Annotated in this window: 50 protein-coding genes and 1 pseudogene (2 of these 51 only partly in view); 28 read left to right on the forward strand and 23 right to left on the reverse strand. The window is 64.0% G+C overall.

What is annotated here, in order from left to right; all coding sequences use genetic code 11:
* Positions 1 to 215: the end of a YggS family pyridoxal phosphate-dependent enzyme gene (locus MAFF_RS16995; RefSeq protein WP_010912164.1), read on the forward strand. 448 nt of this gene lie to the left of the window's left edge; 215 of the gene's 663 nt are visible here — the last part of the coding sequence; its start codon lies off the left edge, out of view; the stop codon is at positions 213 to 215.
* A 110-nt stretch (positions 216 to 325) separates the two neighbouring features.
* Positions 326 to 1,374: pseudogene (locus tag MAFF_RS17000) on the forward strand (aldo/keto reductase).
* 268 nt (positions 1,375 to 1,642) lie between these two features.
* Here the strand turns inward: MAFF_RS17000 and MAFF_RS17005 are convergent.
* Positions 1,643 to 2,548, reverse strand: coding sequence for a LysR substrate-binding domain-containing protein (locus tag MAFF_RS17005; RefSeq protein WP_010912167.1), 906 nt, complete (start codon positions 2,546 to 2,548; stop codon positions 1,643 to 1,645).
* A 125-nt stretch (positions 2,549 to 2,673) separates the two neighbouring features.
* Between MAFF_RS17005 and MAFF_RS17010 the strand changes: the two genes are divergently transcribed.
* The 3 genes from MAFF_RS17010 (at position 2,674) to MAFF_RS17020 (ending at position 6,288) form a co-directional block, all read left to right on the forward strand.
* Positions 2,674 to 3,867, forward strand: coding sequence for an MFS transporter (locus MAFF_RS17010; RefSeq protein WP_010912168.1), 1,194 nt, complete (start codon positions 2,674 to 2,676; stop codon positions 3,865 to 3,867).
* A 61-nt stretch (positions 3,868 to 3,928) separates the two neighbouring features.
* On the forward strand, positions 3,929 to 5,209 hold the full coding sequence (locus MAFF_RS17015) for an SGNH/GDSL hydrolase family protein (RefSeq protein WP_010912169.1): 1,281 nt from the start codon (positions 3,929 to 3,931) through the stop codon (positions 5,207 to 5,209).
* Between the two features lie 44 nt (positions 5,210 to 5,253).
* On the forward strand, positions 5,254 to 6,288 hold the full coding sequence (locus MAFF_RS17020; RefSeq protein WP_010912170.1) for an aldo/keto reductase: 1,035 nt from the start codon (positions 5,254 to 5,256) through the stop codon (positions 6,286 to 6,288).
* A gap of 185 nt (positions 6,289 to 6,473) precedes the next feature.
* Here the strand turns inward: MAFF_RS17020 and MAFF_RS17025 are convergent, their stop codons facing one another.
* Positions 6,474 to 6,746: an usg protein gene (locus MAFF_RS17025; RefSeq protein ID WP_044548405.1), complete on the reverse strand. Its 273-nt coding sequence runs from the start codon at positions 6,744 to 6,746 to the stop codon at positions 6,474 to 6,476.
* Positions 6,747 to 7,061: 315 nt separating this feature from the next.
* Between MAFF_RS17025 and acs the strand changes: the two genes are divergently transcribed.
* On the forward strand, positions 7,062 to 9,017 hold the full coding sequence (gene acs / locus MAFF_RS17030; RefSeq protein WP_010912172.1) for an acetate--CoA ligase: 1,956 nt from the start codon (positions 7,062 to 7,064) through the stop codon (positions 9,015 to 9,017).
* Entirely contained in the window at positions 9,017 to 9,766 is a 750-nt protein-coding gene (locus MAFF_RS17035) for an MOSC domain-containing protein (protein ID WP_010912173.1), read from the forward strand. Before acs ends, MAFF_RS17035 begins: the two co-directional genes overlap by 1 nt.
* Here MAFF_RS17035 and MAFF_RS17040 read toward each other — a convergent pair whose 3' ends face one another.
* The 3 genes from MAFF_RS17040 to MAFF_RS17050 form a co-directional block, all read right to left on the reverse strand.
* Positions 9,767 to 11,035, reverse strand: a complete 1,269-nt coding sequence (locus MAFF_RS17040) for an SAM-dependent methyltransferase (RefSeq protein WP_010912174.1) — start codon at positions 11,033 to 11,035, stop codon at positions 9,767 to 9,769. It abuts the gene before it with no gap.
* 389 nt (positions 11,036 to 11,424) lie between these two features.
* Positions 11,425 to 12,858 (reverse strand): pilus assembly protein, encoded by a 1,434-nt coding sequence (locus MAFF_RS17045; protein WP_010912175.1) that lies wholly within the window; start codon positions 12,856 to 12,858, stop codon positions 11,425 to 11,427.
* 314 nt (positions 12,859 to 13,172) lie between these two features.
* Positions 13,173 to 14,042, reverse strand: a complete 870-nt coding sequence (locus MAFF_RS17050) for a transglutaminase-like domain-containing protein (protein WP_010912176.1) — start codon at positions 14,040 to 14,042, stop codon at positions 13,173 to 13,175.
* A 168-nt stretch (positions 14,043 to 14,210) separates the two neighbouring features.
* Between MAFF_RS17050 and MAFF_RS17055 the strand changes: the two genes are divergently transcribed.
* A complete protein-coding gene (locus tag MAFF_RS17055; RefSeq protein WP_010912177.1) occupies positions 14,211 to 14,876 on the forward strand; it encodes an HAD-IA family hydrolase in 666 nt (221 codons plus the stop codon).
* 60 nt (positions 14,877 to 14,936) lie between these two features.
* On the opposite strand, the gene MAFF_RS17060 is transcribed toward MAFF_RS17055, so the two are convergent.
* On the reverse strand, positions 14,937 to 15,158 hold the full coding sequence (locus MAFF_RS17060) for a DUF1674 domain-containing protein (protein WP_044548408.1): 222 nt from the start codon (positions 15,156 to 15,158) through the stop codon (positions 14,937 to 14,939).
* A 105-nt stretch (positions 15,159 to 15,263) separates the two neighbouring features.
* Between MAFF_RS17060 and htpX the strand changes: the two genes are divergently transcribed.
* The 4 genes from htpX (at position 15,264) to purH (ending at position 21,295) form a co-directional block, all read left to right on the forward strand.
* On the forward strand, positions 15,264 to 16,274 hold the full coding sequence (gene htpX, locus MAFF_RS17065) for a zinc metalloprotease HtpX (protein ID WP_010912180.1): 1,011 nt from the start codon (positions 15,264 to 15,266) through the stop codon (positions 16,272 to 16,274).
* Complete coding sequence (locus MAFF_RS17070; protein ID WP_010912181.1) at positions 16,265 to 17,653, forward strand: RsmB/NOP family class I SAM-dependent RNA methyltransferase; 1,389 nt, start codon at positions 16,265 to 16,267, stop codon at positions 17,651 to 17,653. Before htpX ends, MAFF_RS17070 begins: the two co-directional genes overlap by 10 nt.
* Positions 17,654 to 17,859: 206 nt before the next feature.
* The gene (locus MAFF_RS17075) at positions 17,860 to 19,584 is read left to right on the forward strand and encodes a heparinase II/III family protein (protein ID WP_044548410.1); all 1,725 of its coding nucleotides are present in this window, start codon (positions 17,860 to 17,862) and stop codon (positions 19,582 to 19,584) included.
* A 94-nt stretch (positions 19,585 to 19,678) separates the two neighbouring features.
* Positions 19,679 to 21,295 (forward strand): bifunctional phosphoribosylaminoimidazolecarboxamide formyltransferase/IMP cyclohydrolase, encoded by a 1,617-nt coding sequence (gene purH, locus MAFF_RS17080; protein WP_010912183.1) that lies wholly within the window; start codon positions 19,679 to 19,681, stop codon positions 21,293 to 21,295.
* Between the two features lie 43 nt (positions 21,296 to 21,338).
* On the opposite strand, the gene MAFF_RS17085 is transcribed toward purH, so the two are convergent.
* Positions 21,339 to 22,715: an MFS transporter gene (locus MAFF_RS17085; RefSeq protein ID WP_010912184.1), complete on the reverse strand. Its 1,377-nt coding sequence runs from the start codon at positions 22,713 to 22,715 to the stop codon at positions 21,339 to 21,341.
* Between the two features lie 340 nt (positions 22,716 to 23,055).
* Complete coding sequence (locus tag MAFF_RS17090) at positions 23,056 to 27,870, reverse strand: NAD-glutamate dehydrogenase (protein ID WP_044548412.1); 4,815 nt, start codon at positions 27,868 to 27,870, stop codon at positions 23,056 to 23,058.
* A 136-nt stretch (positions 27,871 to 28,006) separates the two neighbouring features.
* Between MAFF_RS17090 and MAFF_RS17095 the strand changes: the two genes are divergently transcribed.
* Together MAFF_RS17095 and MAFF_RS17100 are read left to right on the forward strand one after the other, a co-directional pair.
* Positions 28,007 to 28,570 (forward strand): peroxidase-related enzyme, encoded by a 564-nt coding sequence (locus MAFF_RS17095; RefSeq protein WP_010912186.1) that lies wholly within the window; start codon positions 28,007 to 28,009, stop codon positions 28,568 to 28,570.
* Positions 28,571 to 28,700: 130 nt separating this feature from the next.
* A complete protein-coding gene (locus tag MAFF_RS17100; RefSeq protein WP_010912187.1) occupies positions 28,701 to 29,027 on the forward strand; it encodes a YciI family protein in 327 nt (108 codons plus the stop codon).
* Between the two features lie 22 nt (positions 29,028 to 29,049).
* Here the strand turns inward: MAFF_RS17100 and MAFF_RS17105 are convergent, their stop codons facing one another.
* The gene (locus MAFF_RS17105) at positions 29,050 to 29,664 is read right to left on the reverse strand and encodes a LysE family translocator (RefSeq protein ID WP_010912188.1); all 615 of its coding nucleotides are present in this window, start codon (positions 29,662 to 29,664) and stop codon (positions 29,050 to 29,052) included.
* A 116-nt stretch (positions 29,665 to 29,780) separates the two neighbouring features.
* On the opposite strand from MAFF_RS17105, the gene MAFF_RS17110 reads away from it, so the two are divergent.
* Both MAFF_RS17110 and MAFF_RS17115 read left to right on the forward strand, forming a co-directional pair.
* Positions 29,781 to 30,608, forward strand: coding sequence for an alkaline phosphatase family protein (locus MAFF_RS17110; RefSeq protein ID WP_244420803.1), 828 nt, complete (start codon positions 29,781 to 29,783; stop codon positions 30,606 to 30,608).
* A gap of 394 nt (positions 30,609 to 31,002) precedes the next feature.
* Positions 31,003 to 31,629, forward strand: a complete 627-nt coding sequence (locus MAFF_RS17115) for a DUF1062 domain-containing protein (RefSeq protein WP_010912190.1) — start codon at positions 31,003 to 31,005, stop codon at positions 31,627 to 31,629.
* 60 nt (positions 31,630 to 31,689) lie between these two features.
* Here the strand turns inward: MAFF_RS17115 and typA are convergent, their stop codons facing one another.
* Positions 31,690 to 33,519, reverse strand: a complete 1,830-nt coding sequence (typA, locus tag MAFF_RS17120; protein WP_010912191.1) for a translational GTPase TypA — start codon at positions 33,517 to 33,519, stop codon at positions 31,690 to 31,692.
* A gap of 143 nt (positions 33,520 to 33,662) precedes the next feature.
* Between typA and MAFF_RS17125 the strand changes: the two genes are divergently transcribed.
* Positions 33,663 to 34,001 (forward strand): hypothetical protein, encoded by a 339-nt coding sequence (locus tag MAFF_RS17125; protein ID WP_010912193.1) that lies wholly within the window; start codon positions 33,663 to 33,665, stop codon positions 33,999 to 34,001.
* A 13-nt stretch (positions 34,002 to 34,014) separates the two neighbouring features.
* Here MAFF_RS17125 and MAFF_RS17130 read toward each other — a convergent pair whose 3' ends face one another.
* Both MAFF_RS17130 and MAFF_RS17135 read right to left on the reverse strand, forming a co-directional pair.
* Positions 34,015 to 35,589 (reverse strand): alkaline phosphatase D family protein, encoded by a 1,575-nt coding sequence (locus MAFF_RS17130; protein WP_010912194.1) that lies wholly within the window; start codon positions 35,587 to 35,589, stop codon positions 34,015 to 34,017.
* A 145-nt stretch (positions 35,590 to 35,734) separates the two neighbouring features.
* Positions 35,735 to 37,018: an MFS transporter gene (locus MAFF_RS17135; protein WP_044548414.1), complete on the reverse strand. Its 1,284-nt coding sequence runs from the start codon at positions 37,016 to 37,018 to the stop codon at positions 35,735 to 35,737.
* Positions 37,019 to 37,093: 75 nt separating this feature from the next.
* Between MAFF_RS17135 and MAFF_RS17140 the strand changes: the two genes are divergently transcribed.
* On the forward strand, positions 37,094 to 37,711 hold the full coding sequence (locus tag MAFF_RS17140) for a TetR/AcrR family transcriptional regulator (RefSeq protein WP_010912196.1): 618 nt from the start codon (positions 37,094 to 37,096) through the stop codon (positions 37,709 to 37,711).
* Between the two features lie 44 nt (positions 37,712 to 37,755).
* Positions 37,756 to 38,349 (forward strand): hypothetical protein, encoded by a 594-nt coding sequence (locus tag MAFF_RS17145; protein WP_010912197.1) that lies wholly within the window; start codon positions 37,756 to 37,758, stop codon positions 38,347 to 38,349.
* 9 nt (positions 38,350 to 38,358) lie between these two features.
* On the opposite strand, the gene ppa is transcribed toward MAFF_RS17145, so the two are convergent.
* The 6 genes from ppa to MAFF_RS17175 all read right to left on the reverse strand — a co-directional run bounded on the left by ppa (position 38,359) and on the right by MAFF_RS17175 (position 42,885).
* Positions 38,359 to 38,892 carry an inorganic diphosphatase gene (gene ppa, locus MAFF_RS17150; protein WP_010912198.1) on the reverse strand — a complete coding sequence of 178 codons (534 nt, stop codon included), beginning with the start codon at positions 38,890 to 38,892 and terminating at the stop codon, positions 38,359 to 38,361.
* 201 nt (positions 38,893 to 39,093) lie between these two features.
* A complete protein-coding gene (locus MAFF_RS17155) occupies positions 39,094 to 39,600 on the reverse strand; it encodes a GNAT family N-acetyltransferase (protein WP_010912199.1) in 507 nt (168 codons plus the stop codon).
* 271 nt (positions 39,601 to 39,871) lie between these two features.
* Complete coding sequence (locus tag MAFF_RS17160; RefSeq protein ID WP_032932161.1) at positions 39,872 to 40,510, reverse strand: TPM domain-containing protein; 639 nt, start codon at positions 40,508 to 40,510, stop codon at positions 39,872 to 39,874.
* A gap of 4 nt (positions 40,511 to 40,514) precedes the next feature.
* Positions 40,515 to 41,399, reverse strand: a complete 885-nt coding sequence (locus tag MAFF_RS17165; RefSeq protein ID WP_010912201.1) for a TPM domain-containing protein — start codon at positions 41,397 to 41,399, stop codon at positions 40,515 to 40,517.
* Positions 41,400 to 41,403: 4 nt separating this feature from the next.
* Positions 41,404 to 42,198 (reverse strand): TPM domain-containing protein, encoded by a 795-nt coding sequence (locus MAFF_RS17170; protein WP_032933862.1) that lies wholly within the window; start codon positions 42,196 to 42,198, stop codon positions 41,404 to 41,406.
* 48 nt (positions 42,199 to 42,246) lie between these two features.
* On the reverse strand, positions 42,247 to 42,885 hold the full coding sequence (locus MAFF_RS17175) for a LemA family protein (RefSeq protein ID WP_010912203.1): 639 nt from the start codon (positions 42,883 to 42,885) through the stop codon (positions 42,247 to 42,249).
* Between the two features lie 163 nt (positions 42,886 to 43,048).
* Between MAFF_RS17175 and MAFF_RS17180 the strand changes: the two genes are divergently transcribed.
* From MAFF_RS17180 to MAFF_RS17205, 6 genes are all read left to right on the forward strand, one after another.
* Positions 43,049 to 43,300, forward strand: a complete 252-nt coding sequence (locus MAFF_RS17180) for a hypothetical protein (protein ID WP_010912204.1) — start codon at positions 43,049 to 43,051, stop codon at positions 43,298 to 43,300.
* A 13-nt stretch (positions 43,301 to 43,313) separates the two neighbouring features.
* On the forward strand, positions 43,314 to 44,198 hold the full coding sequence (gene pdxY / locus MAFF_RS17185) for a pyridoxal kinase PdxY (protein WP_010912205.1): 885 nt from the start codon (positions 43,314 to 43,316) through the stop codon (positions 44,196 to 44,198).
* Complete coding sequence (locus MAFF_RS17190) at positions 44,195 to 44,986, forward strand: DUF429 domain-containing protein (protein WP_010912206.1); 792 nt, start codon at positions 44,195 to 44,197, stop codon at positions 44,984 to 44,986. Before pdxY ends, MAFF_RS17190 begins: the two co-directional genes overlap by 4 nt.
* Positions 44,987 to 45,133: 147 nt before the next feature.
* The gene (locus MAFF_RS17195; protein WP_010912207.1) at positions 45,134 to 45,778 is read left to right on the forward strand and encodes a carbonic anhydrase; all 645 of its coding nucleotides are present in this window, start codon (positions 45,134 to 45,136) and stop codon (positions 45,776 to 45,778) included.
* Positions 45,775 to 46,209: a hypothetical protein gene (locus tag MAFF_RS17200; RefSeq protein WP_010912208.1), complete on the forward strand. Its 435-nt coding sequence runs from the start codon at positions 45,775 to 45,777 to the stop codon at positions 46,207 to 46,209. Before MAFF_RS17195 ends, MAFF_RS17200 begins: the two co-directional genes overlap by 4 nt.
* Positions 46,210 to 46,299: 90 nt before the next feature.
* Positions 46,300 to 48,354: a M3 family metallopeptidase gene (locus MAFF_RS17205; protein ID WP_010912209.1), complete on the forward strand. Its 2,055-nt coding sequence runs from the start codon at positions 46,300 to 46,302 to the stop codon at positions 48,352 to 48,354.
* A 77-nt stretch (positions 48,355 to 48,431) separates the two neighbouring features.
* Here MAFF_RS17205 and MAFF_RS17210 read toward each other — a convergent pair whose 3' ends face one another.
* Entirely contained in the window at positions 48,432 to 49,367 is a 936-nt protein-coding gene (locus tag MAFF_RS17210; RefSeq protein WP_010910050.1) for an IS110 family transposase, read from the reverse strand.
* A 430-nt stretch (positions 49,368 to 49,797) separates the two neighbouring features.
* Between MAFF_RS17210 and MAFF_RS17215 the strand changes: the two genes are divergently transcribed.
* Complete coding sequence (locus tag MAFF_RS17215; RefSeq protein ID WP_157866005.1) at positions 49,798 to 50,736, forward strand: IS110 family transposase; 939 nt, start codon at positions 49,798 to 49,800, stop codon at positions 50,734 to 50,736.
* Between the two features lie 12 nt (positions 50,737 to 50,748).
* On the opposite strand, the gene MAFF_RS17220 is transcribed toward MAFF_RS17215, so the two are convergent.
* The 4 genes from MAFF_RS17220 to MAFF_RS17235 all read right to left on the reverse strand — a co-directional run bounded on the left by MAFF_RS17220 (position 50,749) and on the right by MAFF_RS17235 (position 55,310).
* Positions 50,749 to 52,275, reverse strand: a complete 1,527-nt coding sequence (locus MAFF_RS17220) for a M81 family metallopeptidase (RefSeq protein WP_010912211.1) — start codon at positions 52,273 to 52,275, stop codon at positions 50,749 to 50,751.
* A 20-nt stretch (positions 52,276 to 52,295) separates the two neighbouring features.
* Entirely contained in the window at positions 52,296 to 53,120 is an 825-nt protein-coding gene (locus MAFF_RS17225) for a carbohydrate ABC transporter permease (RefSeq protein WP_010912212.1), read from the reverse strand.
* Positions 53,117 to 53,986, reverse strand: a complete 870-nt coding sequence (locus MAFF_RS17230) for a carbohydrate ABC transporter permease (RefSeq protein ID WP_010912213.1) — start codon at positions 53,984 to 53,986, stop codon at positions 53,117 to 53,119. The genes MAFF_RS17225 and MAFF_RS17230 overlap by 4 nt, the downstream gene beginning before the upstream one ends.
* 97 nt (positions 53,987 to 54,083) lie before the next feature.
* On the reverse strand, positions 54,084 to 55,310 hold the full coding sequence (locus tag MAFF_RS17235; RefSeq protein ID WP_010912214.1) for an ABC transporter substrate-binding protein: 1,227 nt from the start codon (positions 55,308 to 55,310) through the stop codon (positions 54,084 to 54,086).
* A gap of 181 nt (positions 55,311 to 55,491) precedes the next feature.
* On the opposite strand from MAFF_RS17235, the gene MAFF_RS17240 reads away from it, so the two are divergent.
* Positions 55,492 to 56,262 (forward strand): SDR family NAD(P)-dependent oxidoreductase, encoded by a 771-nt coding sequence (locus MAFF_RS17240; RefSeq protein ID WP_010912215.1) that lies wholly within the window; start codon positions 55,492 to 55,494, stop codon positions 56,260 to 56,262.
* Between the two features lie 2 nt (positions 56,263 to 56,264).
* A protein-coding gene (locus MAFF_RS17245; RefSeq protein ID WP_010912216.1) for an ABC transporter ATP-binding protein crosses the window boundary here: on the forward strand, positions 56,265 to 57,070 show its 5' portion. It continues 262 nt past the right edge of the window; 806 of the gene's 1,068 nt are visible here — the first part of the coding sequence; it begins with the start codon at positions 56,265 to 56,267; the stop codon falls past the right edge of the window.

Below are 57,070 nucleotides of genomic sequence, written 5' to 3' on the forward strand. Positions count from 1 at the left end.
GCTGCCGCGATGTCCACGGCCTCGCCATCGAAGGGCTTATGTGCATCCCGCCGGCCGACGAGAACCCCGGCCCGCATTTCGCCCTGCTGGAAAAGCTTGCCCGCGAGGCCGGCGTCGAAAAACTATCGATGGGCATGTCCGGCGACTACGAGACGGCCATCGCCTTCGGCGCCACCAGCGTCAGGGTAGGCTCGGCGATCTTCGGCAGCCGCTGATACGCACGCCTTTGGGCCAGTTCGGCAAGCCGGTTGCGCCACGGCTGGAAACGAAACGTTCCGTTCCTATTTGTTTTGTGTCATCACACATTTCTCCTGGAGCCTTCGCCATGCGTTACAACCAGCTTGGAAATACGGGGATGTTCGTCTCCGAACTGTGCCTCGGCACCATGACTTTCGGCGCCGCCGGCCAGAATGCCCAATGGGGCCTGATCGCCAGCCTCGACCAGAAGGGCGTCAACGACATCGTCGGCCGCTCGATCGCCGCCGGCGTCAATTTCTTCGACACGGCCGACGTCTACTCCTTCGGTGAGTCCGAGCGCCTGCTCGGCCAGTCGCTCAGGGACCTCGGCGTCAAACGTTCGGATGTCGTCATCGCCACCAAGGTGCATGGCACCATGGGCCAGGGTCCGAACGAGCGTGGCTCCTCGCGCGGCCACATCATGGATTCGGTCGATGCCAGCCTCGAACGGCTGCAGCTCGACCATATTGATCTCTATCAGCTGCACGGTACCGACGCGGTGACGCCGATCGACGAGACGCTGCGGGCGCTGGACGACCTCGTTGCCAGCGGCAAGGTCCGCTATGTCGGCGTTTCCAACTGGGCGGCATGGCGCATCGCCAAGGCGCTCGGCATCGCCGACCGCAAGGGCTTCGCCCGCTTCGAGACCATCCAGTCCTATTATTCGATCGCCGGACGCGACCTCGAGCGCGAGATCGTGCCGCTCATCAGCGAAGAAAAACTCGGCCTGATGGTGTGGTCGCCGATGGCGGGCGGCCTGCTTTCCGGCAAGTACGGTCCTGGCGCGCCGGGCAATGGCGAGGGCCGCCGTGCGTCCTTCAACTTCCCTCCGGTCAACGAGGACCGCGCCTGGGCGGCCGTCGCCGTCATGCGCGAGATTGCCAAGAAGCATGACGTCAGCGTTGCCACGGTGGCGCTCGGCTATGTCCTGGCCAAGCCTTCGTGATGAGCGTCATCATCGGCGCCAGCCGCATGGACCAGCTCGAACAGAACCTCGCCGCGACGGGAGTAAAGCTCGACGCGGACGATCTCGCCAGGCTCGACGAGGTCAGCGCGCTGCCGTCCGAATATCCCGGCTGGATGCTGGAGCGCCAGGCGGCCGGTCGTCGCCCGGCGCCATTCGTGCCGAAGGGGTAGTCCGTCTCCACCACGACGCGATTTTCTGCAAAGCCGCGCGTTCCTTCGGGCGCGCGGCTTTTTCGCGCTTCAAGCCGCACGGCCGCCTTGTACCGGACGCGATTGCGGCTACCGGAGCAGCATATGGGGATGTCTGGAGGTGACGATGGCACCATCCGCCGCGCAATTTCGGGACGGCATCGTTGCGATCCCGTGATGATGAGCGGACGGGGATTCCATATCCCGCCCCTGTCGGGTTGTCGAACGGACCTTGAAAACCTGCGTTTCCTCAGAGCCGCACGGTCTCGGCCAGAAAATCGAGAAAGGCCCGCACCCGCGCCGGCAGATGCCGGCCCTGGCCGACATAGACGGCGTGGGTCGCCTCCTCGTCGCCCGGATTGAAATCCTCCAGCAGTGCTACCAGCCGCCCGGCAGCGATATCGGCCGCGACATGCCAGCGCGCCAGCCGGGAGATGCCGGCTCCGGCCAGCGTCATCAGCCGCATCGCCTCGCCGTCGCTGACCAGCGTGTTGCCGGTGATCGGGACCATGACCGCGCGGCCTTCAGCGTCGACAAACGGCCAGCCATCGATATGCCTGACGAAGCCGAAGCCCATGAGATTATGCCCATCGAGGTCGGCCGGCGTCAGAGGCTTGCCGTGCGCTTCGAGATAGGACGGGGCCGCAACCACCACCACCAGGCTCTGTCCGAGCTTGCGCGCCACCAGCCGCGATTCGCCGAGCGGCCCGGCGCGGATGGCGACATCGGCACGTTCGGCCATCAGGTCGATGACGCTGTCGGTCAGCACCAGATCGACGGATATCTCGGAATAGCGCTCAAGGAAGCGCGGCAAGAGCGGGATCAGCCGGTGCACGCCGAAGGGCACGTAGGTGTTGACGCGCAGCCTCCCGCGTGGTGCGGCACCCGCCGCCGCCTCGCGCTCGGCCGCTGCCATGTCGGCCAGGATACGCAATCCGCTGTCGTAGAACGCCGTTCCCTCCGGCGTCAGCTGCAGCTTGCGTGTCGAACGGCTAACCAGCCGCGCGCCGAGCCGAGCCTCCAGACGCGCGATCAGTTTGCTGACGGCCGATGGCGTCATGCGCAACGTGCGCGCAGCCGCCGAGAAGCTGCCCGCCTCGACAACGCGCACGAAGACTTCGATCTCGCCGGAGCGGTTGATGTCGGGTCTGGCCATTTGTGAATCTATTTCACAGAAAATGTGCCCAACACAAGTCTGGTTCACAGTGCATGGCGACACGATCTTTCGGGCCGGAGCGCGGTTTGGACAAGGCGCTCGTCGTTGCCAAAGTGGGAACCGCCATGCCTATTGCTCTCTACGCCCTCGCCGCCGGTGCCTTTGGCATTGGCGTCACCGAATTCGTCATCATGGGTCTGCTGATCGATGTCAGCAAGGACCTCGGCGTCTCGATCTCGGCCGCCGGCCAGCTCATTTCGGGCTATGCGCTGGGCGTCGTCATCGGCGCGCCGCTGCTCACCATCGCCACCGGCAACTGGCCGCGCAAGACCGTGCTGCTGGCGCTGATGGCGATCTTCACGCTGGGCAATCTCGCCTGTGCGCTGGCGCCCGACTATTGGGCCCTGATGGGCGCCCGGATCATCACCGCCTTTGCCCATGGCACGTTCTTCGGCGTCGGCTCTGTCGTCGCCACCGGCCTGGTCGCGCCCAACAAGAAGGCGTCGGCGATCGCGCTGATGTTCACCGGGCTCACCATCGCCAACATCCTCGGCGTGCCCTTCGGCACCTGGCTCGGCCAGGCCTTCGGCTGGCGCGCGACCTTCTGGGCGGTGACCGCGGTCGGCCTCGCGGCCTTCGCCGTCATCCTGGCCCTGGTGCCGCGCAGCCAGGTCGCGCCCGAGAAGAGCGACCTGCGCGCCGATCTCGCCGTGCTGCGCCGCACGCCGGTCCTGCTCGGCCTTGCTACCACCGTGCTTGGCTATGCCGGTGTCTTCGCCGTCTTCACCTACATCGCTCCGCTGTTGACCGAGATCAGCGGCTTCAAGGAAGCCGCCGTGTCGCCGATCCTGCTCGTCTTCGGCGGCGGCCTCATCGCCGGCAATCTCGCCGGCGGCAAGGTCGCCGACCGTTGGCTGGTGCCGGCGGTGCTGGGCAGCCTCGTGGTGCTGGCCCTGGTGCTGGCGACCATGAGCTTCGCCATCCACAGCCAGGTACTGGCCGTGATCTATGTCGGGCTGCTCGGCGCCGCCGCCTTCGCCACCGTGGCGCCGTTGCAGATGTGGGTGCTGGACAAGGCGCAAGGCGCCGGCCAGAGCCTCGCCTCGTCCTTCAACATCGCCGCCTTCAATCTCGGCAATGCCGCTGGCGCCTGGCTCGGCGGCGCGGTCATCGCCCATGGCCTTGGGCTGGGTTCCCTCACCTGGGTCGCCGCCTTGCTGCCGGTCGCGGCACTCGCCGTGGCCGGGCTGGCCCTGCGCCTCGACAGACATGAAGAGCGGCTGATCCCGGCTGCTGCCGGCACCGCCTGCATGAAGTGATGGCAGCACCGATATCGACCGTCGACAGACGCCCCGAAACCAGACCCGAGAGGAGAACCCTATGACGCTTCCGATCCGCCGCACCACCGTTGCCCTGCTGGCAACGCGCCTGACGCTGGGCGCGCTCGCTTTGGCGGCTTCGTCGATGGTCAGCCCGGCAATTGCCAACGAGAAACAGGATTGGGTGGGCACCTGGACGGCCAGCCCTCAACCGACATGGGGAACCGATTTTGCCTTGCCGGTGAAAATGGTGCCAAAGCTCGAGAACCAGACCATACGCCAGACGGTCAGGACCAGCGTTGGCGGCAGGCGGTTCCGCATCGTCCTGTCGAACGAATATTCAAACGTGCCGATCCAGATCGGCGAAATACGTGCGGCGAGAGCTGGCGAGGACTCGAAAATCACGGCCGGCACCGATCGTGCCGTCACATTCGGCGGTCAGGCAAAGGCAACAGTTCCGGCAGGCGCGCCTTTGGTCAGCGATCCGGTGGAATTGCCCCTCGACGCCTTGAGCCGCCTTTCAATATCGGTCTATCTGCCGCAGCCCACACCGATCGCCACCTTCCATTGGGACGGCAAGCAGACCGCCTATATCGGCGACGGCAACCAGACGGCTTCCGAAACCATCGCGGCCGCGCAGACCACCGACGCGCGTACCTTGGTCAGCGAGATCCTGGTCGATGCGCCGGCAAATAATGGCGCCGTCATCGCCATCGGCGATTCGATCACCGACGGCAATGGCGCCACGCTGGACGCCGACAACCGGTGGCCGGACGTCCTCGCCGAGCGCCTCGTCTCGAAGCAAGTGTCGGTGCTCAACGCAGGCATATCCGGAGCGCGGCTGCTGGATGATGCGATGGGCGTGAAGGCTTCGGCGCGCTTCAACCGTGACGTGCTGGCTCAGCCCGGCGTCAAGGCAGTCATCCTGCTCATCGGCATCAACGATATCAGCTGGCCCGGCACGCCATTCGCACCTGAGAAATCCCTACCCTCTCTGGCGGCACTCACCACTGGATACTTGCAACTCGCAGCCCAGGCCCACGCCCATAATCTGATCATCGTCGGCGGCACGTTGACGCCCTTTGAGGGCGCGCTGAGCGGCACGCCGCTCGATGCCTATTACACGCCTGAAAAAGAAGCGTTGCGCCAGAAGGTCAACAACTGGATCAGAACCAGTGGTGCCTTCGATGCGGTCGTCGACTTCGACCTGCTGCTCCGCGACCCCCTGCACCCGACACGCCTGCTGCCGGAGTTCGATTCCGGCGACCACCTCCATCCGGGCGACAAGGGAAACCGGGCCATGGCCGAGGCCATCGATCTCGGCCAACTGATCAAGAATTGAGCAGCCGGCAACTGACTTCATCCGGCAATTGAAAGGACAAAATCATGGACTATCGACGTCTCGGCGCGTCAGGCCTGAAAGTGCCCGCACTCTCATTTGGCGCGGGAACCTTTGGCGGCTCCGGACCGCTGTTCGGCGCCTGGGGCAACAGCGACGCCAAGGAAGCGCGGCGGCTGGTCGACATCTGCTTGGAAGCTGGCGTCAATCTGTTCGACACCGCCGACGTCTATTCGAACGGCGCCTCGGAAGAAGTCCTTGGTGAAGCCATCAAGGGCCGGCGCGACGCCGTGCTGATCTCGACCAAGACGTCCTTGCCTATGGGTGATGGGCCGGCCGACTACGGCTCTTCCCGTTCGCGCCTGATCAAATCCGTGGACGCCGCGCTGAAGCGCCTCGGCACCGACTATATCGACCTGTTGCAACTGCATGCCTTCGACGCCGGCACGCCGGTCGAGGAGGTGCTGTCGACGCTGGACGAGCTCGTGCGCGCCGGCAAGCTGCGTTATGTCGGCGTCTCCAACTTTTCCGGCTGGCAGGTGATGAAGTCGCTGGCGCAAGCCGACAGGCACGGCTATCCGCGCTACGTCGCGCACCAGGTCTACTATTCGCTGGTCGGCCGCGACTATGAGTGGGAGCTGATGCCGCTCGGCCTCGACCAGGGCGTCGGCGCGCTGGTGTGGAGCCCGCTCGGCTGGGGCCGCCTGACCGGCAAGATCCGCCGCGGCCAGCCTTTGCCGGAAAAGAGCCGGCTGCACGACACCGCCGGCTTCGGCCCGCCGGTCGAAGACGAGCATCTTTACCGGGTGATGGATGCGCTCGACGCGGTGGCGCAGGAAACCGGCAAGACCGTGCCGCAGATTGCCATCAACTGGCTGTTGCAGCGCCCCACCGTTTCCTCCGTCATCATCGGCGCCCGCAACGAGGAACAATTGCGCCAGAATCTCGGCGCCGTCGGCTGGTCGCTGACGCCGGAGCAGATGAAAAAACTCGACGCCGCAAGCGAAGTCACCGCGCCCTATCCGTATTTCGCCTATCGCCGCCAGGAAGGTTTTGCCCGGCTGAACCCGCAGGCGGTGTGAACGCCACGCGCCGAAGCCGAGGCGTGTTGAGATTCAGGTCAGGCCGAGTCGAGAATGGTGGCTTCCGAGAACCGGAGCGGAGCGTACTTTTTGTACGTGAGCTCAGTTCTACTGCGACGCAGTAGAACGGGGAAGCGCAGGAGGCCGCCATTCGCAGGCCGGCCTCACCTGAATATCGGCACGCCTTAGTGCAGCACGAACTCCCCATCCACCTTGCGCCATTCGTTCGGTGCGATCAGCTTCTGGTGCGTGTAGACGACCGAGTGCAGCGGCCCGTCGAGCTTGGCCTTCCAGAATTCGATGAATTTGATCAGCACCGGAAACGTCGGAGCGATGTCGTAGTCCTGCCAGATGAAGCTCTGCAGCAGGTGCGGATGGTCGGGGAAATGATAAAGAATCTTGGCCGTGGTCAGGCCATAACCCCTGAGCATCAGGTCCATTTCGGCATGGTCGCGCATTGCGGTCCCCCTTGGCGGTCCTTGGTTGATTCTCCTTTCCTCCCACGGCTCATTGTGCGCGCCGTTGATTAATCGTCTATTGATTTTTTCTTCATCAAAACCGGGTTTAGCATGAGAAAACATGCGGTTAGCAGCGAACTCCTTCGAGTGCTGACAGCCCCGGAAAGGCCCCCTGCGGCATCCCGCCACGCAAACCCAACGTCTAATATTGCCGTAACGTCGGAACTGGTAATAATGCCGCCGAATTCGCGGCCGCTTCGTCGCGATCCAGCCGGCGGTTCAAGCCGGCGGATTGGTTTGGGAGGAAAGTCAGGAATGTCCGAGGTTCATGTCCATCGCGTCCAGCCGGCGTGGAAGAAGAATGCGCTGATCGACAACGACACGTACCTGAAATGGTATGCCGACAGCATCAAGAACCCGGACAAGTTCTGGGGCAAGCACGGCAAGCGCATCGACTGGTTCAAGCCCTTCAGCAAGGTCAAGAACACCTCCTTCGACGGCAAGGTCTCGATCAAATGGTTCGAGGACGGGCTGACCAATGTTTCCTACAACTGCATCGACCGCCATCTGAAGAAGCGCGGCGACCAGACGGCCATCATCTGGGAAGGCGACAACCCCTACGACGACAAGAAGATCACCTACAACGAGCTCTACGAGCGCGTTTGCCGGCTCGCCAATGTGATGAAGAAGCACGGCGTCAAGAAGGGCGACCGCGTCACCATCTACATGCCGATGATCCCGGAAGCCGCCTATGCGATGCTGGCCTGCACGCGTATCGGCGCCATCCATTCGATCGTCTTCGGCGGCTTTTCGCCCGATGCGCTGGCCGGCCGCATCGTCGACTGCGAATCGACCTTCGTCATCACCGCCGATGAAGGCCTGCGCGGCGGCAAGTCGATTCCGCTGAAGGAGAACACCGACAAGGCGATCGACATCGCCGCGAAGAACTTCGTCATGGTGAAGAACGTCCTCGTCGTGCGCCGCACCGGCGGCAAGGTCGGCTGGGCGCCGGGCCGCGACCTCTGGTATCACGACGAGGTCGCGACGGTGAAGGCCGAGTGCAAGCCCGAGAAGATGAAGGCGGAAGACCCGCTGTTCATCCTTTATACCTCAGGCTCGACCGGCAAGCCGAAGGGCGTGCTGCACACCACCGCCGGCTATCTCGTCTATGCCTCGATGACGCACCAATATGTCTTCGACTACCATGACGGCGATATCTACTGGTGCACCGCCGATGTCGGCTGGGTGACGGGCCACAGCTACATCGTCTATGGCCCGCTCGCGAACGGCGCCACCACGCTGATGTTCGAGGGTGTGCCGAATTACCCCTCGCAGTCGCGCTTCTGGGAAGTCATCGACAAGCACAAGGTCAACATCTTCTACACCGCCCCGACGGCGCTGCGCGCGCTGATGGGCGCCGGCAACGACCCGGTGAAGAAGACCTCGCGCAAATCACTGCGTGTGCTCGGCTCAGTCGGCGAGCCGATCAATCCGGAAGCCTGGGAGTGGTATTTCAACGTCGTCGGCAACGGCAAGGTGCCGATCGTCGACACATGGTGGCAGACCGAGACCGGCGGCATCCTGATCACGCCGCTGCCAGGCGCCACCGACCTCAAGGCAGGCTCGGCGACGCGGCCCTTCTTCGGAGTCAAGCCGCAGCTAGTCGACGGCGAAGGCAAGGTGCTGGAAGGAGCCGCCGACGGCAATCTTTGCATCACCGATTCCTGGCCGGGCCAGATGCGCACCGTCTATGGCGATCACGACCGCTTCGTGCAGACCTATTTCTCCACCTACAAGGGCAAGTACTTCACCGGCGACGGCTGCCGCCGCGACGCCGACGGCTACTACTGGATCACCGGCCGCGTCGACGACGTCATCAACGTCTCCGGCCACCGCATGGGCACGGCCGAGGTCGAATCGGCGCTGGTGAGCCATGACAAGGTCTCGGAGGCCGCCGTCGTCGGCTACCCCCACGACATTAAGGGCCAGGGCATTTACAGCTACGTCACCTTGATGAAGGGCGAGGAACCGACCGAGGATCTGCGCAAGGAGCTCATCGCCCATGTCCGCAAGGAGATCGGCGCCATCGCCTCGCCCGACAAGATCCAGTTCGCCCCTGGCCTGCCCAAGACACGTTCCGGCAAGATCATGCGCCGCATCCTGCGCAAGATCGCCGAGGACGATTTTTCTACCCTTGGCGACACCTCGACGCTCGCCGATCCGGCCGTCGTCGACGACCTCATCGCCAACCGGCAGAACAAGAAGGGCTGATGCCGGGCGAAGCGGCATTGGGCTCTGTCAGCCAGCTCTGGCGTTATCCGGCGAGTTCGCTCGCCGGCGAGCGCCAGGACGCCATCCTGGTCGGACCGGCGGGCATGGCGGGCGACCGCATGTTCGGCCTCGTCGATACCTCGGACAACGAGATCGCGCGGCCCGACCGCGAGGCGAAATGGCACAAGGTGCCGCGCATTCGCACCCGACTGGTCAATGATCGCGACCTGGAGATCGCCGTCCCCGACGGCGACTGGCTGAGCGCCCCCGGCGCCGAATGCGACCGTACCATATCGGCCTATCTCGGCTTTGCCGCCTCGATCCGGCCCTTCGGCCGGGAGAATGCGCCGCCGGCCTATGCCGGCCCGGTCACCGCCGCCCGCTACACCAAGGCGCCGATCCATCTCCTGACCACGGCCTCGCTGGCGCGGCTGAAGGCACTGCATCCGGATGGCGCCTCCGACCCGCGCCGCTTTCGCCCCAACATCGTTGTCGATATGGCGGCTGTCGAAGGCTCATTTCCCGAAACGGAATGGATCGGCCGCAAGCTCGCCATCGGCGAATTGCTCCTGACAATTTCCGAACCCTGCCGCCGCTGCGGCTTCACCATCATCGCCCAGGACGGTTTCGACAACGACCCGCGGATCCTGCGCAACCTGGTCCGCCACAACGCGCACAACCTTGGCGTCTACTGCACGGTGGACAGGCCGGCCGGTATCAAGCTCGGCGATGCGATGCATTTTCTGTAACTACCGATAAAGGTCGGCCCGTGTCGGCGGCAATCCGCTCGGCCCCCGCGCGCGCCTGGTGACGACTGTCTGGAAAATCTGCGCCGAGCCGCGATCGAAGGTGATCGAACAGCCGGTGAGATAAAGCAGCCAAAGCCGTGCCTTGGCCTCGCCGACCTCGGCGATCGCCTCGTCGAAGCGGGCCTGCAGGCGTTCGGCCCACAGCCTGCAGGTGCGGGCATAGTGCTCGCGCAAATTCTCGACGTCGGCGACGAGGAAGCCATGTGCCTCGAGATTGCCGAGCGTCATGCCGATCGTGTCGAGTTCCCCGCCGGGGAAGATGTATTTGATCAGCGCCTTGTATTCCGGTCCCTTGCGCAGGGTCTTCTTGATGTCGCCCTTGCTGCGCCTGGTGATGGCGTGATGCAGATAGATGCCGCCCGGCTTCAGCAGCCGATGGACGGTGGAGAAGTAGGCGGCGTGGTTGGCGAGCCCCAGATGTTCGAACATGCCGATCGACGATATCTTGTCGAAGGTACCAGTGAGTTCGGCATAGGATTTTATCTCGATGGTGATCTTGTCCTCCAGCCCCTCGGCGCGAATGCGCTCACGAGCGAGCTTCGTCTGGGCTTCCGACAGCGAGACGCCGTGGCCGGTGACGCCATAATTTTTCGCGGCATGGATCAGCATCGCTCCCCAGCCACAGCCGATGTCGAGCAGTCTTTCGCCGGGCTTCAGCCGCAGCTTGCGGCAGATATGGTCGAGCTTGTCGGCCTGGGCCTCATCGATGCCGTTAGCGAAATCCTTGAAGTAACCGCAGCTGTAGACCATGCGTTCGTCGAGAAAGAGCCGATAAAAGGCATTCGAGATGTCGTAGTGATGCTGGATCGCTTCCTGGCTCGAACCGCTGACGAACGGATTGCGCCCCGAAAGATCAGTCCGCGCCGTCATCTGTTTCCTCGAAAACAGCACGGCTGGCAGATCACGTAGGATCGCCAGCTTTGGCAATGTCTTGAGTTTCGACCTGAGTTTGCCTTGCGAAGGCAGGGCGTAGAAATCAAACAGCGATCCGTCTTCGACGTCGACTGCCTTGGAAATCCACATCTCGATCAGCGTCGAGAAGGTGGGGCGGCGAACCATCTGCCAGACAATGTCCGGGTCGTTGATGGTGAGCAGCGGGCCGGTGGTGGGACCGATCCGTTCCCCGGTCCACAGCTTGACGGCAAAGCCCGGCTTCAGCGTTTCAACAACCGTTCGAACGATCCGCGCGGCCTTATCGGTGGCGTCCATGCTTCCTCCCCGAAGCCAAGGCGACAATGTTGTCTGTTTGCCCTTGGACTGCAAGCCGCCCATCTGGCCGGCCCGTCCGGAAGGACACACCACCGGCTTTTTGGAGATGATGCCTTGCCATTTGCAAAATCAGACCCCATCATCTCTACGTGTTCAACAAATCGAAAGGAGGTGATCCGATGTCGAGTGATTTCGTTTTCCAGAACGTGGCCTCAGCGGATTGCACTTTCGGGAAGCAGTCTTCCCGTTAAGGCGCGAGATGCGCGGCAGGTAACCCGAAGGGGTTGCCGCCACAGGCCGCGCCATGGACGGAAACACGGAAGGCCGCCGGCTTCGAAAGAAGCGGCGGCCTTTTCCGTTGGCCCAATGTCGCCAGAGGCCACGGCGGTTCACTTGGCGATCGTCAGCCGCTCGATGTTCTGCACGATGGCATTGAATGCTTCGTCCAGTTCGGGACCCGTAGCCGCCTCGTAATAATGCTTCAGGGTGGACGTATCGGCCGTGGAGCAGTCCTGGAGCACGCTCTTTGCCTGATCCCGCTCGGTCGATGTCATCGACGGATCGTCGAGGTCGAAGCCTATGGTGAAGATCTCGATGCCGTCGCGCTTCATGTTGTCGCAAATGCTTTCGGCATTGCTTCGCGACATCTGGCCGGCATTTTGCGATCTGGGCGCGCCGCGCCCGGCGGCGAACGCCGTGTTGAACTGGCCGTCCGTCATCAGGATCGCGACCTTGCCGACTTTTCTGTTGTCGAAATTGGCAGGACCACTGCCCAGCCGGGCGTTGACAATGGTCGAGCGCCAGGACGGCGAGAGCATGTAATAGCCCCACTGCACAGCGATGCCGCCGGCGGTCACGCCTGCCGCCTTGAAATCAGCAATCGTGTCGAGCAATTTCTGTTTGTCGGCTGTCAGCGGAATAAGCTCCGGCTTCGGGCAGGTACCCATGCGATCATCGCGGTTGACCTTGGCGAGATACTCCTGGTTCTGATTGTTCCTGCGCAACTCGGACGGCCCGTCGGACGAGTAATCGGCATAGCCGTCCTTGTCCTTGCGCTCGGTGGCGCATTTGTCGGGCCGCAGGGTCACGGATGAGCCAACCGGGATCGGTGCACCCGCCGATGGCACTGGTGGTGGCAGGTTCGAGCCCCCTGCCTGCTCGACGAAAACGCTGTCGGCGAGGCCGCCCGTATTCACCGCTTCGGCATAGGGAACTATCGCCACGCGCACGCGCGGATTGTTCGGGTCGATGTTGTTGTCCAGCAGATTTTCGACGGCCGTTGAAGCGGCGGCCTGCAAGTCGCCGATCTTGTCGGTCTTTGCCCACCAGTTGGCGGCCATCGATCCGGTCACATCGAGCATCATCGCCACTTCGATGGTCTTGTCCGAATAAAGCGATGTCGTCGACGCGGTGACGCGTTGCGTATTGCCCATGCCGAAAACCGGGAAGAACAGGGCGACATCGACATGGGCGTCCGCCTGCACCGTGTTGGCGGTCCTGTCGACGACCAGTCTGTCGAGCACGATCTGGTCGGGCTGCAGAATGCCCGCCATGCTGTTGGCCACCAGAAAGTTCTGCACCGCCTTGCTGGCGTCGGCTTCCTTGATGACCCCGGTCGTCAGGTCGCGCGCCGTCGATGTCACCGCGGCGTCGACCACGCCTTGCAGGCCCGATTTGGCGTTGTAGAGCTGCGAGATGTCGACCGAGAAGCCGGCGGCCAGCGCCAAGACCGAGGCAGCAAAGCCGAACAGGATTGCGAAATTTCCACCGCTGTGTCTGGCGAACCCGCCGACCGCGTGAACAAGACCCCTGTAATTTCGCATTCCAACAGCCTCCGCTTGCCTCGGCCTCGTCGCCGCAATGAGGGCAATGCAGGATTCCAGCCGGAAGCCGCTCGTCGAGCGCCGGAACCGGGCCGCGAACCATCAACCCGTTGTTTTTGTTGGATTTCGGCTGTTTCGAAGGTGAATGACTGGTAAACGGAAAGTCGCGGCTTCGGCGGTGTTTACCGACCGCTTACCATGCTCAAATCGAGGCAAGCGCGGAATGCTCCGCGACGTCCTGTTGCGGCACAGGCCCTCTGTGCCGCAACAGGCCAACTGTCCCGAGATTGCGGGACACGAAACAGTGCGAAGAACTACGCCAGCATCTGTGCGCTGACCGTCCTGTCGATGCCGCGATGGGGCGGATTGAACGATCTGCCCTCCTGCTCATAGGTCCACACCTTGAACAGGCAGAGCCGGTGTGGACCAAAACTGTGCAGCAAGGGCACGTCGGTGGCGTCGCGGCCGCGCGCGATGACGATCCGGCCGGTCCTGGGCTGGTTATGGCGTGGATCGAACGTGTACCATTTGCCGTCGAGGAACACTTCCATCCAGGCCGAGAAATCCATCGGCGCCGGATCGATCGGCACGCCGATATCGCCGAGATAGCCGTTCACATAGCGCGCCGGAATGTTCATGCAGCGGCAGAGCGTGATCGCCAGATGGGCGAAGTCGCGGCAGACGCCGACCCGCTCCTCATGCGCCTGTGCCGCCGTGCGGGTCGATCGCGCATAGCCGTAACCGAACGACAGGCGGTTGTGGACATAGTCGACGATCGCCTGCACCCGCGCCCAGCCGGAGGGAAGATGGCCAAAGAGCTGCCAGGCGAGACTGCTGAGGTGATCGGTCTCGCAATAGCGGCTGCCGAGGAGATAGAAGAGCACCTCGTCGGGCAATTCGGCCACCGGCACTTCCCGGGCCAGCGTGTTGACCTCGTCCGTCTCGCCACTGTCTTCGATTACTGCGTCGTAGAGGATGCGAAAGGTGCCGGCCGGTGCGGTGAAGCGGCGGCAGCCATTGCCATGCAGGTCATGGTAGAGCTTGGTCGGTACCGAAGGCGAAGTCAGGACACGCGTCTGCCGCTTGATGTCGGCTTGCCTGTCCTTGTGGATCTCAAGCAGCGAAATCACCGGAGTGGCCTCGGCGCATTCAATGGCGATTTCGTAGCCGAGCCGGATCAGCATCGCAGGTCCCCTTCGATCGTCATGAAAAATAATGCCGTTCAAACGCCGCAAGGTGGCCGTGGTTCCCTGGACCGCCGCAAAATACACCCTCGTGCCTTTCCATGTCCGCGCCTTGACGTTACGGTTGTGCCCTCCCTCGACGCGCTCCCCCGGATTTCAAGGAAAATCATGTTTGCTGGCAGAAAATTCGCGGCCTTCCTTTTCGACATGGACGGCACGCTGATCAATTCCATCGCCTCGGCGGAGCGGGTGTGGAGCGATTGGGCGCGCCGCCATGGCCTCGACGTCGCTTCCTTCCTGCCGACGATCCACGGCGTGCGGGCGATCGAGACCATCACCAACCTTGCCCTTCCAGGCGTCGACCCGGCGCATGAGGCCGACCTGCTGCTGAAAGCCGAGGCCGCCGATCTGGATGGCATTGTCCCGATCGCCGGCGCCGTGGCATTTCTCAAGGCGCTGCCGGGCGAAAGCTGGGCGATCGTCACCTCGGCGCCGCGCTCCCTGGCGCTTGCGCGCATGGAGGCTGCCGGCATTCCTGTCCCCGCGGTCATCGTTGCGGCTGAAGACGTCTCGCGTGGCAAGCCGGCCCCTGACTGTTTCCGGCTTGGCGCACAACGGCTCGGCGTCGATGCGCGCGACTGCCTGGTGTTCGAGGATGCTCCGGCCGGCATCGCGGCGGCCGAGGCCGCGCAGGCTTCGGTCATGGTGATCAGCGCCACACATTCGCACCCGCTGCCGACGCAGCATGCCGCGATCGCTGGCTATGACGGCGTCGGCATCACCATCGACGAGCGCGGCTGGCTGGCGCTCGAGGCCCAGCGCGACGCTGCTTGAACCACCGGAGCGCAGGTAGCAGCCATTTGCAGGCCGGCCTCACCTGAATATCAATGCACCCTAGAAGTCGCTGGTCAGGCCTTTGACTTCCCAGTCGCCGTAGCGGCCGGGTTCCTTGCCGCCACGGCCGCCGACTTCCTTCGGCAGGGCGGCTTCCTTTTCGCGATACGCGGCGCGCCGGGCCTCGGCCTCGGCCAGCGCGCGTCGCGCGGCGGGCGTCAGATCCTTCGGCGAGGCATCGCCATCGGTTTCAGCGGGCGTTTTACTGGTTTCGTCGGTCATGCGATATTCCACGCGGATTGAAACAGCGGCAGGTGTTTCCCATCATATAGCCATGAACCCACGACGATCGACCCCTCTTCACCATCATCTGGATAGGAGCAGACGATGAACACTCTTCGCACCGCCATGCTTCTAGCCGCGATGACGGCGCTGTTCATGGGCGTCGGCTTCCTGATCGGCGGTTCGGGCGGCATGATGATCGCGCTGCTGATCGCCGCCGGCACCAATCTGTTCAGCTACTGGAACGCCGACAAGATGGTGCTGTCGATGAACCGCGCCGTCGAGGTCGACGAGAAGAATGCGCCGGAATATTACGCCATCGTCCAGGCGCTGGCCAAGCAGGCCGGGCTGCCGATGCCCAGGACCTATCTGATCGACAATCCGCAGCCCAATGCCTTCGCCACCGGCCGCAATCCGCAGAACGCGGCGGTCGCCGCCTCCACCGGCCTGTTGCAGCGGCTGACCCATGAAGAGGTCGCGGCTGTCATGGCGCACGAACTCGCGCACGTCCAGCACCGCGACACGCTGACCATGACCATCGTCGCCACCTTTGCCGGTGCCATCTCGATGCTGGGCAATTTCGCTTTTTTCCTCGGCGGCAACCGCGACAACAACCCGTTCGGCTTTGTCGGCGTGTTGGCGGCGATGATCGTGGCGCCCTTTGCCGCGATGATCGTGCAGATGGCGGTCAGCCGCACCCGCGAATACGAGGCCGACCGGCGCGGCGCCGAAATCTGTGGACACCCGCTCTGGCTGGCATCGGCGCTTGACAAGATCGCCCGCGGCGCCGAACGCATTCCCAACCCCGATGCGGAGCGCAATCCGGCGATGGCGCATCTCTTCATCATCAATCCTCTGCACGGCGAGCGCATGGACAATCTGTTCTCCACCCACCCCAGCACCGACAACCGCATCGCCGCGTTGCAGGAGATGGCACAGCAGATGGCGGGCGGCACCCAAGCCGCCCCGCGCCCGACACCTAGGCAGGCCGGGGAACAACAGCCGTCCGGCCCGTGGGGCCAGGCCCCTCAAGCAGAACAGCCGGCGGAGCCGGAAAGGCCGAAGGCCAACCCATGGGGACGCAATCCGACCGGGCCCAAAGGCCGATGGTCGTGAGCGTGGCGGGACCTCGACGCGCAGGCTCAGGCGATCAGGACCATAGAGACGGCGGCGAATTCGTCGCCGGTCTCGCCGCCCGCAAGGCGGCGGCGCGGCTGCTGGCCGCTGTCATCGACGCCAGGACACCGCTCGACGGACTGACCGACCATGAGAACGGCCACCCGCAATACAAGGCGCTCGATTTGCGCGACCGTGGCCTGGTGCGGGCCATTCTGGTCACCGCGCTGCGCTTCCGCATGACCATCACCGGGCTGCTGGCGCGGCGCCTGGAAAAGCCGCTGCCGCCCAACGCCACCGCTTTGTCGCACATCTTGCATGTGGCGGCGGCACAGATCCTGTTCCTCGACATTCCCGACAGCGCCGCCGTCGACCTCGCGGTCACCCATGCCAAGTCCGATCCGCGCACCCAACGTTTCTCCGGTCTGGTCAACGGCGTGCTGCGCACGCTGGCCCGGGCCAAGGAGACGGAACTGCCCGCCGCCCTTGCCGCCACCGACGAAGCGCCAAAATGGTTCTCCGACCGGCTGAAAGCCGCCTATGGCGAGGACAAAGCGAAACAGATCCTCGCCGCGCACCGTTACGAGGCGCCCGTCGACTTCTCGGTTAGGGCCGATCCGGAACTCTGGGCCGAAAAGCTCGGCGGTATCGTGCTGCCCACCGGCACGGTGCGCGTGGAAAACCTTGCCGGAGCCGTCACCGACCTGCCCGGCTTCGCGGAAGGCGCCTGGTGGGTCCAGGATGCCGCCGCCAGCCTGCCGGCGCGGCTCTTTGGTGATGTCGGCGGATTGCGTGTCGCCGACCTCTGCGCCGCGCCCGGCGGCAAGACCGCCCAGCTGATCCTGGCCGGCGCCAAGGTCACCGCTGTCGATACCTCGAAGAACCGGCTGGCGCGGCTGGCGCAGAATCTCGACCGCCTCGGCCTGTCGGCCGAGATCGTCCAGGCCGACCTGCTCAAATACGAGCCCGCGGAGCTGTTCGATGCGGTGCTGCTCGACGCGCCCTGCTCGTCGACAGGCACGGTGCGACGGCATCCCGACGTGCCATGGACCAAGACGGCGGCCGATGTCGAAAAGCTCGCCGACCTGCAAAGGCGGTTGCTCGCCCGCGCCGTCACGCTGGTCAGGCCCGGTGGCCGGATCGTCTTTTCCAACTGTTCGCTCGACCCGCTCGAAGGGGAAGAGCTTCATCTGGCGTTTCTGAAGGAAACGCCAGTGGTCGTCGACGATCCGCTGCGGCAAGGGGAGATCGCCGGCATCGACCCTTTCCTGACGGCGCAAGGCACGCTGCGCACCACGCCCGCCGACCTTGATCTCGGTGCCCCGGAGCGCTCGGGCCTGGACGGCTTCTTTGCCGCGCGCATGCGCCGCGCTCTTTAAAGCAGTCTTTCGCGACCGCGAAAACTGCTCGCCCCGCAGGTTTCGCCGCCACCAAAAGAGGACATAAGTCACGGCAGACGCGACTTTTTTAGGGACGACCACGGCCACGGCCGCGCGAAGTGGGTCGGTTGAAAGAAATCCGCCTTCGCATAAGTTCTTGAATCATATAAGCTTGCGCTGGGGTAGAGGACGGACCAGGAGGGCTTTTGGCACTGGCTGCCAGCAACACGACGCGTCTGTGGACGCTTGTCGCGAAGGAGTTCTGGCGCAAGACGCGCCGGCGCTTGCGCGCCGGGCCGGTCTATCGCTGGCGCTATTCCGGCCGCACGCCCGAACGCGTGCTGATCGCACCGCCGGACCTGCGGCTGGCCGACCCGCAGATCGCGCTGGAGATCTATTATGGCCGCTATCCCCTGTCGGGGCACCTGGTCGAGACCGGCGGCAAATCGCCCTTCCAGATCAACGTGCCCAATCATGGCTGGCAAAAGACGCTGCATGGCTTTCGCTGGCTGCGCCACATGCGCGCCGCCGGCACCGAACTTGCCGCCGCCAATGCGCGTGCCCTGGTGTCCGACTGGATCGCCATGCACGGAAACAACATTGCCGGCATCGCCTGGGAGCCCGGGACGACGGCCAAGCGCATCATAGCCTGGCTGCAGCATTCCTCCGTCGTGCTGCAGGGCGCCGAATTCCCCTTCTACCGCGCCTTCCTGAAGTCGCTGGCCGTCCAGATCCGCTATCTCAGGTCGATGGCGCGCGAAATGCCCGACGGCAAGGACCGGCTGCGCGCCCGCATAGCACTTGCCTTCGCCGCGCTTTCCCTGCCGGCGCCAGCTTCGGCGCTGCGCGGCGCCACCCGCAACCTCGCCGAGGAACTCAACCGCCAGATCCTCGCCGATGGCGGCCATATCTCACGCAATCCAATGTCGGTGCTGGAAATCCTCGCCGACCTTTTGCCGCTGCGCCAGACCTACGCCAACCAGGCGGAGACCCCGCCGCAGGCGCTGATCGGCGCCATCGACCGCATGCTGCCGGCGCTGCGCTTCTTCCGCCACCAGGATGGCAGCCTCGCCCGCTTCAACGGCATGGGCGCCACCATCCATGACCGCATCGCCACAATATTGCGGCATGACGACACCGCCGGCGCGCCGCTGCTGCACGCGCCGCATTCGGGCTATGAGCGGCTGTCGATGGGCGGCGTCACCGTCATCGCCGACACCGGCATGCCGCCGCCGGTCGACGTGTCCAACGCAGCCCACGCCGGCTGCCTCGCCTTTGAACTATCGTCCGGTCGCCAGCACTACATCGTCAATGCCGGTATCGACACCTATGGCGCCGCCGAGTTCCGGCCGCTGGCCCGCGCCACCGCCGCGCACTCGACCGCCACCATCAACGACACCTCGTCGGCGCGCTTCAGCCATTCGCTGCGCGTCAACGACCTGCTGGGTTCGCCACTGATCGGCGGCCCGCAGCAAGTGCAGTGCAAGCGCATCGACCAGAAGGGCGTCCAGGGCTTCATCGCCCGCCATGACGGCTATGTCCCGCGTTTCGGCTTCCTGCACGAGCGCGAGCTGAAACTGTCGTCCAACGGCAATGTGCTGGCCGGCAGGGACCGGTTCCAGCGGCCCGGCAATGCCGCGATCCGCAACAATGGCCGCGACTTCATCACGGTGCGCTTCCACCTCCACCCCGACATCAGCCTGCTGCAGGACGAACATGACCGGCTGGTGCTGACCGCCGACCAGGCCGACAGCTGGGTGTTCACCTCAGGCGAAGTGGTGCCGGAGGTCGAGGAATCGATCTATTTCGCCGGTCTTGGCGGCCCGCGCCGAAGCCGGCAGATCGTGCTTGCCTTCAAGGCTTCGGACGTATCCGAAGTGCACTGGCAGCTGACCCGCACCAGCATCGCCGGCTATCCGGAAAACAACTGACCGTGCCGGCCACCACCAAGCTTGCCGCTTGATTTCCTGATGTCATGTGCTACGGCGCGGGCTTGCCCCTCCAGCCGTGAAAGGCCGCCAGCCCATGGCCGTCGCCGCCAAGAACATTCCCGCCCCGGACCTCGTTCCCGTACGCCGTGCCTTGCTTTCGGTCTTCGACAAGACCGGCCTCATCGACTTCGCCAGGGCATTGGCTGCAGCCGGTGTCGAATTGGTCTCGACCGGCGGCACCGCCAAGGCGATCGCCGAGGCCGGCCTGGCGGTGCGCGACGTCTCGGAGCTCACCGGCTTCCCCGAGATCATGGATGGCCGCGTCAAGACGCTGCATCCTTCCGTGCATGGCGCGCTGCTTGGCGTGCGCGACGACCCCGAGCATGCGGCGGCGATGCGCAAATACGGCATCGAGCCGATCGATCTCCTCGTCTCCAATCTCTATCCGTTCGAGGAAGTCCGCCGTTCCGGCGCCGACTATGCGGCCATCGTCGAGAACATCGACATTGGCGGCCCGGCGATGATCCGCGCCTCGGCCAAGAACCACGCCTATGTCGCCATCGTCACCGATCCGGGCGACTATGCCTCGGTGCTGAACGCGCTGGAAATGAACATCGGCTCGCTGTCCCTGGATTTCCGCAAGAAGCTGGCGGCCAAGGCCTTTGCCCGCACAGCCACCTATGACGCGGCGATTTCCGGCTGGTTCGCCGAGGCGCTGGAGATCGAGCATCCGACCTGGCGCGCCTTCGGCGGCAGGCTGACCGAAGTGATGCGCTACGGCGAAAACCCGCACCAGAGCGCCGGCTTCTACGTCAATGGCGACAAGCGCCCGGGTGTCGCCACGGCGCGGCAGCTGCAGGGCAAGCAGCTCTCCTACAACAACATCAACGACACCGACGCCGCCTTCGAACTGGCCGGCGAGTTCGATCCCAGCCGCTCCGCCGCGGTCGCCATCATCAAGCACGCCAACCCGTGCGGCGTCGCCGAGGGCACGTCGCTGAAATCAGCCTATGCCAAGGCGCTCGCCTGCGATCCGGTCTCTGCCTTCGGCGGCATCGTCGCTGTGAATCGCACCCTCGACGCCGAAGCGGCAGAGGACATTGTGAAGACCTTCACCGAGGTGATCATCGCCCCTGATGCCACGGACGAGGCGGCGGCGATCGTTGCCGCGAAGAAAAACCTGCGCCTGCTGGTCACCGGTGGCCTTCCCGACCCGCGTTCGCCCGGCACGACCGTCAAATCCGTTGCCGGCGGCCTGCTCGTCCAGGGCCGGGACAACGCCGTGGTCGACGACCTCGAACTGAAAGTGGTGACCAAGCGCGCACCGACGCCAGCCGAAATGGCCGACCTGAAATTCGCCTTCCGCGTCGCCAAGCATGTCAAGTCGAACGCCATCGTCTATGCAAAAGATGGCGCCACAGTCGGCATCGGCGCGGGCCAGATGAGCCGCGTCGATTCCTCCCGCATCGCCGCCCGCAAGGCGCTCGACGCGGCCGAGGCTGCGGGCATGACTGAGCCGCTGACCACGGGGTCCGTTGTCGCCTCCGATGCCTTCTTCCCCTTCGCCGACGGTCTTCTTGCCGCAGTCGCCGCCGGCGCCACCGCCGTCATCCAGCCGGGCGGCTCGATGAACGACAAGGACGTCATTGCGGCGGCCGATGAACACGGCATTGCGATGGTGTTTACGGGCGTGAGGCATTTCCGGCACTGAGCGCCCTCTTCCTTCTCCCCCTGTGGGAGAAGGGAAAGTGGAGCTACTCCGCCGGCCGATCCGCCGGATAGGGCGTCCTGACCAGGATCGCCATGCCGATGCCGAGGAACAGGATGATCACCGCCATGCCGAGGCGCGCCGAATCGCTCAGCGCGGTGATGGTCGCCACCAGGAACGGCGCCAGGAAGCTGGTCGCACGTCCGGCCAGCGCGTAGATGCCGAAATAGCGGCCGGATTCCGCCGCTGTCACGCTGCGCGCCATGTAGGAGCGCGAAGACGCCTGCACCGGGCCGAAAGCCAGGCCGATCAACAGGCCGTAGAGGATATAGGCCTTCTCGGCGGCCGTGCCGAACAGGCCGCCCGAATCGGTGGTCGGCAGCTGGATCAGGCCCAGCAGCGTAAAGCCCGGCCCCGTCGAGATGATGCCTATGGTCGCTATCGACAGCATGACCAGCGCGATCATCACCACCGCCTTGGAGCCAAGTGCGGTATCGAGGCGTGCCGCGATCCAGCAGCCGAAGATGGCGACGACATTGAGGATGATGCCGAACATGCCGATCTCGGTGATCGACCAATGGAACATGCCCGCCGCGAAAGTGCCGCCGAGCGCCAGCAGCGCGTTGACGCCGTCCTGGTAGATCATGCGGGCGACGAGGAAACGGAAGATGCCGCCGCGCCTGCGCACTTCGGCCAGCGTCGATTTCAGTTCCAGCAGGCCCTCGCGCACCGCCGGCCCGATCGGGATGCCCTTGATGGCGTCTGGCGTGAAGAAGAACATCGGCAGGATGAACAGGAAATACCAGCCGGCCGACAGCGGCCCGGTGGCGCGCGCGTCCTCGCCGAGTTTCGGGTCGAGCCCGAACAGCGGGTCGATGCCGATGATCGTCTTGCCGGTCTCCGGCGAGCCGGCGAGGCAGGTGACGACGAAGATCAGCGCGATCATGCCGCCGAGATAGCCGAGCCCCCAGGCCGTGTTGGAGATGCGGCCGATCTCGCTCTTTGGCACCAGCCGCGGCATCATCGAATCGTTGAAGACGGTGGAAAATTCGGCCGCCACCGAAGCCAGCGAAAACAGCGCCACGACCAGGAACAGGTTCGAGCCGGGTGCCGCAAACCAGAGCAAAGCGAGACTGGTGATCTTGATCGCGGCGAAGAAAGCGATCCACGGCTTGCGCGGCCCGGTCTGGTCGGCGATCGAACCGAGGATCGGTGACAGCACGGCGATGACCAGCCCTGCCGCGGCGATGCCGTAGCCCCAGACCGCCTGGCCGGTGTTGGGATCGCCAGCCATGCGCGAGACGAAATACGGACCGAAGATGAAGGTGGTGACGACCGTGAAGAACGGCTGCGCCGCCCAGTCGAAAAACATCCATCCCCAGATGCCGCGCCCGGACGCCCGCTGCACTGCTACCTCGGTCATTTCACCTCCACTCGCCTGCGTTTCGTCGGCGGCGCCATGTCTGCATGTTTTCCCTGGGTCATGCAAATGACAAGCGTCGCGGGCGCCAACCCCTACCTCCCCCTTGTGGGGTGAGCAGCGGTTTGCGCAGCAAACGAAAAGCCAATTGCTTGGCTTTTCGAGCTTCGAAAGCCCTGAGCTTGCGAAGGGCCGGGTTGCTTATCGATCAACCGCCCGGCCGGGTCCCCGCTGCTTCGCAGCGTCCCGGCGTTCGCCGGCCTTTAATCGTGCCACCGGCACGATTAATTCGCTTCGCGAACCGGCTGCTCACCCCAACGAGGGGGAGGGTGCCTCCGAAGCCTCACATTCCGGTCAGATCGCTCATCAGCCCCGACGCCACGGACAGCCGCGACACGGTGATGTCGCCGCCTTCGGTCAGCGCCTGCAGTCGCTCGCGGATGCGCGTCACGCGTTCGCCACCGGCTTCCAGCCAGGCCGCCACCGGATCGGCCGCCTTGGCATGGCCGGTGAGGGCCGCCACCGCAATGCCGCGCCGTGCAGCACCGATCGTGTCGGTGGCGCGCGACAAAGCGAGCTGGTCATAATAGTCCGAGGGCGTGATCGAGCGCGCTGCGTCCTCGACGCGCGGGATGCGGAAGGCATCGCTGACCGCGAAGAACGCACGTGCTGCCGCGACGATGTCGGCGCCGGCCGTGCGCGCCGTCAGCGCGATGTCGGGGATCAGCTCCGCCACCTCACTCAGCGCCAGCTGCTCGGCCAGCCGCTCCGGCGCGCCGGCCTTGAACAGCCCGTGCCGCTTCTCCTCGATCCGCTCGCGCGAAAACGCCGGCAGCAGTGAAACCAGCTTCGGCTCCAGCGCTTTGCGCGCGTCCTGCAGCTCAGCAATGCGTTGGCCGAGCGGCGCCGTGCCGGCATCGTTCTTGAGATACCAGCCGCTGGTCACATAAATCAGCCGGCTGACCATCTGGTAGAGATCGAGCTGCACCTGGCCGTCGATCTGGTTGTCGAGCGCGTCGATCTCGCGATAGAGCGCCGGCAGCGCAAAGCCGTCACGCACCACGGCGAAGGTGCGCACCACGTCGGCGGCGGTGCGACCCGTGGCTTCCTGCAGCCGGTTGACGAAGGACGGGCCGCCGCGATTGACCAGATCGTTGGCGACGACGCGGGCGATGATCTCGCGGCGCAGCCTGTGGCCGTGGATTTCGGCGGCGTATTTCTTCGCCATCCGGTCCGGGAAGTAGCCCATCAGGTCGCGGTCGAAATGCGCATCGTCAGGCACGTCGCTGGCAACGATGTCGGAAAACAGCACGATCTTGGCATAGGCGAGCAGCACGCCGAGTTCGGCCCTGGTCAGCGGCTCGCCGCGCGCCTCGCGCTCGGCAAGGGCGGCCGGCGACGGCAGCGTCTCCACCGCGCGGTCGAGCAGGCCGCGCGCTTCGAGCGCCGACATGAAGCGGGCCTGATGCGCGATGTCGGCAAGGCCGCGCTTGCGGGCGATCGAAAGCGCCAGCGTCTGCTGGTAGTTGTTGGAGAGCACCAGCCCGCCGACCTCCTCGGTCATCTCGGCCAGCAGCTTGTTGCGGGCCGGGCGCGTCAGCGATCCCTTGCGCATGGCCGATGCCAGCGCGATCTTGATGTTGACCTCGACGTCGGAGCAGTTGACGCCGCCCGAATTGTCGATGGCGTCGGAATTGCAGCGGCCGCCATTCATGCCGAACTCGATGCGGGCCCGCTGCGTGACGCCGAGATTGGCGCCCTCGCCGATCACCTTGGCGCGCACGTCGAGCGCGGTGATGCGGATGGCGTCATTGGCGCGGTCGCCGACCTCGGCATTGGTTTCGGTGGAGGCCCTGAGATACGTGCCGATGCCGCCGAACCACAGGAGATCGACCGGTGCCTTGAGGATGGCGGTCATGATTTCGGCCGGCGTGGCGGTCGTCTTGGCCAGGCCGATCGCCGCTGCGGCCGCCACCGGCAAGGTGATCGCCTTCTGGCTGCGCGAAACGATGACGCCGCCCTCCGACAGCTTGGTCTTGTCATAGTCCTGCCAGCTCGAACGCGGCAGCGCGAACATGCGCTCGCGCTCGGCCATCGAGGCCGCCATGTCGGGATCGGGATCGATGAAGATGTCGCGATGGTCGAAGGCGGCGATCAGCCTTGTCTGCGGCGACAACAGCATGCCGTTGCCGAACACGTCGCCCGACATGTCGCCGACGCCGACGACGGTGAAAGGCGAGGTCTGGATGTCGCGGTTGATTTCGCGGAAATGCCGCTTGACCGCTTCCCAGGCGCCCTTGGCGGTGATGCCCATCTTCTTGTGGTCATAGCCGGCGGAGCCGCCGCTGGCGAAGGCGTCGTCGAGCCAGAAGCCATGCTTCTCGGAGATGGCGTTGGCGGTGTCGGAGAAGGTCGCCGTGCCCTTGTCGGCGGCGACGACGAAATAGGGATCGTCCTGGTCGCGCCTGACGACGCCGGCCGGCGGAATGACGCCGTCCAGGCCGATATTGTCGGTGATCGACAAAAGGCTTGAAACGAAATTCTTGTAGGCCGAGGTGCCGGCCTCGAAGATCGCGTCTCGGCTGCCACCCGCCGGCAGGCGCTTGGGGAAGAAGCCGCCCTTGGCGCCGACCGGCACGATGACGGCGTTCTTGACTTGCTGCGCCTTGACCAGGCCGAGCACCTCGGTGCGATAGTCCTGGGCGCGGTCCGACCAGCGCAGGCCGCCACGCGCCACCGGGCCGAAGCGCAGATGCAGCCCCTCGACCTCGGAACCGTAGACGAAGATCTCGCGCCATGGCCGTGGCGCCGGCAGACCCTCGACCGCCTGCGACTCGAGCTTGATCGCCAGCGACTGGCCTTTCTGCTTCGTATCGGCAACGAAATGATTGGTGCGCAGCGAGGCTTCGATCAGGTTGAGATAGCGGCGGATGATGGTGTCGTCATCGATATTCGGCACATCCTCCAGCGCGTCCTTGATCTTGGCCTTGAGGTGCTTTGCCGCCACCACGCCCTCGGTCTCGGCCGTCGGGCCAAGCCGGGCGATGAACAGCGCATGCAGGCCGCGTGCGATATCGGGATAGCGGTTGAGCGCGGCGGCGATGAAATCCTGGCTTTGCGGAATGCCGACCTGCTGCAGGTAGCGGCCATAGGCGCGCAGGATGGTGATCTCGCCGGACCACAGGCCGGCGGTCTGGGCGAGGCCATTATAGCCGTCATTGTCGACGTCGCCGCGCCACACCGACAGGAAAGCGTCCTCGAACAGCGCGCCGCCATCGGTAAGGTCGATCGGCTTGCCGTAGCTGTTCTCCAGTTCCATGTCGTGGATGAAGACCATGCCAGGCTGATCACTGTTGATTGTGCCGGACTGGTCGTCGCCGACCTCGAAGGTGCGCTCGCTGATGACGCGGAAGCCGATGTTTTCCAGCACCGGCACACGCCGCGACAGCGCCACCGGGCTGCCGTGGTGATAGATCTTCAGCGCCGCCTGGTGCGGCTTCTGCTCGGCATGGCGGTAATAGTCGATGGCGATCGGATTGGCGGCGCTGATCCTGGCGATGCGCCCGGCATCGGCCAGCGCCACGGCCGCGCTGAACGTGTCCCGGTAGCTTTCCGGCAGCCTTGCGGCGATGGCCTTCAACGCCTGGTCGCCGCCACCCGCATCCGCTGCGTCGGAAAGGGCATCCTCCCATGTCCGCACGATGTCGCGGATGGCCGCCTCGATCGTCGCCTGCTCGACCTTCGGCGTCTTGCCGCCGGAGCGGCCGATGATGAAATGCACGCGCGCCAGCCCACCTTCGGGGAAGGCCGGGTAATAGGCCGACAGCCGGCCTTCGAACACGTTTTTCAGATAGGCGCCGATCTTCTCGCGCACGACGCTGTCGTAACGGTCGCGCGGCACGAAGACGAGGATCGAGACAAAGCGGTCGAACTGGTCTGCACGCACCAGCGCCCTGACGCGGGGACGCTCCACCAGGCCCAGAATAGCCTCGGCGTGCCTGCGCAGAATCGGCACCGGGACCTGGAACAGTTCGTCGCGCGGATAGCTTTCCAGCACGTTGATCAGCGCCTTGCCGGAATGGTCATGCCGGTCGAAGCCGGACTTGGCGATGACCGTTTCGGCCTTGGACCTGAGATACGGGATCTTCATCACCGAGCGCGTGTAGGCGGTCGAGGTGAACAGGCCGACGATGCGCAGTTCGCCGGCAAGCGTGCCCTTCGGGGTATAGGTCTTGACGCCGATGTAATCGAGATAAATGCGGCGGTGCACGGACGACTTGGCATTGGCCTTGGTGACGATCAGCGGCTCCGGCCCGTGCAGGAAGGCGCGAATCTCGGGCGTTGTCGTCACCGCTTCGGTGCCGCGCCTCAGTACCAGCACATCGGGATCGGACAGGATGCCGAGGCCGGGCTTGTCGGCGCGCTCCAGATTGCCGCTTTCCTCGCCGCCGGAGTATTTGAACTCGCGCATACCGAGGAAGGTAAAATTGTCGTCGCGCAGCCATTCCAGGAAGGCGATCGCCTCAGCGACGCTGGTCTTGTCGAGCGGCACCGCCGAATAGCGGAATTCCGAGATCGCCTGGTCGAGCCGGGCCAGCATCGGCTTCCAATCCTTGACCGCGGCGTGGACCTGGCCAAGCATCTTGCGCAGCCGCTCGGTCAGGGCGTTCGCCGCTTCCGCCGTCAGCCGCGGTATGTGGACATGGATGACGCTCAGCCGGTCGTGGCTGCCATCGTCCTTGGCGAAATTGCCGTCGCCGAGGATTTCCTCGACTCCGCGTTTGCCGTGGCGAACGGTGATGACCGGGTGGGTGACCAGCGTCGGTTCGCCTGATGTCTCGGTGATCTCGCCCAGGATGGAATCGAACAGGAACGGCATGTTGTCGTTGACGACGGTGATCACCGTGACCGGGCGACCTTCGCGAACGACGCCCGAATCGGTGTCGACGGCAACCACGCACCCGCCCTTCTTGTGGCCGGCGACCGCCTGGCCGGCAAGTTCAGCGGCACGTGCGAGGTCGGCCGCCTCATAGGCGGCAATGTCTTCCGCCGGCGCGCGGGCGAGCAGGTAATCGGCGAGCCTGGCTGGCCTTTCCTCCGTTTTTGCCGCTGCCGTGGCTTTTTTCTTCGACTTAGCTGCGGATTTCACGCTGGCCATGACGCTTCTTCCCTCCCGTCGCATGCTTTTACGGCTATCGTAGCAGATGACCGCTGTTTGGCGACAAAGGTTTGACGGCTTGCCAAGAAATATCGGAATTCGGCTGCGGCACATCGTGACGAGGAGAAAATGACCCATGACCGGCAAAATTTCAGCGCTTGATCTGGCCTCGGGAGAGCTGAGCGAGCCGACAAAGGCCTATTTCGCCAAATGCGAGGAGAAGCTCGGCCTGGTTCCCAACGTGCTCAAGGCCTATGCCTTCGACGACAAGAAACTGCGCGCCTTCACCGACATCTACAACGATCTGATGCTGGGCGAGTCCGGCCTGTCGAAGCTGGACCGGGAGATGATCGCCGTTGCAGTCTCCTCCATCAACCATTGCTACTACTGCCTGACCGCGCATGGCGCCGCGGTGCGCCAGCTGTCGGGCGACCCGGCGCTCGGCGAGATGCTGGTGATGAATTTCCGCGCCGCCGATCTTTCGCCGAGGCAGACCGCGATGCTCGAATTCGCCGTCAAGCTGACCGAGGAGCCGGCCAAGATCGTCGAGGCCGACCGGGCGGCCCTGCGCAAGGCCGGCTTCAGCGACCGCGACATCTGGGACATCGCCTCGACAGCGGCCTTCTTCAACATGTCGAACCGGGTGGCCGCGGCAATCGACATGCGGCCGAACGACGAATATCATGCCATGGCGCGTTGAGGCTCGGCAGGGGACCTCGCCTTATATTAGCCACCCCTCATTTCCGTTGCGTGTTTGCCGGTTTGGTCCGATGATCGGCAGGCGGCATGACCGCATGCCGGTTCAATGCCGCTCATAACGGGAGGAGAACATGGCGAAGTTTCTCTATGTCTATCACGGCTCCGGAAAGATGCCGACGAGCGAAGCCGAGCGAAAGGCGATGACCGACGCCTGGACAGGCTGGTTTGGAAAGCTTGGCTCGGCCGTTGTCGATCCAGGCAATCCAGTTGGCATGTCGAAGACCGTCCTGCCTGGCGGCAAGATAGAAAACAACGGCGGCAGCAACCCGACCGGCGGCTACTCGATCATCGAGGCCAGGGACATCGACGATGCCGCCGAGAAGGCCAAAGGCTGCCCGATGCTTGCCATGCCGAACTGCAACGTCGAGATCGCACCGATCATCAATATGGTGGCCTGACGCCTCGCCTCCAGGATCATGCTCAAGACCGCGCCGCGATCGCCGCGGCGGCACCGGCCATCGTGGTGGCGCTGACGCGGTTGGCGATCTTCATGGCGCGCTTGCTCTTCAAGAGCTTGCGCGCCTGGGCGGCGGCGAGCACCCATGCGAGATCGATGGCGATCAAAACCACCGCCATGGTCGCCGTCAGCTCGACCCAGCCGACAATGCTGACCGAGGCAAGATCGATGATGGTCGGCAGCAGCGCCAGATAGAACATCATGATCTTGGGGTTGCCGAGCGTCACCGTCATACCGGCGAAGAACAGCTTCGCCGGCGAATCCTCACGCGGCATCTCGCCCTCTTTGGCATCGACAGGCGCCGTCCACATCTTCCAGGCGAGGTAAGCGAGATAGGCGACACCCACCCACTTCACCACGACAAAGGCGAAGTGAAAGGTCTGCGCCACCACGGCCAGTCCGAACACCGCCAGCGACAGCCAGATGCCCTCGCCGATCCACATGGCGAGCAGGAACGGGAACACGTCGCGAAAGCCTTTCGCGATGACGCGTGCGACCAGCGCCGCGATCGACGGACCGGGCGAGCCGGCGGCGACGAACAAGGCGGCGGCGAAGATCAGGAGCGAGGTGAGATGCATGGCATTGCCTTCCAAGCGGTTGAAGGGCGGACGATATCCGATCGATATCGCCGCTTGCAACATCGGTGGCTTGCAGTCAGGTTGATCTTGCCGAGCAGGCGGGAGGAGGCGTTTTCGTGATTGTGCAAAGTTGGCGCGCTGTCCTTCGACGGTTCTCCATGCCAGCTGTCCTGGCAGCCATCATGGTGCTGACCGGAGCGCCCCAGGCTGTAGCCTCGTCGAGGAAGCCGCCGAAATATGATCACGTCGTTGTCGTGATCATGGAGAACCACACCTTTGAGCAGATTTCTCTTGCGAGACGCACTGCTCCCTATTTGAACAGGCTGGCAAGAGGCGGTGCGCTGTTCGATCGATCCTACGGGGTTGCTCACCCCAGCCAACCCAATTACTTCGCCCTGTTCACCGGCTTGACACAAGGCGTCCATGACGATGGCATGCATAGTTTTGCAGCGCCGAACCTGGCTGCTCGTCTTCGAGCTCACGGCAAGACGTTCGCTGGCTACGTCGAAGCCAGATCGCCGCGAAAACACAATCCCTGGGAATCGTTTGCGGACGCAAAGGGATTTGAGAAGCCTTTGGCGCAATTCCCTCGCGACTATGCGAAGCTACCATCCGTTAGTTTCGTAATCCCCAATCTCGAAAATGACATGCATGATGGCACAATAGAGGCGGCGGATTCCTGGTTGAAAACTTACCTTGGGGGCTACGCGGCTTGGTCGAAGAAAAACAACAGCCTTTTTATCGTGACATTCGATGAAGACGACTACCACACAAAGAATCATATATTTACTTTATTCTACGGATTTGGAATTGAACCAGGGCGTTACGCTGAAAAGATCGATCACTATTCGGTCCTGCGGACCATTGAAGACATAGAGAGTGTTCCTCCCCTGGGCACCAGCGCCATCAGATCGGTGATCGCTAGTGGATGGAACCGACGGTAGTTTCCCACCGGACGTCTCCAAATGATCTTCCCCGAATAAAGTCGGAAGCCGTCATTCGTTGGAAGTCACTGCCTGCCTTGCCGTCCTCGTTGGCTACGGCTAGAAGACCTGCCGCGAAACAATTTTGAGCTTCACCTTGCCTCAGTAACCGCCGGTCTCGTCAACTCCCCCGACACACTCGCATGGCGCCGCATCCGCGGTGCCTGTCTTATATTCACGTGTTCTTCTGGGCGGCGGTTCGAGACCGGTTTGGCACTGCTGAACCACTGTCGCGCGCTTTCCGCCGGCGACACCTGACTTCAAAAATCTCCGCAGCCTACCGCCACGCCGCGCCCGCATGGGCATCTCGATCGTGCCGACCTGATGAACTTCCCGACGGGAAGGGCTTATCGGCATGTCCGGCACTCTGCGCATCCACTGGGCGATCACGCCCGAAATCGCACCTCAACCGCTGATCAACTGCAATCGCTGCGGCGGCGTGAAGGCCTATCGCTGCAGCGGAAAATTCCGCGTCAACGCCAACGGCAAGCGCATCGACGTGTGGTTGATCTATCGCTGCGTCGACTGCGACAATTCCTGGAATTTCGGCATTTTCGAACGCTGCAACCGCCGCGACATCGAACCGGTCCTGCTGCAGGCGCTCGAAAGCAACGACGCGGGACTGGCGCGGCGCCATGCCTTCGACATCGCCACCCTGCGCAACCAGGTGGGGCGTGTCGAGGAGTTTCCCGATGTCGCCGTGCACAAGCGGCTGCTGGGCGGCGCCAGCGAAAGCGCGGCGACCCTGGAGCTCCAGCTCGGGCTGGAAATGCCGACATCGCTCCGGCTTGACCGTCTGCTCGCCAGCGAACTCGGCATCTCGCGTTCGCGGCTCCAGACGCTGGCGGAACGGCGCCTCCTAGTCGTGGATCCGGACGGCGCCAAAGCCTTGCGCAAGCCGGCCCGCCAGGGAATGACGATCCGGATCGACCTGGCCGGCGAGCCGGATCACGAAGCGATCATCTGTGCTGCCGGCGGGTAAACGAGAGAGGGGCGGAGCACTTGGTGCTCCGCCCCTCTCGGAAACCGTCGGAAGAAAAAACTATGCCGCGCCGACCACCTTGGACGACTTCTCGAAACGCTTGCGCTCGTTCGGGTCGAGATAGAGTTTGCGCAGCCGGATGGTCTTCGGCGTCACCTCGACCAGTTCGTCGTCCTGGATCCAGGCCAGCGCGCGTTCCAGCGTCATGCGGATCGGCGGGGTGAGCTTGACCGCTTCGTCCTTGCCGGCGGCGCGGATGTTGGTCAGCTTCTTGCCCTTCAGCACGTTCACTTCGAGGTCGTTGTCGCGGGAGTGGATGCCGATGATCATGCCCTGGTAGACCTTGACGCCCGGATCGATGACCATCGGGCCGCGATCTTCCAGGTTCCACATGGCGTAGGCGACCGATTCGCCCTGCTCGTTGGAGATCAGCACGCCGTTGGTGCGGCCGGGCAGTTCGCCCTTGTAGGGCTCGTAGGCATGGAACAGCCGGTTCATCACGGCGGTGCCGCGCGTGTCGGTCAGAAGTTCCGACTGGTAGCCGATGAGGCCGCGCGTCGGTGCGTGGAAGACGATGCGCTGGCGGTTGCCGCCGGAAGGACGCAGTTCGACCATCTCGGCCTTGCGCTCAGACATCTTCTGCACGACCACGCCGGCATGTTCCTCGTCGACGTCGATGACGACTTCCTCGACCGGCTCCAGCAATTCGCCGTTCTCGCCCTTCTGCATGACAACGCGCGGACGCGACACGGCGATTTCAAAGCCTTCGCGGCGCATCGTCTCGATCAGCACGGCGAGCTGCAATTCGCCTCGGCCGGAGACGAAGAACGAATCCTTGTCGGGCGACTCCTCGATCTTCAGCGCGACATTGCCTTCGGCCTCGCGCAGCAGGCGGTCGCGGATGACGCGGCTGGTCACCTTGTCGCCTTCGGTGCCGGCGAGCGGGCTGTCATTGACGAGGAAGGACATGGTCACGGTCGGCGGATCGATCGGCTGCGCATGCAGCGCCTCGGTCACCGCCAGGTCGCAGAACGTGTCGGCGACGGTACCCTTGGACAGGCCGGCGATGGCGACGATATCGCCCGCCTGGGCTTCCTCGATCGGCTGGCGCTCGAGGCCGCGGAAAGCCAGGATTTTCGAGATGCGGCCGGTTTCGATCTGGGTGCCGTCATGGTGCAGCACCTTGACCGCCTGGTTGGCCTTCAGCGTGCCGGATTCGATACGGCCGGTGATGATGCGGCCGAGGAAGGGATTGGCTTCCAGGATGGTGCCGATCATGCGGAACGGACCGGGATGGACGGTCGGTGCCGGCACATGCTTGATGATGAGATCGAACAGCGGCGCAAGCTGCTGGTCCTTCGGGCCTTCCGGATTTTCCGAAACCCAGCCGTCGCGGCCAGAACCGTAGAGGATCGGGAAGTCGAGCTGTTCGTCGGTGGCGTCGAGCGCGGCGAACAGGTCGAACACCTCGTTGACCACCTCGACATGCCTAGCGTCCGGCCGGTCGATCTTGTTGATGACGACGATCGGCTTCAGGCCGACCTTGAGCGCCTTGCCGACGACGAATTTGGTCTGCGGCATCGGGCCCTCGGCGGCGTCGACGAGCACGATGGCCGAATCCACCATCGACAGGATGCGCTCGACCTCGCCGCCGAAATCGGCGTGGCCGGGTGTGTCGACGATGTTGATGCGGGTGTCCTTCCAGTCGACCGAGGTCGCCTTGGCCAGGATGGTGATGCCGCGCTCCTTTTCCAGGTCGTTGGAATCCATGGCGCGCTCGGCGACGCGCTGATTGTCACGGAAGGAGCCGGACTGCTTCAAAAGCTGGTCGACAAGGGTGGTCTTTCCATGGTCGACGTGCGCGATGATCGCGATATTACGGAGTTTCATGTTCTGGGTCTCGGAAGCGTTGCAGGCAGCAGGCCAAAGGCGCTGCCTCTTTCGGTTGCGCGGCTCATACAGGGTTTTTCGCAGTTGCGAAAGGGGAAGCGCGACACCAAATACTCATCAAATCTTAAGCATCTGCGTGTGAGATGATTTTGTTAACCAAGGCGGGAACCTTTCAGGGCCCGGGCAGTTCGAACGTCATGACCGATAAACTCAACCGATTTTGGCCGCTCATCGCTTCGTTGGCCTTTGCCTTGCTGCTGGCGGCCAACGCCGCGCAGTCGGCTGCCGCGACACAGAAGGGCGCGCGCACTGTTGCGCAGTCAGACACCCAGACCGCCGAACAGGCCTTTGCCGATGCACCTGATGGCGTTGACCCGATGGTGACGGGACCGGTCAGCACCGCCTTCAAACAGAGGCAAGTCAGCGCCAACTGCGACAGCGCCGTGTGGCCGAACATTCCAATGGTCTGCTACCCGGATTGACGATTGCGAGAGTCTACGCCGATCGCACCGGATCGAGCGTGACCTTGTAGAGTTCGTTGTCGTCGCGATCCATCAGCCGCACGGTCATCTGTTCGCTCGCGCCGCTGATATCCACCAGCCCGAAGAACTGCAGGCCTGCCGATGGCGGCAGATTCTGTCCCTGTTCGGCGGTCGGCGCCTTGATGAACTTCAGCTCCGGACCGAAGGTCATATCGAAATCGTTCGGACCGAACGTGCCGGCATGGATTGGGCCTGAGACGAATTCCCAGAACGGATTGAAATCCTGGAACTGCGCCTTGTCGGGATTGTAGTAATGCGCGGCCGTGTAGTGCACGTCGGCGGTCAGCCAGACGGTGTTGGTGATGCCGGCATTCTTGATGAAGCGCAAAAGGTCGGCGAATTCGAGTTCCCGCCCCCTCGGCGTGCCGTTGTCGCCATTGCTGACGGCTTCGGCGCCGGTCTTCTTGGCGGCATTGTCCCAGACCACGAGGCCAAGCGGCATGTCGGCGGCGATGATCTTCCAGGTCGCCTTGGAGTTGGCCAGTTCCCGCTTCAGCCACTTCGTCTGCTGCTCGCCGAGCATGCGTGACTGCGGCGTCATCTCCTCCTGCATGTCCGGGCCGTTCGGGCCGCGATACGAGCGCATGTCGAGGAAGAACACGTCGAGCAGTGGGCCGTAGGCAATCTTGCGGTAGACGCGGCCGGGTTCTGACGGTTCGTAGCGGATCGTCGTCATCTCATGGAAGGCGCGCGCCGCACGGGCCGCCAGCACATGAATGGATTTTTCCTTATAACGGTCGTCCGCGGTCAGATCCTTGGAGTCCGACCAATTGTTCAGCACCTCATGGTCGTCCCACTGGTAGAAGGTCGGGCAGATTGCGCTGAGGCCCAGCACATTCCTGTCCATCATGTTGTACTTCCACTGGTCGCGATATTCGTCCAGCGTTTCGGCAACCTTGCGCTTGCCGTCGATCAGCACGACGTTCTTCCACTTGCCGCCGCCGGGCAGGTCGACCTCGTCTTTCATGGCGCCGTCGGCATAGATGGTGTCGCCCGAATGGAGGAAGAAATCGGGCGTGTGCTTGCCGATCGTGGAATAGGTCTTCATGCCGGTGTCGTCGATGCCCCAGCCTTGACCGGCGGTGTCGCCCGACCAGGCGAAGCGGACGTCGCGCTTCGAGGCCGGCGCTGTGCGGAAGCGGCCGACGATCGGCTCGGAAACGGCGTTGATGTCCGCGAGATCGGCCGCAATCATGCGATAGAAGATGTCCTGGTCGGCGGCGAGATCGGTGAGCAGCCGTTTCACCGTGTAGTCGCTGGCAGGCGAGGTATCGAGCGGCGCCAGCCGCGTCGCAGTGGCGAAGCTTTCCGTCGACGAGACTTCGAACATGACGCGCGCCGGACGATCCGTGCGCGTCCACACCATGCCGCTGGTGGCATCGACATCGCCGGACTGGACACCATGCGTGAAGGCCGGACGCTGGCTCGCGCGGGAATAGTAGGGCAAGGCGAGGCCCGAGGCGCCAAGCAGGCCGGCAGCGCTCGCGGAGGTGACAAAGGCGCGGCGGGTCATCGAAAGCTTGTTCATGGCTGTCTCCTGGATGGCTTTGAACGTGGCCATCAAGGTCCGGCCTCAATGTTTCAGCCGCATCTCGGAACCATGAAGTTTTGATAACAGTGAACAGCTGCCGATCTCTTCCTTCTCCCCCTGGGGGAGAAGGGAAAGAGCAGCCTCAAGCGGCCTGCGGTTCCGGGTCGAAGGCCGGCCGGCTGGTGTTGATCAGCAGCGAGATACAGGCCGCCGCGATGGCCGTCATGCCGGCGATCAGGAAGGCCAGTTCGTAATTGCCCTGCAGCTCGCGCATGGTGCCGCCGAAGGCAGCGGCCGTGGCGGCGCCAACCTGATGGCCGGCGACGATCCAGCCGAACACGATCGGGCCGCTGCGGTCGCCGAACGCCTCGTTGGCGAGCCGCAGCGTCGGCGGCACGGTGGCGATCCAGTCGAGGCCGTAGAGCACGGCGAAGATGATCAGGCTGGTCGCCGAGAAGCCGGAATAAGGCAGGTAGATCAGCGACAGGCCACGGATGGCGTAGTAGACGCCGAGCAGCTTGCGCGGATCGAAACGGTCGGTGAGCCAGCCCGACAGCGTCGTGCCGATCAGGTCGAAAATGCCCATCATCGACAACAGCCCGGCGGCCTGCACCTCGCCGATGCCCATGTCGCCGCAGAAGGCGATCAAATGCGTGCCAACCAGCCCGTTGGTGGTGAAACCGCAGACGAAGAAGGTGGCGAACAGGTACCAGAAGACGCGAGTACCGGCGGCGCGGCGCAGCGTGTTCAGCGTATGCGCCAGGAAATTGCCCTGCGATGCCGGGGGCACCGGCGGCACGTCGTCGGCCTCGGCGCCATAGCGCACCATGCCGATCGAGGCCGGGCGTTCCGGCACCAGCAGCCAGACCAGCGGCAGCAGGCAGGCCGTGGCGACCGCGACGGCGACGGCGACCGGCTTCCAGCCGCCCGATTGCGCCAGCGAGGCGAGCAGCGGCAGGAACACCAGCAGGCCGGTGGCGCTGGAGGCCGACATCAATCCCATGACCAGGCCGCGATTGGTCTTGAACCAGCGGTTGACGATGGTGGCGCCCAGCACGCTGGCAACGGCGCCGGAGCCGATGCCCGAGAAGACGCCCCAGGTGATGAACAGATGCCAGGGCTTGGTCATCAGCAGGCTGAGCGCGGTCGAACCCGACATCACCAGCAGCGAAGCGATCAGCGTGCGGCGCAGCCCGATCCGCTCCATCAGCGCGGCGGCGAACGGGCCCGTCAGACCATAGAGCAGGATGCCGACGCCGGCGGCCAGCGAGATGACGTCGCGACGCCAGCCAAAGCTGTTTTCCAGCGGCAGCATCATGACGGCGGGCGCCGAGCGCAGCCCGGCTGCGATCAGAAGACAAAGGAAGATGACACCGACCACCACGAAAGCGTAGCGCTGGCCAAACGGACGGGATTGAGCTATCATGTTACTGACCGGTACGTTGCAAAGATGGGAGTATGTATACGTACCGATCGGTAACATTGTCAATCGAGTCCCATGATGCCAACCGACAAAAATATTGAACTGACCATTAGCGACGATCATGCATCGGCGCCGCCTAAGGCCGCCAAGAAGATCCTCGACGTGGCGTATGACCTTTTTTACCGGCGCGGCATCAGGGCAATCGGCGTCGACGAGATCGTTAAACGCGCCGGCGTCACCAAGCCCAGCCTCTATCGCAGCTTCCCTTCCAAGGACGAGTTGGCCGCTTCCTATCTTCGGCAGTACGATCTTGAATATTGGGAGCGTTTCGACGAGGCGGTCAAAGCCCATCCCGGCGACCCGCGCGCGCAGATCAAGGCTTTCCTGACCCGCATCGGCAAGCGCACGCAAGTGGCGGACTATCGCGGCTGCGGCATGACCAACGCGGCGGTCGAGTATCCCGACCACAGCCATCCGGCCCGCGTGGTGAGCGAGGCCAACAAGCAGGAACTGCGCCGCCGGCTGCGCGCCATGGCCGCCGCGATGGGGGCGCAAGACGCCGACACGCTGGGTGACGGGCTGCTGCTTTTGATCGAAGGCGCCTATATCAGCGGCCAGCTGTTCGGCCTCGGTGGTCCCGCGCAGTCGGTGGCGACGAACGCCGATCTGCTGATCGAAGCGAGCTTGAAGAAATAGCGTTTGGCGATACGTTGCTCCGGCCCGAACCGGAGATTGTCGTTATGCGTGCCATTCTGATCCCGCTTGCGCTTGCCGGCCTGTGTCAGGTGGCGCGTGCCGGTGACATATCCAGCGCCTATACCGACCTCGATTCGAAGAAGGATTGCGTGACCTATGCGCAGGCCGCAGAAGGCGATGGCGACTGGGCCGATCTTGCCTGTTCGGGTTATCGCGGCTATCCCGTGCTCATCGCCTATGACGACGCCCGTGAATCGCTGTTCTACGGTTTTCCGCCTGGCGGCGACATGACGTCCGTCTGGGAGAGTTTTTCAGGCTTCAATTCGTCCGCGGCCAAGGTTGAATGGCGCATCGAAACCAATGGCGACAAGGCCGTGCCCTTCGCGGTCATCCACCGTCGTACGATCAGCAGTGCCGAGGATCAGGACAAGCCGACCGACGTGCTGCTTGTCGCCAAGGTCGGCCAGATGGACGCGCGGGAAAGCTGCACCATCGGCCTTGTCCAGGCCACCGGCAACCCGCAAGCCAACGATCAGGCGCGAAAACTCGCCGACGAGAAGGCCCGTACCTTCGCCTGCGGCAAGGACCGGCACACCGTCATCGGCAATGTGCCGGCTTTCGGCCGGGTGGATAACTGACCGCTCGGACTACTTGCCCTTCTTCGCCCGCTCGATCGCGTCGACGATCATCTTCTTGGCATATTTGGAATCGTGCCAGCCCTCGATCTTGACCCATTTGCCGGGCTCGAGATCCTTGTAGTGCTCGAAGAAGTGCTGCACCTGCTGGCGCGTGATCTCGGGCAGATGCGTGTATTCGGTGACGTTCTCGTAGCGCAGCGTCAGCTTGGGCGACGGCACGGCGATGACCTTCTCGTCCTGGCCGGCATTATCCTCCATCACCAGCACGCCGATCGGCCTGACATTGATGACGCAGCCCGGGACCAGCGCGCGCGTGTTGCAGACCAGCACGTCGATCGGATCGCCGTCGCCCGACAGCGTGTGCGGCACGAAGCCGTAATTGCCGGGGTAGCGCATCGAGGTGTGCAGGAAGCGGTCGACGAACAGCGTGCCGGCCTCCTTGTCCATCTCATACTTGATCGGCTCGCCGCCGATCGGCACTTCGATGATGACGTTGACGTCTTCAGGTGGATTCTTTCCGGTGGCAATGGCTTCGATGCGCATGGCTTTGTCCCTCTCTCGGTTGGGGAGGAGATAGCGGGCGGCGCAGAATGGCGCAATGCGGCGAATCGTGTTCGCGGACATCAGCTGAGACGCGATGGCGCCCAACGCGTTCAATCATCGGCACAAGATGTTTCAGCGTCGTGATTTCACGGGGATACGCACGGCGTACCGGCTTTGCTTCCCGCGATCATCCCTGGGCGGTCATTCCCAGACGAAGGCGACCTTCTTCAGCGCTTTCTGCTCGAAGATCTCGACACCCTCGGCGACATCGCGGCCGCCGGCGCCGGCATAGAAGGCCAGCGCGTTCTGGTTGTCTTCCAGCGCCCACACCACCATGCCTTTCAGGCCGTGGTCGGCGAGGCGCGCCCTGGCCGCCGAAAACAGCCTCCGGCCGAGGCCGATGCCCTGATATTCCGGGCGCAGGTACAATTCGTAGATTTCGCCCTGCTGCTTGAGTTCCCGGGCGCGGTTCTTGCCGATCGTCGCATAGCCGGCAATGGTGCCGCCGATCTCGACGACCAGCACGGTGGCGGCGCGGCGAATCGCATTCGCCCACCAGTCGGCGCCGCGGCGGTTGATCATCGACGTCAGCGTACGGTGCGGAATGATGCCGGAATAGGCGCCGCGCCAGGCTTCCAGGTGCACTTCGGCGATGGCGCCTGCGTCGCGCGGGTCGGCTTTCCGGATGTCGATCGTCAGCGTATTCATGATTTGTTAACCATAAACCCGCATCGGCCGATTGCAAGAGTCCGCGCGGCCCGCCGACTTCTTTCTCACAGCCGATCCTGACATTGGTGACATTGGCCAAAGAGCCTGTCTGAAAACGCGGTCAGCCGAGACGGATGGCGTGGCTTTCCAGAACCGAAGCGCAGCGGACTTTCAGGTCCGTGAACTCAGTTCTACTGCGACGCAGTAGAACGGGGAAGCGCAGAAAGCCGCGTCAGACGTCTCGGCTGAGTAGCGTTTGCAGACAGGCTTTTCAGATTTCGACCAGATGGTCGTCCAGCTCGTTGGTATCGCCTGAGGTGACCGGGAAATGCTCGGCCAGCACCGACCCCACCTGCTCGATCGCCTTGACGAAGCCGTCGGCAAGTCGGTCGTCGCCGGCGTGCGCCGTCAGGTCCCGCACCACGCCATCCCAGACATGCTGGCCGACCTTGGCGTCGATGCCCGAATCGGCGACTACCTCGGCATAGCGCTCGGCGATCGAGACGAAGATCAGCACGCCGGTGCGCGCCGTGGTGCGGTGGACGTTGCGGGCGAGGAACTGCTTGATCGCATTGGCGTGCGCGGCCTGATAGCGCAGCCGCCGTGGCACCATATGGATGCGCAGCCCGGGAACCGCCCACAACAGGGCCAGCACGCAGGCCAGCGCCAGCAATTGGGCTATGACGAAATGCGGCAGGCGGATGGTGAGCCACCACGCCTCCAGCCCATAGGCGACGGCGAGGCTGACAACCAGCATGCCCAGCGTCGCCATCAAGGCGGCGGGAGCGAAATAGCCGTCACTGGCATGGGCGACGACGCAGTAGATTTCGCCGTCGGTTTTGGTCTCGGCGGCACGGATCGCATCGGCGATGCGCTCATGATCCTGCGGGCTGATCGGTCGTGTTGCCATTGTCTCACCAGCTTCCTGAAGAACCGCCACCACCGGACGAGCCGCCACCGCCCGAAAACCCGCCGCCGCTGCTGCTCGACCCGGACGACCAGCCACTGCTGGAGCTTCCCGACGACCAGCCGCCGCCCGACGAACCCGTCGTCCAGCCACTGCCGCCCGAGGATCCGCTTGGCCCCTTGCCGTAACGAAACGTCATGCCCAGCCATCTATACACGCCCGGCGACAGCTTGGTGCCGAACATCGGCGGCAGGAACGCCATGGCCAGGCCGCCGAAGAACATCGTCGCCCACAGGATCAGGAACACCGTGACGATCGGGTCGATGGGGGTGCTGCTGTCGGCGGGATTGCGCTTGCCACGTGCCTCCAGCTCCTCAGGATTGCCTTCCAGCACCATGACCATGTCGTCGACGGCCTTGGAGATGCCGCCGGAGAAATCGCCGGCGCGGAACGCCGGCACCATGTCGTTTTCGATGATCAGTTTGGTGTGCAGGTCGGTCAGCGTGCCTTCCAGCCCATAGCCGACCTCGATGCGCATCTTGTGGTCGTTCTTGGCGACCAGCAGAAGCACGCCGTTGTTCTCGCCGGCCTGACCAAGCTTCCAGAAGCGGAACAGCCGGTTGGCGTAGGGCTCGATCTCCTCGCCGCCGAGGCTGGGGATGGTGGCGACGACGATCTGGTCGGAGCCCTTTTTCTCGAAATCCGCGAGCTTCTGCGTCAGCGCCGCCCTGGTGCCGGCATCGATGATGCCGGCATCGTCGACGACGCGGCCGGTGAGCGCCGGCAGGTCCGCGAAGGCCGCCAAGCCGGACAAAAGCAGCGCCAGAACGGCCAGGACAACGTGGATCGTCGGGTTGAAACGGCAGGGCCTCGGCAGGCGGCGTGTCGTCATGCCGTCACCAGCTTCCCGAGGAGCCGCCGCCGCCGGACGAGCCGCCGCCGCCGGAAAAGCCACCACCGCCCGAAGACCAGCCGCCGCCGGAACTGCCGGAGGACCAGCCGCCACTTGAGGAGCGCCGGCCGGGCTCGAAGGTCATGCCGAGCCAGCGATAGCGGCCGGGTCCAAGCTTCTTGCCGAAGATCGGCGGCAGGATGGAGGCAGCGATGCTGCCGAAGAAGATGATCGCCCATATGCCGATGAAAATGGCGAAGAACAGGTCGTCGGAATTGAACGGCGCCTGTTGGTTGCGCTTGCCGCGCGCTTCCAGTTCCTCCGGATTGCCTTCAAGCACCATGACCATGTCGTCGACGGCCTTGGAAATGCCGCCGGAGAAATCGCCGGCGCGGAACGCCGGCACCATGTCGTTTTCGATGATCAGCTTGGTGTGCAGGTCCGTCAGCGTGCCTTCCAGCCCGTAGCCGACCTCGATACGCATCTTGCGGTCGTTCGGCGCAACCAGCAGCAGCACGCCGTTGTTCTCCTTGGCCTGACCGAGCTTCCAGAAGCGGAACAGCCGGTTGGCGTAGGGCTCGATCTCCTCGCCGCCGAGGCTGGGGATGGTGGCGACGACGATCTGGTCGGAGCCCTTGGTCTCGAAATCGGCGAGTTTCTGTGTCAGCGCCGCCCTGGTGCCGGCATCGATAATGCCGGCATTGTCGACGACACGGCCGGTCAGCGCGGGGAGATCCGCGGCGAAGGCCGCGAACGGAAGCGCCAGGACGAAGAGCGCAACAGCGACAAGGCGACCCAGACGCCGTCCGTCATCGACCCGCGAGATCACGACTTTTGGCCCCGGCCGTCACCCGCCCTGCTTCGTGCCGAAATCGACCTTCGGCGGCTGCATCTTGTCTTCGTCGACGGTGAAGGTGGCGAAGGGCTCGTTGCTGCGGAACCAGAAGGTCGCCCACAGCACCGACGGGAAGGTTTTCAGCGTCAGATTATAATCCCTGACCGCCTGGATGTAGTCGCGCCGCGCCACCGCGATGCGGTTCTCGGTGCCCTCGAGCTGCGCCTGCAGCGCCAGAAAATTCTGGTTGGCCTTCAGGTCGGGGTAGGCCTCCGACACCGCGATCAGCCGCGACAGCGCGCTGGTCAGCCCGGCCTGGGCATCCTGGAACTTCTTGAGGGCTTCGGGATCCTTCAGCGTATCCGGCGTCACCGTGATCTGTGTCGCCTTGGCGCGTGCCTCGACAACCGCGTCCAGCGTGTCCTTTTCATGCGAGGCATAGCCTTTGACCGTCTCGACCAGATTGGGGATGAGGTCGGCGCGGCGCTGATACTGGTTCAGCACCTCGCTCCAGGCCGCCTTGGCGTTTTCCTCCGCCGTCGGGATCGTGTTGTAGCCGCAGCCGGCAAGCAACGGCAGCACGATTGCCATCATCAGGAGGGCAGGCAGCGTGCGGAATGTCGATGGTCGAGCAAGGCGCTGGGCGAGCATGATGGGGTCCCTCGATAGAAGTTGCATGCGAAGCATTACCACAATCAGCGCGCAAGAAAACGGCCCCTGCCCCTGGACCAGCGACGGCGAATATTGCCTTGCCGCAAGGCCCTGTGATTGGCCGCGCGAACGCGATAAGGTCCGATCAAAACGGGACATCATCATGGCGCAACGCCAGGACAGCGACAGGGAATCGCGACGCATCCTCGAGCGCGTCGCGCAGGAGACCGATCCGGCGGGCGCCTCCTTCGTGGCGCGGACGACGAAAGGCGTGCGCGACCATGTCGCCGCCGCCGATGCCGACCGCACCGACCCGATCGAGGTCTGGGGCACGCGCATTGGCAGGATACTCGGCCTGCTTCTGGCGCTGGGCCTGATGGTCTGGCTCGTGCTTTTCCTCACCCGGGGCAGCTAGGAATCAAAAAACAATGAGCGCCGAAAAACCCGACGCGCCGCGTGCGGTCATCGTCATCTCCAGCCATGTCGCCCGTGGCTCGGTCGGCAACCGTGCCGCCGTCTTTGCCTTGGAGACCCTGGGCTTTCCGGTCTGGGCCGTGCCGACGGTCATCCTGCCCTGGCATCCCGGCCATGGGCGGGCGACGCGCATCGTGCCGCCGCTCGACCAGTTCAAGGCTTTTATGGCCGATCTCGAGCGCGCGCCATGGCTGGGCGAGGTCGGCGCGGTTCTGTCGGGCTATCTCGGCGAGGCCGGCCAGGCCGAGGCCGTCGCCTCGCTGGTCGCCGCGGTCAAGGCCAGGACGCCTGATGCGGTCTATATCTGCGATCCGGTGATGGGCGATTCCGGCGGCCTCTATGTGCCGGAGGCCACCGCCGCCGCCATGCGCGACCGCCTGGTGCCGATCGCCGACATCGCCACGCCCAACCGCTACGAACTGGAATGGATGGCCGGCGCGCCGCTGCCCGATCTGAAATCGGTGATCGCGGCAGCACTCCACGCCGGGCCGTCGACGATGCTGGTCACCTCGGCGCAGTCGATGATGATTGGCGGCACCGGCAATCTGCTGCTCGACGGCACCCAGGCGCTGCTCGCCGAGCACCGCGTGATCGACAAGCCGCCGAACGGCCTGGGTGACCTGACGGCGGCTGTCTACCTCGCCCGCATCCTTTCCGGCCAGCCGCCGATCAAGGCGCTGCAATCGACCACGGCGGCGGTTTACGAGATCCTGGCGCGTACGGCAAAACGCGGCGGCGACGAGCTGCAGCTCGAAACCGATGCGCAGAGCCTGTCGCACCCGATGGCCATGGTGCAGTTGCGCCACCTCACGCATCCGGGGCGGGACCGCCGGGCGTGACCTCGGCCGGGGTGGTGCTCGTCGGCGCCGATGGCTGCAAGGCCGGCTGGATCGCCGTGCGGCGCGAACTCGGTTCCACACCTCGTAGCCCCGGTTCAGCACCCTCTGTCGAGATTTTCGCCAGTTTCGCGGCGCTGCTTGCGGCCAGTCCCGACGATGCGGTTGTCGCGGTCGACATGCCGATCGGCCTGCCCGAATTCTCCAGCAAGGGCGGCCGCGGACCGGAGGCGCTGGTCAGGCCGCTGCTCGGCGCGCGCCAGTCCAGCGTGTTTTCGATCCCGTCCCGCGCCGCGCTCTATTCCGACATCAGCGACTTCACCACAATCGAAGCCTGGTATGCCGCGCATGGCAGGGCAAGCGAGGTGGCAAGGGCCACATCCGACCCGCCGCGCGGCGTTTCCATCCAGGCCTTCGGCATCTTTTCGAAGATCCGCGAGATCGACGCCCTGCTGATCGCGCGGCCCGATCTGCGCGGCCGCGTCTTCGAATCGCATCCTGAAGTCGCCTTCTGCCGCCTGAATGGCGACCAGGCAATGCAGCTGCCGAAGAAGATCAAGGGCAGCGTCAATCCAGCCGGCATGGCGGAACGCAAGGCGCTGCTGTGCCGGCACGGCTATGCCATGGACTTCCTCGACCAGCCACCGCCGCGTGGCGCGGCCGCCGACGATTTCCTCGATGCGGCGGTCATGATGCTGATTGCCGGCCGCATCGCCAGCGGCAGCGCGAAGCCATTTCCCAACCCGCCACTCGCTGACGGTTTTGGCATACCGGTCGCCATCTGGGCATGACAGTGTCGGCGGACGCACCGCTTATACGCATGGCATTTGTAGCCAGCCCCCACAATTCTGCATTGCTCGCAACGGGCTTTTGCCGTTAGAGCCTTTCTCGACCGCAACGAGCTGCCGCCTCCAACCCCGGAAAGGCCTTAGCCGCCCATGCCTCATCTTCCCGATCACCTCCTCGCCGGCTATCGCAATTTTATGAACGGCCGCTATCTCACGGAGAGCGGCCGCTATCGCGAGCTCGCCCGCGAGGGGCAGGCCCCTGAGACGATGATAGTCGCCTGTTGCGACTCCCGCGCGGCCCCCGAAGCGATCTTCGACGCCGGGCCGGGCGAACTGTTCGTGCTGCGCAATGTCGGCAATCTGGTGCCGCCCTACGAGCCGGACGGCGAGTTCCATTCGACCTCGGCGGCGCTCGAATTCGCGGTGCAGAGCCTCAAGGTCAAGAACATCGTTGTCATGGGCCATGGCCGCTGCGGCGGCATCCGCGCCGCGCTCGACCCCAATGCCGCGCCGCTGTCTCCCGGCGACTTCATCGGCAAATGGATGAGCCTGATCGCGCCTGCCGCCGAAACCGTCTCCTCCAGCACCTTCATGACGGCGGCGGAGCGCCAGACGGCGCTTGAACGCATCTCGATCCGCTATTCCATCGCCAACCTCAGGACCTTTCCCTGTGTCTCGATTCTCGAGGGCAAGGGGCGGTTGTCGCTGCACGGAGCCTGGTTCGACATTTCGACCGGTGAGCTCTGGGTGATGAACAAGGAGACCGGCGATTTCGAGCGACCGGTGCTGGAATGAACGGCACGGCGCGCCCGGTGAGGAACGTCCGGTCGGCCGTTTTCACCGCCGCCGCATTGCTGATAGCGATCGTTGCCGCGCGCGCCGATGACGGCGCCATCATCAGCCGCTGGTATTCGGCGCTGCTGGTCGCCGACCGCACCGAACTCGCCGACCTGCTTGCCGACGACGTCCGCATCAAGCTCGAAGACCTCGGCATCGTTCAAAGCAAGCAGGAATTCATCGCCGCGCTCGACGAATGGAAAGGCGCGGTTGCGGGTGCAGCGATCCGCCATCGCATCGAGAAGAGCGAGGGCGGCGTCACCACGGTGATTGCCTGCTACGACTTCCCCGACAATGACATGCTGATGCAGGAAACCTTCGCGGTGACCGACAACCGCATCACCGCCAGCTCGCAGGCGGCCATCGCCGAAAACTGCGAAGCCTATTGAGGCGGGTCGGCCAACTGCCATATTGCGGGCACGCGGACCGCGCCCTACATCGGTGACACCCTCCTCCTTGACGCCAGCGAAAGACCCTTCATGCCCTCCACGAAAACCGTCGACATCGCCGCCCATCCGCTGACCGCGTGGCAAGGGCCGCTCGGCCTGCCCGACTTTGCCCATATTGGCGACAGCGATTTTTCGCCGGTCTTCGACGCGGCGCTAACGGCGCATGAGGCGGAGATCGATGCGATTGCCGGCAACAAGGACGCGCCGACGATCGAGAACACGCTTGCCGCGCTGGAACTCGGCGGCGAGGCGCTCGATCATGTCTCGTCGATCTTCTGGTGCCGCGCCGGCGCTTACACCAACGAGACCATCCAGGCGCTGGAGCGCGACATCTCGCCGAAGATGTCCAGGCATTTTTCGGCGATATCGATGAACGAGAAGCTGTTTGCCCGCATCGACGACCTCTACCAGCGTCGCGAGAGCCTTGACCTCGACGCCGAGACCCTGCGGGTGCTGGAGAAGACCTGGAAGGGTTTCGTCCGCTCCGGCGCCAAGCTCGATGCCGAGGGCAAGAAGCGGCTGGCCAGGATCAATGAAGAGCTGTCTTCGCTCGGTACGGCTTTCGGCCAGAACGTGCTGGCCGATGAGCGCGACTGGGCGCTGTTCCTCGACGAGGCCGACCTTGCCGGCCTGCCGGATTTCCTGAAAAGCTCGATGGCAGAGGCGGCCGAGATGCGCGGCCAGAAGGGCCGCTACGCCGTCACTTTGTCGCGCTCGATCTACGAGCCGTTCACGACCTTCTCGGAACGCCGCGACCTGCGCGAGATCGCCTTCAAAGCTTTCACCATGCGCGGCCAGAATGGCGGCGCCAGCGACAACACCGAAGTCGTGCGCGACATGCTGAAACTGCGCGCCGAAAAGGCCGAGCTGCTCGGCTACGCCTCCTTCGCCGCGCTGAAGCTCGACGACACCATGGCCAAGACGCCGAAGGCGGTGCACGACCTGCTCGATCCGGTCTGGGAAAAGGCGCTGGAAAAGGCCGCCGCCGACCAGAAGGAATTGGAGCGCCTGGCGGCGCAAGCCGGCAGCAACGAGAAATTCGCCGCCTGGGACTGGCGCTTCTACCAGGAGAAGCTGCGCGCGGAAAAATTCGCCTTCGATGAGGCGGAGCTGAAACCCTATCTGCAGCTCGACCGGGTGATCGACGCCTGCTTCGACGTCGCGACCAAACTGTTCGGCATCACCTTCGAGGAGAAAAAGGGCATCGTCGCCTGGCACCCGGACGCGCGCGTCTTCGTGGTGAAAAATGCCGATGGCAGCGAGCGCGCACTGTTCCTGGCCGATTATTTCGCGCGGCCCTCGAAGCGTTCCGGCGCCTGGATGAGCGCGCTGAAGTCCGGCTACAAACTTGGCAACGGCTCGAAGCCGGTGATCTACAACATCATGAACTTCGCCAAGCCGCCGGCAGGCGAACCGGCATTGCTGTCGGTCGACGAGGCGAAGACTCTGTTCCACGAATTCGGCCACGCGCTGCACGGCATGCTGACCGACGTCACCTGGCCGTCGGTTGCGGGCACCTCGGTCAGCCGCGATTTTGTCGAACTGCCCTCGCAGCTCTACGAGCACTGGCTGACGGTGCCGGCGGTGCTGGAGAAGCACGCGCTGCACGTCAAGACCGGCAAGCCGATGCCGAAGGCGCTGCTCGACAAGATGCTGGCCACGCGCACCTTCGGCGCCGGCTTCGCCACCGTCGAGTTTACGTCTTCCGCCTTGATCGACATGGCCTATCACGCTCGGCCAGATGCACCGGCCGAACCGCTTCGTTTCGAAGCCGAAACGTTGGAAAAACTCGACATGCCCGACACCATCGCGATGCGCCACCGCACCCCGCATTTCGGCCATGTCTTCTCGGGCGACGGCTATTCGGCCGGCTACTATTCCTACATGTGGTCGGAAGTGCTGGACGCCGACGCCTTCGCCGCCTTCGAGGAGACCGGCGATCCCTTCAACCCGGCACTGGCCGAACGGCTGCGCAAGAACATCTACGCCGCCGGCGGCTCGAAGGACCCCGAAGAGCTCTACACGGCCTTTCGCGGCAAGATGCCGTCGCCGGAGGCGATGATGGTGAAGCGCGGATTGGTGTAGCGCCTCTTCCTTCTCCCCTTGCGAGAGAAGCTGGATCGGTGCGCAGCGCCGAGACGGATGAGCGACTATCTGAGGTGTCAAGTTGCATTTGCGAATTCGTTACGCGCGTCGCGTGCTTTTGCATTGAGAATGACGAGCAGCTTGCGGGCGAGCGCAATGCGGATGACCATTTTCTCCTTTCCGGCAGTCTGCAACCGTTGCTTGAAAGCTGCCAGATGCGGATCATATTTGGCAACGATGCTGGCAACGAGAAAGAGGACGCCGCGCGGCCCTGCCCGACCGCCGCGCACTGGTCTTCGACCGCTGCGCTTGCCACTGTCATTGGCGATCGGCGCCAGGCCGGCCAACTTGGCGATGGCCTTGTTGGAGAGGATGCCGATCTCCGGCAACTGCGCCATCAGCCGCGCCACGGTGCGAGAGGCAACACCCTTGAGCGAGCGGAAGGCTCGGTCGAGGCATGCCCACAGCGGATCGTCATCGATGAGCGTGGCGATCTCACCTTCGAGCCTGCGGCTCTGGCGCGCAAGCAGCGCGATCACTTCATCGAGGCTGGCGATAGTTTCGGCGTCGGCGGTGCTCTTGCGCTGCTTTTGAATGGTGAGATCTCCTCCCACCTGGGAAAGCCGCGCAACCAGCGCCTTGAGCCGCTGCTGGGCCGCGCTCGGCGGCGGCGTCGGCTTGAGCCGCTTGACGGCACCATAACGGGCAATCACGGCGGCATCGATTCTGTCGGTCTTCTCCAGGAAACCCATTGCCTCGGCGAAGTAGCGAACGCTCCTCGCGTTGGCCATGCCGCAGGGTTGGCCCATCTCCCACAAGAGCAGGAAGGCCAGCCGTTCGTAGCCGCCACTGGCCTCCATGATGACGAGTTCGACATCATGGTTCTGACACCAGGCGGCCAGATCGGCGATGCCTGCCGCATCGTTGGCGAAGCGGTTTGCCGCTCCCATCGGCTCGATATGGGCGTCGAGCCAGTCTTTCGAAATATCTATTCCACAGAGGGTCGTGTTCACGGTAACCTGCCTTGTGCGTGCGATTGGAGCCAAGCGACTATTCGGTCGTGCGTGACGAAGACGAAGATCCCAGGCTCATCCACGGTTGTAGCCGCAGGGGTGTCGGGCGACTTCGCCAAGCCTCGAATCGGATGGCCGTCCGGTTCGAGGCTCAGTCGCTTCCATCGCACAAAGTCTCCTCCGTGCAGATACAAGGGGTGTTCCAGGGAACGCCTCACTCCGCTGGGACACCCCTTGTGTGTTTGGAATCATGCATAGTTAGGGGCGCCACGGACCAGGTGTTTGCCTGATCCGTGGCGGCGGTCGAGAGCCCGTCACCCCTCAGGTGCCGAAACCGTGGATGAGCTGGGGCCCGACCGCCTTCTTTGTGAACCCGAACAGTTGCAAGGGGCAAGCCCCCGCACACAAGGAAGGGACCGAGGAGATGGTTGTGCAAACGGTTCAGGACATCGGCATCGACGTTGCAAAGCGATGGCTCGACGTGGCCGTGTTTCAAACGCAGGAACAAGCGCATTTTGACAACGACAAGGACGGATGGGCCAAGCTGGTCAGATGGTTGCGGGGCCGTCCCGTGCGCGCCATCGGCATGGAGCCGAGCGGCGGCTATGAGCGCGGCGTGGCCAAGGCGCTGCGCAGCGTGGATCTGCCGGCCAGGAACGTCAATCCGCACAAGCTGCGCCACTATGCTCGTGCCCTTGGTCGGCTGGCCAAGAACGATCGCATCGATGCCCTGCTGATTGCGCGCTACACCGCCGAACTGCCGACCCGGCCGGTGCGTTGCGACCCCATCGCGGAGCAACTGGCCGATCTGGTTGTCGCCCGCAGGCAGCTTAGCGACGATAAGGTCAGCCTGGCCAATCAACTCGAGCAGCTACGCGAGCCGATGGTGAAGCGCATCTTCACCCAGCGGCTGCGTCGTATCGAATTCGATATCGCACTGCTCGCAAAGCGTATGGCCGAGCTCGTCGCAAGCCAGCCGGCCCTCGCGGCCAAGGATCGCCTGATCCAGTCCTTCCACGGCGCCGGTCCGGTCCTCAGCCATACCATACTGGCGCTGGCGCCGGAGATCGGGCAGGCCTCGCGACGCGAGATTGCAGCGCTTGCCGGTCTGGCACCCTACGACTTCGATACCGGCACCTTCAAAGGTCGTCGTATCATCTGGGGCGGCCGTCATGCCCTGCGAAGGGTGGTCTACATGGCTGCCCTGACCGCCAGCCGATCAAATCCCGTCCTCAAGGCTTTCCACCAGCGTCTCGTTGCCAAGGGCAAGGAACCCAAAGTCGCTCTCGTCGCCGTCGCCCGAAAGATCATGACCATCCTCAGCGCCATGCTCCGGCACAAACAACCCTGGAACCCACACAAAGCTTGAAAACACAGTTGCTCATCCGTCGCCTTCGGCGACACCTTCTCCCACAAGGGGAGAAGGGGGAGCCTCATCCTTCCACGGATCCGCCACCCTAGGCCACACAGGCCGCCTCAGCTTCTTGTAATCCGTCACCGCCGGGTTGCTCGGATACGAACTCGGCGCGGTGACGTAGATGATCTCCGCCGCGATCGGCTCGAAGCCCGCATAGAAATGGTTGGTCGACTTGATCAGCAGCATATCCTTGCCCAGCGGATCGACGCCGATATTGGAGAAAATGTCCGGCTCGAACGTCTGGGTGCGGTTGGTGTTGAGGATGATGTCGACCTCGGTGCCTTCGATGCGCACCAGCGCGGTCGGCCCGAGCGTCACCCGGCTCGGCCCGAAACTCTGCCAGCCCTCGGCAACGGCCTTCAGCACCTTGACGCGGGCGTCGATCGGTTCGCCCGCCTGCGGCCCGGCCTTGCCGCCGAAACGCAGGTCGATGACCGCGCCCTCGCCCGCCGCCAGGCAGAAGGTGACGGCGATCGGGTCCCAGATCGTCGCCACGCCGAATCTGTCGAGGCCGCGCGCCAGCATCTGCCGCAGCACGAAGGTGCCGTCGCCGGGAACGCCGCCGCCGGGATTGTCCCAGATGTCGGCGATGACCACCGGCTTGCCGGGTTTCTTGGCACGCACCGCGAGCGCCCGGTCGATGCCGTCGGCGGTATCGAGCATCGTCATCGCCGTCTTTTCGCGCAGTTCGTAGAGCTCGCGTCCCAGCAGCTCCGCCAACGCGTCGCCCCTGGCCTTGTCATTGTCGGTGACGACGAGGATGCGCGTGCCCATTTCCGGCACGTCGGCGGCCATGAAGCCGTGGATGACGGAAACCGACAGCACGCCGTCCTTACCGTGCAGCGCCTTGATGCGGTCGACGAAGGAGCGCATCGGCTCGCGGCTGGTCGGCAGCACCTGGATCATGCGGCAGTCGAAGGTCGAAATGACAGGCTTGATCTCGCCGCGCGCCGCGGCCAGCCCCAGCTCGACGACATGCTCGCCGCGTTCGTAGAAATCGGTGTGCGGGAATTCGAGGAAATAGGCCATGATGTCGGACGCCGCCACGCGCTTGGGCGTCAGGTGGCTGTGCGGATCGAATTCCGAGGCGATCACCACATCAGGCCCGACAATCGCCCGCACACGTTCCAGCAGATCGCCTTCGCAATCGTCATAGCCTTGCGCCACCATGGCGCCGTGCAGCCCGAGAATGACCGCGTCGACTGGCAACGCCGCCTTCAACTGATCGAGGATCTCGTCGCGCAGCGCCTCGAAGGTCTGCCGTTGCACCAGGCCGCCGGGCTCGGCCCAGGTCGCGGTGCCTTCGATCACGGTCAGCCCTTCCTTGGCCGCGCGCCGGCGCAAGGCGACGATCGGCGAAGAGCACAGCGTCGGCGTCTCCGGATGCCTGCCCGGTCCGGCATAGAAGGCCATCTCGAACGAGGCCCGGTCTGTCGGCACCGGCGAAAAAGTGTTGGTTTCCGTCGCCAGCGATGCGGTGAAGATGCGCATGAAAACTCCGCGATATCAGGCTATTTGACAGCCCCGAGCGCCAATCCCCTGACGAGGTAACGCTGCAGCCAGATGAACAGGATCGCCACCGGCAGTGTCGCCAGCAGTGTCGCCGCCATGACGTGATGCCACTCGATCGTGTAGCGCCCGGCGACGAGCGAAAAGACCTGGATCGGCAGGGTGTAGCTCTCCTGGCTGCGCAGCATGGTCAACGCCACGACGAACTCGTTCCAGGCGTTGATGAAGGTGAAGATCGCCGTCACCGCGATCGCCGGCAGGCAGAGCGGCAGGAACACCTTGCGCAGGGTCAGCCAGCGGCCGGCGCCTTCCATCCAGGCGGCCTCTTCGAGGTCGCGCGGAATGGTGTCGAAATAGCTCTGCAGCATCCACACGGTGAAGGCGACGTTGAAAGCCATGTAGATGAAGCCGAGTGCCGTCGTCGATTCGACCAGCCCCCAGGCGGCCATCAGCCGGAACAGGCCGAGCACCAGCACGATCGGCGAAATCATCTGCGAGATCAAAAGGAACTGGCGGAAGGCACCGTAGCCGGCAAAGCGAAAGCGCGACATAGCGTAGGCTGCGGGGACGGAGATGAGGATGGCGCCGACCGTGGCGATGATCGAGACATAGAGCGAATTGGCCAGCGCCTGGCCGAAGCCGGTCGCCACCCACATGTCGGAGAAGTTGGACCAGCGGAACTCGCTTGGCCACCATGTCGGCGACAGTACCTCCTGCCTTGGCTTGACCGCGGTGAGGAACATCACCGCGAAGGGAAAGATCGTCACCACGATCAGCGGCGCCAAAAGCAGCCAGGCGATGATGGTGCGTTTGAGTTTGCTGGTCATGCGCGCTGCTCCCGCATCGCCAACCGCACATAGATCATGGTGAAGACCAGCAATATGGCGAACATCACCAGCGACACCGCCGAGGCCTCGCCCAGTTTGCCGATGCGGAAGGCGAGCTTGTAGAGGTGGGTGACCAGGATGTCGGTCGAGTTGGCCGGCCCGCCCTGCGTCATCACCCAGATGATCGGGAAGGAGTTGAAGACGTAGATGGTGTTGAGCACGATGGCGATGTTGATGAACGGCTTCAGCAGCGGAAAGGTGATCTCGCGGAACTGCTGCAGCGGCGTGGCGCCCTCGAGCGCCGCCGCCTCGTAGAGATCGTCCGGGATCGACGACAGGCCGCCGAGGAAGATCGTCGTGGTGAACGGCACCGTCACCAATATGCCGATCAGCACCTGCATCGGGAACGCCGTCTCGGCGCTGGCCAGCCACTGGATGTTGTGGTCGATCAGGCCAAGGCCGAGCAGCGCCGAATTCAGCATGCCGCTTTCGCCGCTGAGCGCCCAGCGCCAGACCACGGCCGTCATGGTCAGCGACACCGCCCAGGGCAGCATGATGATGACGCGGGCAAGGCCGCGGCCGTAGAAATCGGTGTTGAGGATCATCGCCACCGGCACCGACAAAAGCAGCGCACCGCCGACCACCAGCACGGTCCACACACCGGTGCGCCAGAGTGCCGCGACGAAGTCGGGATCGGCGGCAAGCGACGCGAAATTGGCAAGGCCGCTGAACTCGCGCAACTGGCCGAAGCGGTTGACGTCATGCGTCGAGATCTGGATGAGGTCCCAGACCGGCCAGAAGATGACGACCGCCGCCAGGAACAGGCTGGGCAAGGTCAGGAGATAGGGCAGGAAACGATTTTGCATCGGCTGGCCTGGCTGGCGAATCCAAAATTCGCATCTGCAAGATGTGGCGCGCCCCGCCTGAGTCTGGGGCGCGCCACGGGGCGCAGGGAGATACGCCCTATTTCTTCAGCACTGCATTGGCCTTCGCCGCCGCGTCCTTCAGGCCTGCCTCGGGGTCGCCGCCGAGATAGATCTTCTGCATGGCGTCGGACGTGATCTGGGCGATCTCTTCCCAACCCGGAATGACCGGCGCGAAGCGGGCGTCGGGCAGCAGCGCGGTGAAGGCGGCGAGATCGGCATTGTTGACGTAATAGTCCATCTTGGCCTCTTCCTTGTTCACCGGCAGGAAGCCTTCGCCTTGCGTGAACTTGGCGCGCTGTTCCGTGGTGAACAGGAAGTCGAGCAGCTTCCAGGCCTCATCCTTGTTCTTGGAATTCTTGAACATGATGATGGAATCCGTGACGCCATAGGTGCCCCGCGCGCCGGTCGGACCGGCCGGAATGGCCGCCACGCCGTATTTCAGCTTCGGCGCTTCGTCCTTGATCTGGTTGGACAGGAAGGGTGCGGTGATCATCATGCCGACCTTGCCCTGCTTGAACAGGTTCTGCACGTCTTCGCGGTTGTTGGAAGTGACGCCGGGCTCGGTCAGCCCCTCATCGATCATCGACTTGTACAGCTTTGCGGCTTCGAGCGCGCCCGGCGTCCCGAGGCCCGACGTGCCGTCCTTGTTGAGGATCTCGGTGCCTTGCGACCACATGGCGTAGTAGTAATAGACGTCGGTCTCGATCTCCTTGCCCTGCAGGCCGAAGCCGAAGGACCCCAACGCCTTGATCTTGCGCGCATCGTCCTGCAGCTCGGTCCAGGTCGCCGGCGGCTTGGCGATGCCGGCCTTCTCGAACAGCTCCTTGTTGTAATAGAGCGCGCGCGCCGAAGCGGCGATCGGCAGGCCGTAGGTCTTGCCGTCCATGATCGAGGGCGACAGGAAGGTGTCGATGAAGCGGCCCTTGAAGTCAGGCTTGATGTAGCTGTCAAGCGGTTCGGCGACGTCCTGCTGGACGAAGTCGATCAGCCAGCGCGTGCCGATGATCGACAGGTCAGCATTGGTGCCGGCGGTGATGTCGGTGGTCAGCTTCTGCAAGAGCACATCCCACGGCACGACCTCGAACTTTATGGTGATGCCGGGGTTCTTGGCCTCGAATTCCTTCTTCACCGCTTCGAAATACGGACCGGTCTTGGCGCTGTATTCGGCGACGGTGACGCGCACTTCACCCGCATTCGCCTGCGCCGCGAAGGCCAGCATGCTCATTCCGGCCATCAGGCCGACAGTCCATTTGGCAAGGCTCATCTGATCTCTCCCATTGTTCCGCGCATTTGCGCTCCTTGCGCCGATGGCTGGCGCAAGATTTATGTGACTTTCCTACATTATCGAGGAATTCACGGCATGCAAGCGGATTATCATGTTGCTTAATTACATTCTTTTCAGTAGCCTGCCGGCATCTGCCTGACCTGCGGGAGGAGCAAGCGCCGTGGTTTCGAAAGCCGAATTCGAAGGCCGCACTGTCGTCGTCACCGGTGCCGGCGGCGGCCTTGGCTCGGCGATCGTCGCATTGCTGGCCGGAAGGGGCGCCCGAGTGGTCGGCTGCGACCAGTCGCAGGAGGCGCTGGCAAGCCCGCACCTTGCCTCGCGCCATGTCTTCAACCTTCTCGACAGGGCTTCGATCGAGGCGGGGATCGCCGCCGTGCTGGACAAGGACGGCGTGCCCGACATCCTGATCAACAATGCCGGCTGGACGCGCGCCGAGACGATTTCCGCGCTCGATGCCGACAGGATCGAACACGAGCTCGACCTCAATCTGACCGGGGTGATGATGTTCGCCGACCCTATCGCCAAGGCAATGGCGGCGCGCGGCTCGGGCAGCGTCGTCTTCATCTCCTCCGTCAACGCCATCGCGCATTTCGGCAATCCGGCCTACGCCGCGGCCAAGGCCGGCATCAACGCCTATGCCAAATCGATCGCCGTCGAACTCGGCCGCCGTGGCGTACGCGCCAATGTCGTCTGCCCCGGATCGATCCGCACCGCCGCCTGGGACCATCGCCTGGCCAAGGATCCGGAAATCCTGGGCAAGCTCAAGCGGCTCTACCCACTCGGCCGCATCGTCGACGCCTCGGAAGTGGCGGAAGCCGTGGCTTTCCTTGCATCCGACCGCGCCTCGGGCATAACAGGCGTGGTGATGCCCGTGGATGCCGGACTGACCGCCGGCTGCCTGCCGTTCATCGACGACATATTGGGAGCGTGACCATGACCGACGTCCTGTTTCGCAACCTGTCGAAATCCTTCGGCCAACACCGGATCCTCGAGGACATCAACCTCGACATCAAGACCGGCGAGTTCGTGGTGCTGGTCGGCCCGTCCGGCTGCGGCAAGTCGACCTTGCTGCGCATGCTGGCCGGCCTGGAGACGATCAGTTCCGGCGACCTCATGATCGGCGGCACGCGGGCCAACGATTTGCCACCACAGCAGCGCAACATCGCCATGGTGTTCCAGTCCTATGCGCTGTTCCCGCATCTGAAAGCCTCGGACAATATCGGCTTCGGGCCGAAGATCCGTGGCGAGAGCCGCGCCGCGATCGATGACAAGGTCAAGAAGGCCTCCGGGGTGCTCAACCTCTTCTCCTATCTCGACCGCTATCCCCGCCAGCTCTCGGGCGGCCAGCGTCAGCGCGTCGCCATGGGCCGCGCCATCGTGCGCGAGCCGTCAGTGTTCCTGTTCGACGAGCCGCTCAGCAACCTCGACGCACAGTTGCGCGTGCAGATGCGCACCGAGATAAAGGCGCTGCACCAACGGCTGAAATCGACCATCGTCTATGTCACCCACGACCAGATCGAGGCCATGACCATGGCCGACCGCATCGTCGTGATGGACCGCGGCCGGATCCAGCAGGCCGGCCCCCCGCTCGAGCTTTATGACCGGCCGGCCAACAAGTTCGTCGCCGGCTTTCTTGGCTCGCCGTCGATGAGCTTTGTCTCCGGCGCCCTCAAGGCGACGCCCGGGAAAAGCTGGTTCGAATCGGCCGGCGGCGGACGGCTTGCGCTTGCCGGCAAGGC

The sequence above is a fragment of the Mesorhizobium japonicum MAFF 303099 genome (genome assembly GCF_000009625.1).
GTDB classification, from domain to species: Bacteria; Pseudomonadota; Alphaproteobacteria; order Rhizobiales; family Rhizobiaceae; genus Mesorhizobium; species Mesorhizobium japonicum.

Coding starts and splice junctions, on each gene's coding strand:
- MAFF_RS17005 (WP_010912167.1), bottom strand. CDS start 2,548: ATGGCCAGACCCGACATCAACCGCTCCGGCGAGATCGAAGTCTTCGTG.
- MAFF_RS17010 (WP_010912168.1), top strand. CDS start 2,674: ATGCCTATTGCTCTCTACGCCCTCGCCGCCGGTGCCTTTGGCATTGGC.
- MAFF_RS17015 (WP_010912169.1), top strand. CDS start 3,929: ATGACGCTTCCGATCCGCCGCACCACCGTTGCCCTGCTGGCAACGCGC.
- MAFF_RS17020 (WP_010912170.1), top strand. CDS start 5,254: ATGGACTATCGACGTCTCGGCGCGTCAGGCCTGAAAGTGCCCGCACTC.
- MAFF_RS17025 (WP_044548405.1), bottom strand. CDS start 6,746: ATGCGCGACCATGCCGAAATGGACCTGATGCTCAGGGGTTATGGCCTG.
- acs (WP_010912172.1), top strand. CDS start 7,062: ATGTCCGAGGTTCATGTCCATCGCGTCCAGCCGGCGTGGAAGAAGAAT.
- MAFF_RS17035 (WP_010912173.1), top strand. CDS start 9,017: ATGCCGGGCGAAGCGGCATTGGGCTCTGTCAGCCAGCTCTGGCGTTAT.
- MAFF_RS17040 (WP_010912174.1), bottom strand. CDS start 11,035: ATGGACGCCACCGATAAGGCCGCGCGGATCGTTCGAACGGTTGTTGAA.
- MAFF_RS17045 (WP_010912175.1), bottom strand. CDS start 12,858: ATGCGAAATTACAGGGGTCTTGTTCACGCGGTCGGCGGGTTCGCCAGA.
- MAFF_RS17050 (WP_010912176.1), bottom strand. CDS start 14,042: ATGCTGATCCGGCTCGGCTACGAAATCGCCATTGAATGCGCCGAGGCC.
- MAFF_RS17055 (WP_010912177.1), top strand. CDS start 14,211: ATGTTTGCTGGCAGAAAATTCGCGGCCTTCCTTTTCGACATGGACGGC.
- MAFF_RS17060 (WP_044548408.1), bottom strand. CDS start 15,158: ATGACCGACGAAACCAGTAAAACGCCCGCTGAAACCGATGGCGATGCC.
- htpX (WP_010912180.1), top strand. CDS start 15,264: ATGAACACTCTTCGCACCGCCATGCTTCTAGCCGCGATGACGGCGCTG.
- MAFF_RS17070 (WP_010912181.1), top strand. CDS start 16,265: ATGGTCGTGAGCGTGGCGGGACCTCGACGCGCAGGCTCAGGCGATCAG.
- purH (WP_010912183.1), top strand. CDS start 19,679: ATGGCCGTCGCCGCCAAGAACATTCCCGCCCCGGACCTCGTTCCCGTA.
- MAFF_RS17085 (WP_010912184.1), bottom strand. CDS start 22,715: ATGACCGAGGTAGCAGTGCAGCGGGCGTCCGGGCGCGGCATCTGGGGA.
- MAFF_RS17090 (WP_044548412.1), bottom strand. CDS start 27,870: ATGGCCAGCGTGAAATCCGCAGCTAAGTCGAAGAAAAAAGCCACGGCA.
- MAFF_RS17095 (WP_010912186.1), top strand. CDS start 28,007: ATGACCGGCAAAATTTCAGCGCTTGATCTGGCCTCGGGAGAGCTGAGC.
- MAFF_RS17100 (WP_010912187.1), top strand. CDS start 28,701: ATGGCGAAGTTTCTCTATGTCTATCACGGCTCCGGAAAGATGCCGACG.
- MAFF_RS17105 (WP_010912188.1), bottom strand. CDS start 29,664: ATGCATCTCACCTCGCTCCTGATCTTCGCCGCCGCCTTGTTCGTCGCC.
- MAFF_RS17115 (WP_010912190.1), top strand. CDS start 31,003: ATGTCCGGCACTCTGCGCATCCACTGGGCGATCACGCCCGAAATCGCA.
- typA (WP_010912191.1), bottom strand. CDS start 33,519: ATGAAACTCCGTAATATCGCGATCATCGCGCACGTCGACCATGGAAAG.
- MAFF_RS17125 (WP_010912193.1), top strand. CDS start 33,663: ATGATTTTGTTAACCAAGGCGGGAACCTTTCAGGGCCCGGGCAGTTCG.
- MAFF_RS17130 (WP_010912194.1), bottom strand. CDS start 35,589: ATGAACAAGCTTTCGATGACCCGCCGCGCCTTTGTCACCTCCGCGAGC.
- MAFF_RS17135 (WP_044548414.1), bottom strand. CDS start 37,018: ATGATAGCTCAATCCCGTCCGTTTGGCCAGCGCTACGCTTTCGTGGTG.
- MAFF_RS17140 (WP_010912196.1), top strand. CDS start 37,094: ATGCCAACCGACAAAAATATTGAACTGACCATTAGCGACGATCATGCA.
- MAFF_RS17145 (WP_010912197.1), top strand. CDS start 37,756: ATGCGTGCCATTCTGATCCCGCTTGCGCTTGCCGGCCTGTGTCAGGTG.
- ppa (WP_010912198.1), bottom strand. CDS start 38,892: ATGCGCATCGAAGCCATTGCCACCGGAAAGAATCCACCTGAAGACGTC.
- MAFF_RS17155 (WP_010912199.1), bottom strand. CDS start 39,600: ATGAATACGCTGACGATCGACATCCGGAAAGCCGACCCGCGCGACGCA.
- MAFF_RS17160 (WP_032932161.1), bottom strand. CDS start 40,510: ATGGCAACACGACCGATCAGCCCGCAGGATCATGAGCGCATCGCCGAT.
- MAFF_RS17165 (WP_010912201.1), bottom strand. CDS start 41,399: ATGACGACACGCCGCCTGCCGAGGCCCTGCCGTTTCAACCCGACGATC.
- MAFF_RS17175 (WP_010912203.1), bottom strand. CDS start 42,885: ATGCTCGCCCAGCGCCTTGCTCGACCATCGACATTCCGCACGCTGCCT.
- MAFF_RS17180 (WP_010912204.1), top strand. CDS start 43,049: ATGGCGCAACGCCAGGACAGCGACAGGGAATCGCGACGCATCCTCGAG.
- pdxY (WP_010912205.1), top strand. CDS start 43,314: ATGAGCGCCGAAAAACCCGACGCGCCGCGTGCGGTCATCGTCATCTCC.
- MAFF_RS17195 (WP_010912207.1), top strand. CDS start 45,134: ATGCCTCATCTTCCCGATCACCTCCTCGCCGGCTATCGCAATTTTATG.
- MAFF_RS17200 (WP_010912208.1), top strand. CDS start 45,775: ATGAACGGCACGGCGCGCCCGGTGAGGAACGTCCGGTCGGCCGTTTTC.
- MAFF_RS17205 (WP_010912209.1), top strand. CDS start 46,300: ATGCCCTCCACGAAAACCGTCGACATCGCCGCCCATCCGCTGACCGCG.
- MAFF_RS17220 (WP_010912211.1), bottom strand. CDS start 52,275: ATGCGCATCTTCACCGCATCGCTGGCGACGGAAACCAACACTTTTTCG.
- MAFF_RS17225 (WP_010912212.1), bottom strand. CDS start 53,120: ATGACCAGCAAACTCAAACGCACCATCATCGCCTGGCTGCTTTTGGCG.
- MAFF_RS17230 (WP_010912213.1), bottom strand. CDS start 53,986: ATGCAAAATCGTTTCCTGCCCTATCTCCTGACCTTGCCCAGCCTGTTC.
- MAFF_RS17235 (WP_010912214.1), bottom strand. CDS start 55,310: ATGAGCCTTGCCAAATGGACTGTCGGCCTGATGGCCGGAATGAGCATG.